Source organism: Pseudomonas quasicaspiana (genome assembly GCF_021147825.1).
Taxonomy (GTDB): domain Bacteria; phylum Pseudomonadota; class Gammaproteobacteria; order Pseudomonadales; family Pseudomonadaceae; genus Aquipseudomonas; species Aquipseudomonas quasicaspiana.
Map to the genome: position 1 here is coordinate 1 of NZ_JAGTPI010000045.1, position 48,306 is coordinate 48,306.

Sequence of the window (48,306 nt, forward strand, 5' to 3'; positions counted from 1 at the left end):
ACGTGGTCATTCATACCTGGCGACCTGCAAGACTCAATTCTCACCCGACCAATACCATAGCGTGTCGCCAAATTTCGAGTCGCTAATACCAGGCATGATTTCGCCTTGCTGAAAGTGACGTCTTGAACTGGCTTGGGCTGGGGTGAACCAGTAGCCTGTTTTGCTGCAGGGTTCGCCAGCGACAATGCGGTTGGCCTGCGATTTAGTTGCACCGCTGTAGTTTCTGGCGTATTCGACCAAGTCTTTTGGGTAGACCATGTGATCTATTTTGCTATCGTCTATGCCGTATAAAAACGCAATTGCGCCGGCCTCTAATGCCCAATAACCAACGTAGTTTCCATCCTCCCCCTGAAGATGGGTATCGTGCCAGGGCGCCTGTTCGAAGGCCTGATACCATTCTTGACAGTAATTCTGTAGTAGACTTGAAGCTTCTTTTCCATTGTCAGCATATATAGCATGAATGAGGGGTGTATACACGTCGTGATACCACTGATCTACATCATTACGATCAGGCAGTACTTTGGCCAGGAGATCCTCATATAGCGTGTCTGTGGCAGCGTAGCCTGCATTGTCGATAAGACGAACAAACCGGTTCAGCAGGTCTGTTCGATGCAGAAGGATGCATAGGCTAATTACCTGTAAGCACTCCTCGTACTCATCAACCCAATCGTCTATAGTAAGTGGAGTAATATTGTCGATATCTACGTATTTAGCCTGCTCTCTCTGTAAAGTTTCATAGCTTTCTATAAGAGTTTCCAAAGACGCTGGAAAGTTGCTTATCTCCTCTCCAGCAGTGTAAAGCATTAATATATTTCTTAAGTAAAGTGATTGAAAGTGCTTGGCTCTCACGGATTTTTCTTGTTCAGGAGAATCGGCTTGAAAGCGTTTGTTCTCCCAAAATACAAATGAATTTTTGTAGCTGCTTAAAAAGTTTTCATATCTTTTCTCAGTAAGGAATTTTTGTCTTCTCATCATTTCTCACGCCTCAACTTTAAGTGAGTCTAAAGTTTCGTATTTTTGCATTAAAGGCCGCTTGCGTTTATTTACAGCCTGTTGACAGCGCTTTCCTCGCAGCGATTCGCGTTGTGTTCGACGTGAGTTGATTCGTCGGATCTTTCAAATCGCGCTCTGGCGTGTTCCCGTCCTGGATTCCAGCCGATGACGGCGTTGAGCGGATAGCGCATTACTGATGGAGCGCTGCGATCTTCTCCGCTTTCATTGTCGATCAAGGCTGTACCACCCGTACGGTCATTCATACCTGGCGACCTGCATGACTCAATTCTCACCCGACCAATACCACAGCGTGTCGCCCCATTTCGAGTCGCTAATACTAGGCATGATTTCGCCTTGCTGAAAGTGACGTCTTGAATTGGCTTGGGCTGGGGTGAACCAGTAGCCTGTTTTGCTGCAGGGTTCGCCAGCGACAATGCGGTTGATCTGCGATTCAGTTGCACCGCTGTAGTTTCTGGCGTATTCGACCAAGTCTTTTGGGTAGACCATGTGGTCTATTTTGCTGTCGTCTATGCCGTATAAAAACGCAATTGCGCCGGCTTCTATTGCCCAATAACCAACGTAGATTCCATCTTCGCCTTGTAGATGAGTATCATGCCAAGGGGCTTGCTTAAATGCGGGATACCATTCTTGACAGTAATTCTGTAGTAGGCTTGAAGCTTCTTTTCCATCGTCAGCATATATAGCATGAATTAGAGGTGTATACACGTCGTGATACCATTCATCAACATCATGCCGGTCAGGTAATACCTTTTTCAATAGATCCTCATAAAGTGTGTCGTCACCCGCATAGCCTGCCTCATCAATTAATTTAACAAAGCGCGGTAGCAGATCAGTACGGTGCAATAATATACACAAGCTAATAACCTGAACAGCTTCTTCGTATTGGTCTGGCCAGTCATCTAATGCCAAAGGTGAGATTTCTGGAGCTCCGTAATATTCAGCCAGAGCTTGTTGGCGAATTTCATATTTTTCAATCAAACCCTCAAGAAGAGGGATAATTGATTCAATCCTTTCGCCAGCAGTGTAAGTTGCTAGTAACTTGTCAAGCGCGAGAGTTTGAAAGTATCTTGCGCGTTGAGATGCTTCCTCTATAACAGAGTCTGACTGGAATTTATTTACTTTAAAGAAATCCACAAGCTCGTCATGTTCTCTAAGAAACTTCTCATAATGGTTTTGGCTAAAAAAATTTTGCCGCACATTCATGGATTTTATACCTCTATTTTTAGGAAAACGCTGAAGAAGACTTCTATATTTGGCAGAATGTCTGATCTCAGCCGCCGAGACGCCTGATGGAGCGGATGACTTTCGCCGACGCCGAGTATGCTGGCAAGCGCAACCCAACTCGAAAGGAGCATTTCCTGATCGAGATGGATCAGGTCGTACCCTGGCAGGGATTGATCAATCAGATCGAGCCTCTTTACCCCAAAGGCGAAGGGGGCCGTCTTGCGTATCCCTTGACGGCGGTGGTCCGCATTCATCTCACGCAAAACTGGTTCGGCGACAGAGATCCGGCGATGGAGAAAGGGTTGCACGAAACAACGAAACTGCGCCAATTCGCGGGACTGAGCCTGGATCGGATTCCCGATGAAACCACCATTCATAACCTCTGGAGCCTGTTGTAAAAATTGAGCACGCGAGAGCTCAGGTTCGAGTGAAGTTTGAACATCCGTTTCGTGTGATCAAGCGCCAGTTTGGGTATATGAAAGTGCGGTTTCGCAGGCTGGCTAAAAACACCGCGCAACAGGCTACTCTATTTGCCCTATCGAACCTCTGGATGATGCGAAAACGGCTGTTGGTTGTGGGAGCGGTGCGCCTGTATGCGGAAAAACACCTTGGAAGGGGGCTATTCGATGGAAAAAATAGATGAGTTAAACGCGAGAAAAGTCTGATCATCTGATCGGGCGGGCGTCTTTTGAACCTCAGGCCGAGAGGTCATCAAAAATCGATGCCTACTTCAGATGTTCCCTAATAATGAAAAAGAGCTTATAAGTATATTTTTGGGAGAAGCTTACGAAGGAGAAGAACATGCCAGAGTCAATGCAGTAGAAAGATTGCCTTTCTACTGCAAAGAAATACAATGGAGCTAATAATAGTTGGCTATGATAACAATATTGCTAACGTATTTGAAAAACTAAGGGCTAATGGATGATAGGAAATTTTGGCTGTGTGTTATTTTTTTCTTTTATATCTGCTGGCGTATATGCGGCAGGGGATTGTGAAAGAGCGATACCTTCCGGTGCCTTGCTTTTTGATGAGACTGACTTGGGTGCCGAGTTTTCTTGCTTATATGAGTCACAAAACAAACGCGATAATGCAGTGTTAGATTTTTATACCAAAGGAAAAACTGACGCTGAACTTGTCTCCCGTAACGACAAGTTAATAAGTCTTGAGGATGCGAGGGGTGGCGTTAATATACCCAGTATTGCGAGGCTGGAAGACAACCAATTTCAAATTCTATGGGATTATCCAAATGGGAGGGACTTGGTTGAGCTGACATTGAAAAGAAAAAAGCTTTACTTTACGTCCGCAAGTAAAGAGATGCGGCTTCAAGTTTCCGCCGGTAACGATGTAGCAAGCTTTTTAGTGTTAGAGAACTCTAAGTTAAAATTGAATCATTTTGACTTCTCAAGATTGAGCAGTGCTGAAATCTTCGACAAAAATACCTTGACTTTTAATGGTGATGATGTTTCGGTAACGATAGGTGCTGAAAAAGTTTTTCTATATTCCGAAGCTACGGAGCTTTCTAGAACAAAAGGTTATCTCGTTAAAGGTGATCTGCTGAGGGTTTCGGATTATAAATCTGGTTTTTTGAGGGTGATTTATAAGCAGAAAGACGGAGCTTATTTGGATAGGTGGATCAGCTTGTCATCTGTGATCTAGCGTTCTGTCCGCGAAATAGCTTTTCTTTATTCTTGGCTATTGGTCATTCCTTCCCGGGATCAGATCAATGATCGTTGGGGGGAGGCAACGTAGAGGCTGGCCAGGGGGCCGACCAGCCCCGGCTGGGGTATGAGAGGGGAGATGATGAACTCGAGTTTTACGACTCGGCTTGATCAGCTTTGGGCGGTGCAGTGACAGGCAGCAAACGGCACAGAGTGTGTAAAAACGCTTCGTCAAAATTGAAGTGCGCGCGTCTACGTTAAATCTGAAATTTATTGGCCCATCAGCAGATGTGGATTTCCCATAGAAGCGCGATTTCTAGTCCGATTTCGAGTACCTGTCGCGCCGAAAAACGTTTTTACACAGCCTCGGCCAGAAGCAGACGCTCGAAGGTGTCGACGAAAATTCGGGTGACTCAGCTTTTGTTGATTGACGCGCGGTCTTAGTAAGGCCGCATGCAAGAAGCCCTGGCGTTCGCCAAGGCTTCTGCGTTTTTCGCGAGTAAGGTCAGGTCACTACCTTGGGGCTGGGATACTAGTCCCGTCCCGCACCTGCATCAGCGCAAATCCCAACAGATTCAAACCTTTCCACAGATTTGGATTGCTCGCATCCGCGTTGTCCTGTGCGAGCCCTATACCCCAGATGTTATCAACCGGGCTGGCTTCGACAATAACGCGCGAACCGGTTTGTAGAAGATATTCGTTTAACTGCGGATTCTGAGAGAACTTGGCCTGGTTCGCTCGAACAACAATGTCGTATCGGTGTTGCAGCCAAACCTTATCATTAAATCCGCGCACGTTGCGGCCAAGTGCTTTGGCGGCATTAGGAGTAGGAGCGTGGAGCACCTGCGCACGATTTTCCTGATCGTCGAACAAGGCCGCTTTCTCGGCCATCATGAAGTGTTCGGCCGTCGGGTAATGTTGCCCCTCGACAATGAACCCGGCCTCGAACCATTGGCTGAAGCACGAAGCCGTGACGACAGTTTTGCTGCGCTGGTGCCCCCAGAAAAACGTAAACCTCAGATGCTCTCCAGAGTTGAAACGGGCGCACAGTCCTTTTAGATGTTCAGAGTCGTTCAAAAATATATCCTCGCTGACTGAAGATCGAAGTTACAGCTAATGTGCTTACCAAAGCAATCACGAAGTTTGGTAGGTCTTCGGCTGAAAAAATCGGTCTCGGGTTTTCGAATGTAGACTAAACAGCGATACGTTAGACCTATTCTGGCCGATTCTTGCCCTCTGTGAGGGGCCGCTTTGAGTCGATTCTGTTGAAAAAGTCGACGTCAGTTTCCATGGACGAAAAGTACACGTCTGAGATCGAAATCTGGAATTGTTGCTGAGGTATTTGGACTTGGGTTTTACGTAGCGGCGCGCAAAAAAGACGTTTCCACCCATCAGTCTTTGGGCGGGTTGAGAAAAACGACTTTTTAACACAATCGGCCGAATGCAGCCCTTATGACAGGCAGCGTTCGCCCAAAAGCGGACAGCCCTACCTGGAGCTATGTGCGGTGGAAAACTTTCTAGTATCGTCGCTGAACAAACTTGATTCTGGCTCTCAGCATATGCTCCCTACCGACATCGAAGAATGGCTCCAATCTAACTCGCACCCTGGCTATAAAGCACACTTGTTAGCAAACCAAGCTAACGTCTCATTTTACGTCACCACGTTGGAAATCGAGGGTACTGAGCTAGCCGATCTTTATCTTCGTCACGGCGCAATGCCTGTGCGGGGGTGGTATGAGTTGAACGAAATAGATCAGGTTGAGCAGGCAACTGCCTACGCGATCAGCGAGCTTGGAGTACCTCTTGAGTATTTGGCTCTAACCGGGATAGAGGGGCAAGGTATCGTGCTCTACAACCGCTTATCGCAAGCAGTGTTCGACGTAGAGTTCGGTCGATTTGACCTCCTTCTAAAAGGCGAATTAGCACCTATCGCAACCACGTTTAGTGGCTTCCTCCGGTGGTGTCGTGAAAGCGATCAGGCCGACTAATGCAACGGCGAGCGGAATTGGTTTTTCGTCTGCTTCTGGCCGATTCTGTTGAAAAAGTAGCTCTCCTGTTTGGCCTGGGGCAAAATCACTCCATCGGCCAGCGGGAGAATTCGCAGCATGATGGGACAATTGTCGAGCGGACAAGAGAGACTGTTTTACTCGTTCAACATTGAAGATCACATCCCAGCCAATCACCTCCTGCCCAGCATTGATCGACGCCTCGATCTCAGTGATCTGCGCCATTATCTCGCCGATTTTTATAGCCCAATCGGGCGCCCATCGATTGATCCCGAACTGATGATTCGCCTGTTGGTGGTGGGCTACTTCTACGGTATTCGCTCCGAACGTCGGTTGTGCGAAGAGGCTCATTTGAAACTGGCGTATCGCTGGTTCTGCCGCTTAAGCCTCGAAGACGAAGTCCCCAATCACTCTACGTTTTCCAAGAATCGGCATGGTCGCTTTCGTGACAGCTCGCTGTTTCGCTGGCAGTTAAACGAGGTGCTGCGTCGCTGCATGGACGCAGGTCTGGTCAAGGGCGAAGGGTTTGCGGTCGACGCCAGCGTCATCAAGGCAGATGCCAGTCGGCAACGTGGCGTACCTGGCGATGATGAAATCAACTGGCGCGATCCGGCGCTGAGTACTCGCGCCGTGCGTGAGTACCTTGAAGCGCTGGATGAAGAAGCGTTACCCTTCTGGGGCATCACGCGATAAGGACTATGCACATGCATGTCGGAATGGCTCATGCGATTGAGGCCGCAGAAAGCGAGTATTTGTGTGCCCGAGTCGAGAGTTTGTCTCGGATAAGTGGAAACCCTTTTGGTGCTCGTGTGTTTTTCAACGAAGCTTTTCCATGCTTTCAGGTGAAGGCATCACCTAGCCCGATGCTCAATCGCATCTACGGCGATAGTACCGACAGACCCAAGTCACTATTGAGCTTGCTCGAGGAATCAGCAGAGTATTCGACGGTAACGCCTCTTATCGGAAAGGCCTCGACTTTGGAACAGTACGCTTTGGTGGGTGAGAAGCGGCTGGAGCGTCTGAGGGGGTGGACGCATCTGCAACTCGCGTGCACCATCGAGAATGTGGTCTTGAATCACCACTCATTCGAAATCGAAGAAGCCACCTCACAAACGCTTCCTGAGTTCGCAGCCGTGCATGCGAGTGGATTTCATACCAAGCCAGAGCATCTTCAGTTGAGCCAGGCTTCGTTCGCAGGACTGATGTCAAATGAACGTCTGAAAATCTACGTCCTTAAAGCTGATGGAAAGGTCGTGGCAGGAGCGTTGATGTACCTGGCCTGCAATGGAGTTGCCTACCTTGGGACGGCTGCAACCCGAAAAAATGCACGAGGCCAGGGCTACCATGGAGCCCTGATATCTCATCGGATAGAGCAAGCAAAAAAACACGGCAGTCTTGTGATCGCCGCAACCGCGCTTCCCAGCTCGCAAAGTCGCCGAAATTTGCAGCGTATAGGGCTAGCGACATCCCACGCTCAAGCGCTATATCGCCTGGTAGATAGACATGGTTGTGTGCCCAGTCACTGTTAGGGATACGGCACAGGGTGGCCTCCGTTACCTTGACTCCCCCCACAAGCTGGACTTTCAACTTAAGGCAACGACTGCTGCCGGGATCATGGGTGACGGTGACCAGATCAAATACGACCTAGAGTCCAAGACCTACAATGACCTTGTTGCTCGGCGTCCTCAGATTCTTCCAATGCACTTAATTCTTGTAGTGCTCGACTCAGCGCCACCGAACTGTATCTTCGTAGATGAGTCCAAATTGTCCGTTGCAGGAAAAGCTTATTGGTATCTACCAGATGAGGGGGTGGCCGAAACGGATAATGCTCATAAAATCCGGATCGTGATCCCAAAAGCCAGTCGTCTTGGGCTCGTCTTCGTCCGCTCAGTTGGGGAATGATGCCTGTGTTAAGCAGTTTATTTATTGGTACGAATCGAAAAGGTATTCGCCGGGCGATCGTTTTGCTCGTGGTACTTTCTGTACTGCTTTTTTCTGTTGTCACTACGATGAAAAATTATCCCGCCAGTTCGACGGTAGTCAGTCCTTCCGGTCGCTATATTTTGGAGAACGTTAGGGTTGGGAGGATCCTCACGCTTGGTGGAATGGCTTACTTGAGAGTGATTGATAGGCAAAACCCACAAGAGGTTTACCGTACACCTCTGTACGAAACTCAATCACTGGATATGAGGGTGACCGAAGATAACGAAACTGTCGGCATTGCCTGGATCTATTTCTATCGAGATAAAAAAACGTTCGACATCGCCATGCCCAAGTGGGAATCGCATTGGCTGAATATGTTTATCAGCAACACCCCTTATGTACACGTTGAAGACTGAGCCTCCGCATGAGCCGTTGCGCCAGCCCAGGCCAACCTGCAGGTGCCATGCAACGGTCAAGTCGGACATCGGGCGAAATCCACAGGACAGTTTTTTCATGAGATCCAATACCAGGCAGGTACTCCGTGTCCTTTAACCACTACTACCAAAGCGAACTCGCCGCACTGCGCCAGCTTTGTCGTCGCTTCGCCGAGCGTAGTCCGGCGTTGGCGCCGTTTCTGGGCCAGGCCGGGCGGGATCCGGATGTGGAGCGGTTGCTCGAGGGCTTCGCGTTCCTGACTGGTCGGCTGCGTCAGAAGCTGGATGACGAGCTGCCGGAACTTGGATGGCATATTGGTTTAGTTTTGAAGGTTTGGTTTAAGGTGGGTGTAATGGTTGGAGAAATCTGGCGAAAGTTGTTGGTGCGGGGAGGGTTAAGTGGTGCGCTGGTCGAGATCAATCTGGCAACGATTGCCAGCTACAAGGACGGCGGCGTCAGTGCCGTGGTCTACGCAGGCACGGATGGCAGCCTGACCGTACAAATGGTCCGTCCGCCAGATAAAGCCAGCAAAGCGAAGAACACTCAGAACCGCGGCGCAGATCCGTTCACCTTCGGCTAGCCAATACGTGGCTGCGTCACGTACATGGGCGGTTGCCACATGCCTCGTCGGTAAAATACTAAGAAGCGTTGCTGCCGTGGAACTGCTCACCAGAGATGCCACGGTAAACCATGGCCTCATCTTGCGGTAGGTGGGGGGGCATGAAGCGGATACGGCGTAAGTGTTACAGAAACTGTGATCGAATAACGTCCGTATCGAACGGTGTTATCCCGTGATCAGGCGCAAATACCGCCTCTGCCTGCAGTGGTGAAGCCACTCGTTCTCCTCGTGCTCGAACATGTAAATCGAAAAGAGTTTCCAAATCCGGCCTTGGTGTATGTATCAACGCTCGCAGCATCAAAGACACCCCACTGAGGTTGTTCTGGACGTTGTTCCACCGCGCAGATGAAGTGAGCCCCAGATCGGCCCAAATCATGCGTCTTTCCTGCAAGTCCATCACGAATGGCAGACAGATAACTGTGTCAGATGCGATATCGATACGGTCGAACACGGATCGCGGTTCGAATACTTCACCCGATGCCAAGTCGGCGCGGGCCATCCAGCCAGCGAAGCACTCTGGAAGATCGCAGTACGGCTGCTCGGTGTATGAGTTGATAGAAGTGACGACATAGCGGATACCTTTCTCGACGAGGACATCAAGATCGAGGTCGATGAACTCCGAAGCCCCTTCGGGCGCGTCGACGATATCGCCACTGTGATAGCCGCCGAAACCCTTCAGGTTGTAGTACGCGACCGTTTGTTTAAATACGAAGTTAGCGTCGAAAAATGCTGCGGACAAGTCGATATCCGTGCGTCCACGGCCATTCTTCCACCACAGGAACAGGCGAATAAAACGGGCGTCAGGCATGGGCAATCGGCTGCCGCGCACCAGCGTACGTAGCGACTTTGATGAGGCACGCTGTGCCAGTGGCACCCTGTATTCGCGTAATGCTGGATCGATGAAACAGCGGCCTAGTGGCGGTAGCGACACAAAACGTTTTACGAGGGCGTCCTCGCAGATTCTGGCTGTACGTGCCAAAACGCCGAGAGCGATAGGTTCGCGTCGATCCTTGATGCCATAGACTTTGGCCAATGCACCTTTCGGCGTGAAGGCCCGAAGTGCCAAGGGGCGAGGTGCGTGTACCTGGGCCAGCAACTGCAGCAGGACCGGCGAGGACACTTGTGCCGCAACTGCCTCGAACGCGTCGAGAACTGACTCAGGTTCCGTCGCGCGCCGCAGGGTCACGTCTAGCCGTCGTGCAAACTCACCAGGACGGCTCTGGAGTAGGGGCATAAGCGTGGTGATGTGACGCTGGGCAAGCAATGTTTCAACACGTGATCCAAATGAGGCTGGCGCTTCTCTGCGGCGCGCTGCCGTGATGGCGGCTAGTGCTCGTGGGTACTTATCGGCGTAGTCGCCCGGGTGCAGTACTTCAGCCAGTCGTTTCCAGCGCTCGGCATGGCGCATCACGTCTTCTACAGCGTTAGGTATGGGGTCGAGCAGGCACAACAGCAGGCGGCGCATCGAGCGCTTCATCGCTTTGAAGCGTGTCGAAGCTGTCGTTAGCGACACGTCTCCTCCATGCAGCGCGACCGCGAGTCGTAGCACGTCAGTCGCCGTTTCGACGTTTCGCTCCAGGAATGAGTTTACCTGTGCATTTTCGCCTACATGAAGGACAAGTGCGCCGCCAACCAGTGCACGCGTCTCCCGGAACGGAACGGCCTCCGGCAGCAGACGAAATACATCGCTTTTGTACGTCCTGATAAACCAGGCGACATCGCCAGCGTCCTCTTCGGAGAGCGAGGTACGCGATGAAACCAGCGGCTTCAATAGCGACTCGAACTCATGGACGCTTCCTTTTTCGATAACGCGGGATATGAAGTTGCCTTCAAGCATCTCAGGTCGGGACTGTTCAGAGGGAGGGAAGCGCCAAAGAGTGAGGTAATGCATGACGGCGTTAAGGTACAACTCAGCCTCTGAGGCCGTCAGGACCTGCTCTGGAAAGTCAGGATAAAAAGGCCGGTGATGTACATGAGCGCCCGTTTTGCGCTGAAGAACTCTGATAATTTCATCCAGCCAGTGCTTGAGTTCTGTCGCTGACAACGTGCTGATTTGATCAATCAGAGACTCTGATAGTACGCATTTCAACGCCGCGACTTCCCGGACAGCCGAAGCGACCTGAGCGCGCGTGGCACCGCCAGCGCCCATCGGGACGTGAACTTTGGTAAGGCGACGCAGGAACAGCTCCTGATTCATACTTGATTTTCTCCCTTGGCCGCCGTCGTGGACGAGTTGCAGCAACGTTCTACAGCTGATGTAAAAACGCCTGCAAGAAGCAGGCGCTGTGTGGAGAGCGAAACCCCTAGGTCATAGGAGGTTAGAAGGAAGGTGTTCCATAGCCACGATGGCACTCTACATAATAAAGCTGTATTTGTCTGTCCGGTCGCTACGTACCTCAACAGCAACAAGCTGCTTCGCCAGAAGAAGGGTTTGAGAAACGACCATACGAGTCGCTGCATGATTGGTCAGGTGTGCCTGCTTATCACGCTAGGTAAACATCCATCGAAGGGCTCTTGGTTTGTCTATACACCGGAATCCGAGTGGCTATCGAAGCGCTCAACGTCAGGCGAGCAGAGTGGTGCATAGGCGCTATGGACGGATCGCTCAGGGAGAACCAGTTTTGCAACAGATGAATGCGCAGCATGCTTTCCGGAGGATAGGGGTTTCTGCCGCCGGCCTAGGGGTAGAACTGCTCGATCAGGCCCAGCAGACCCTTCCAGAGCACGACCTGATCCATCTCGGCGAGGAAGCGTCCGCGGCCTGTCTGCCTGCGTTTACCGGCGTATTTAAATCAGAAAGCTCATCTGGCTCATCGGCGGCTCGGATCAGGTGTTCAAGCGCATCTCAGCACAATTGAAGACTTGCTCGGAGATTCCTTTCGCAGGCTCTATATTGCGATGTTCGTGTAGGTATAATGATGTTCTTTGGCTATTGATCAGGAACGACAATGATTAAGCGACACTCAGGGACTGTAGTCGCGCTGGCGGCACTATGGAGCGCAACCGCGCAGGTATGGGCTAGCGAGCCATCCTCGGTTTACATGCGTTGCACCATGAGTCCGGCCCAGTACGCCAAGGCAATGGCTGCGCCCCCGGGCTCGGCGTTGGCTTACAGCGACTGGCAAAATTGGTTCGACGGGCGAAAGATGTATGGCTCAGGCAAGGTCGATGTCCAGTCGCTCCGTGATTCTGGCGCGCAGAGCTTGGAGGAACTGGTGAAATCTTGGGTTGGCGCAGGTGGGCTTTCTCACTATGACAAGAAGACAGGGCGCTGGCAGTTTGCCCTGCTGCAATTCACCGAGAGCTACGGCGAGATGATCCAACTGCTAGCGCCACTGCGCAGTGTTGCACCTTACTGCGAAGCCGAATCCGACAGTTTCCTGATTATCTATTCGTACGTCTGGGGCAATGGCGACAATGCTTATATAACCTTAAACAACCAGCGCAGCGAGTTTGCAGCCGAGCCAACGTCAGTCCAGCGCGAAGAGTCAGACGCGGCGCTCAAGACTCTTATGGATTCATATGCACACTAAAATATTCTCACGATCTGGTTGTAATAAACGGAAGCTGTTCGTGTTGTCCTTCCGCCGCCGCGCGTGGCAATGATCCGGCTTGTCAGCGCTGAGTTTTAGATTAGTTCTGGAGTTCGCCACAGTTCCAGGGCGGGACTTTCAATGAAGAACAAGGACTATTTATGATCGAACAGGCAAGGGCACTCATCATTTTACCAAAACACCCCCGTATAGTTAGAACCGCGACCAGACTACTGGTAGGCGCGTTAAAGTCGTTATGATGCGCTTCATGAGATCGTTGGGTCATGTTCTTTGGGAAATAGTTAAATACCTGGCTGAAGTTTTAATTAAACTCGTGCTAGGTATCGCCGCAATTTTGACTTTTGTTATGGTTCTTATTTACGCAACGGCTGATTCGAGGAGCTCCGATATGGTGCCTCGACTAAATACGCTGATCGCCACGACCAATGGTTATAAGGTTACTTATTTCCAGGATCAGGGCTGGTGTGAAGCTCTGCTTGCCGAAACGAGAAGCTATGCCAGTTCGCCTGTCTCTACTTGCGGTGATGGCGAAGAAGCCAAACCCTTCGACGAACACGGAAGCGAGGTATTTACCAAGATCAGAGATGCAGCGAAGAAGGCCAGCATAACCCCCATTAGAATCAGTGTCCGGTCCGAGAGAGGCATTGTGTCGTTCGCGAAAGTCGATCTTTCATGCTTCTACTGCAATGCCTCTTACATCTATTCACCGCAGGCTGCATACCAGCCCGATAAGGCGCAAAATGCTAGTGTCACTGGTATGAGTGGGGGTTGGTACTATGTAGATGCAGGTATTTGATCGGTCTGCTCAGCAAAGATGGGGTTTGGCTTTAAAGTCTATTCAATTTTTTAGTCAGGGAATGAGGAGTGAAAAGTATGAAGCTTACAGCTGGAATGAGAAATTTTTTGTTTTGGATTTTTATTCTTCTATTTATTGTCGCCACCGACACATTGATTTATCTTTCTATGTTGCTGGATTTTAATGATGCCCCACAGCTTATATTTGTCTTCAGTTTGTATCTTCTTGCTTACCTTGCAGTCTTGACTCTAATGGTGGCGGCGTGGCAGTCTCTACATAAGCTTCTTGCGGTAAAGCCGTTGCCCGCTCAGAAAATAAAGCTCACTTATGAATTGACGTTTGAAGATCATGAAAGAGTCAAAGCATTTTTGAGTGAAATCAGAAACCGAAAACACGGCAATGTACTGCGCAGCGAATGGCGAGCCCTCAAGAACGAACGCTCGTACCTCACGTAGGACGTCTAAGCATGTGAAAGAGCTTATTTGCAAATATGTTTTTTGGCGGGAGCTTACCGTTAAGGCGAGCATGAGTGTTAACGTAGTTTTGCTTTTTCATCCATTTGAGTTCTTAAAAGCTATAAAGGTAAAAGCTGCTTTTTAAAGCACGCTCGAAATGATGCAAAAAATCGGAGTAATAAATGAACTTCTTTAAAGTTTTCATCTTTACGTGTTCGATTTTCCTTACGTGTCAGGCAGTTTCTTGTGATTTTCCTGAAGGTGAGGCGTATCCATCCATTGTCGTTAGGAACACGGCAATTGTATTCGATCTTTCTCCCATTGAGGATTATCATGGAGATACAAAGGCCGGAAAGCAGATTGGAATCGATATTAACCTTTTCAATTGCAAGAGTAAAAGTCGAAAGCTTATTGGTCAGCTTCCTTTCTTGGCAGACACCGGAAAAGTAAAAGCTGCTTTTTTTGCAGGAATGAAAAAGACTAGCGAAGAACGGTTTTTCATCATTCATAGTGTTGATGTTCGATCAGATACCGGCGAGCGAAATTCTGGGGGGTACTATACAGTTCAGGTTTATAAGTCTGTGGGCGATGAATTTCTCATCGATGAGAAGCTGTCGGGTTATTTTGGCTACGGCACGGATATTTATGATAAAGACTATAAGGGGTTGATTTACACTTTTCCCTATAAGACGGAAAGTTCCATTGTCTCTAAGTTAAATTCTGAGGAATTTATTAGCTGGAGTTCGGGTGCTCCTCAAAACTTAAGGGTAAATAAGAAAACTTACATATATAGTTCTCCGGTTATTGGCGATGTTACCAAGATGTACCTCGTTGCTGGGGACGAAGTGAAACAGGAGGCTGTTGAGGCTGGATGGGTTTCCATGGTTTATACGAGCGGGAAGGGGAAAAAAATAAGCGGGTGGGTGCTGTGCGCAGATACAGATGGATGTTGATTCAGCTTGGCCCGTATGGTCGATGAGCCTCGATTTCTGGTATCCGCTCCACGAACCCCACATTTCAAGCCAATAGCTGACGCTTGGTGCTGTGCTCCCGTTTTTTTCCAGGAGCCAGCACCATGATGCGACCTGACGCCAAAGTCGAAAAGTCTATCTCTACCCTAAGCCCGTGGACTTCAGAAAATCAATCGACGGCTTGTCTTCCTTGATCGCGCTGGAAATAAAAGTGGCAGTTTTCGACCCGGTACTTTTCGTTTTCCTCGACAAGTCCCGGAATCGAGTGAAGATTTTGTATTGGGAGCGCAACTGCTTCTGCGTTTGGCTCAAACGTTTCGAGTCCGAGTGCTTTAAAACTTCGCCGGAGGATGTCGACGACGCCAATGTGCTGACGGTTCAGGAGTTGAATTGGTTGCTGGATGGATTTGACCTGTGGCGCGACCCTCCACACAAGTTTTTGACTCCAGGGTTTCTGGCCTGACGGGTATAATCCATGGCATGTGAGCATTGCCCGACAACCTTCCTGACGATCCCGTTCTGCTCAAACAGATGTTGCTTGAGAGCTACGATGCGCGCTCGCGCGAACAGGAAGTTAAAGAAGCCCACGCCACTCAGATCATTGATCTAAAAGAACAGATCAAGCTGTTGCGTTACTATATATTATATATTTGGGCGTAAATCCTAGCAGACGGTTGAGCCCAACACGCCGCAGCTGGCCTTATTCAACGAACGCGAAAGCGAACCAATGCCCGTCCTCGGCGAGGCCGACTAAGAGGTTATCGCTCCGACTCCACGCCGTGGCAAGCGCAAGCCGCTGTCTGCTGATCTGCCGCGCATAGAAGTTATCCACGAACCGCCCGAGCACCAAATGACCAGTGCCTGCGGTTGCCGCAAACATCTGATCAGCGAAGAAGCCAGCGAGCAGCTGGATGTCGTGCCGATGCAAATCCGGTCATCAAACATATCCGCAAGGTCTACGGTTGCCTAGTCTGTGAAACGGCCTTGCCACCGCTGACAAACCTGCGCAGTTGATCGAAAAGAGCATGGGCAGACCAAGCGTGTTGGCGATGCTTTTAACCACCAAGTACGTCGATGACCTGCCGCTGCATCGTTTCGAAAGTGTGTTGAGCCGACATGGTATCGATATCCTGCGCCAAACCCTTGCGCTAGGTGATTCAGCGCAGCGAGCACTTCCAACCGCTGCTGATTTAATGCGCGACCGGCTGTAGGAAAGTCCGGTGACCCACTGTGATGAAACCCGCGTCCAAGTGTTGAAAGAGCCGGATCGAGACCCGACCAGCCAATCCTGGATGTGGGTACAAGCCAGTGGCCCGCCAGACCGCAAAGTCGACACGACCAGCCGTGCGCAGGAAGTGCCTTTGCGCCTGCTGGTCAGTTATCGCGGCTACGTGATGGCGGGCGATTGCACGGGTTACAACGCATTGGAGTTGCAACCGGGTGTGTAGCGCCTGGCGTGCATGGCTCATTTACGTCGAAAATTCGTGGAAGCGCAGAAAATGCAGCCCAAGGGCAAGACCGGGCGTGCCGATATCGAGCTGACGATGATCAATAAGCTGTACGGTATTGAGCCTGAACTCAAGGACGCAAGCGCTGAGCAGCGTTTTATCGGTCGTCAGGAAAAGAGCCTGCCTGTAATGGCTCAACTGAAAAGCTGGCTGGATAAAACAAAGTCCAAGGTAACTCCACAAAGCGCACTGGGCAAGGCCATTAACTATCTGTCGAATAACTGGAGCCGCTTGGAGCGCTATGTGGAGGCCGATTTTTTACCGTTTGACAACAATGCGGCGGAGCGTGCAATAAACCCGTTTGTGATTGGCCGCAAGGCTTGGCTGTTCATTGATACACCCAAAGGCGCTACCGCCAGCGTTCAGATCTACAGCTTGGTCGAGACCGCTAAGATCAACGGCCTGGAGCCCTATACGTAGCTGCCGCATGCACCCACCGTAGAAGGCTACTAAGCGTTGTTGCCTTGGAACTGCTCACCGGAATGCCAAGGTAAAACCAATGTCTCACTTTGCGGTAGGTGGGGTTGAAGGATCGCATACCTTGTTTGGAGATAAGAAATACCCCATGATTGCTTCAGCCATTTGTATAGAAGTGGATGACGATGGAAACCTCAAAGAAAAGCTTGTTAATGAGATGAGAAGGCGTAAGGAAAATAAGGAACAGCTGGAAATGCGTCCGATTGAGGGGTGGAACAATTTTTTTGTTAATTTCAGTCCTAACGACGGCCGTTGGATGGGCATTTGGGAAGAGCCAATGCCTGAGCCCGTCACTGAGTCGACTTTAAAATGACATATAAAAGTTATTTCAAAGGTGCGATTTTGGTTCCGGCAATATTGTTACCCGGCCTGCTATTGCTTGATGCATTGTACTTTTCCAAGCCAATGGAGGGGGGCGGTGAGCAGTTTTTTCTTCTTTATATCCTTGGCTTCGGGCTTGCTGCCTATACCGGCTTCATGATCTTTGCGTTTCGAGTAATTCCAAAAAAAAGTGAATCTGAGCTTTTACGGCTTGCATTGTGGTCTCCTCTAATTTTTGTTCCTTTTTACGGTTTACCCTGGATTTTATATGGCGTCGTGTGCTTGCTTTATGGCAGATTGGCGGGTTTAGGAATAATGTTCATGTGGCTCGCCTACGTTCCCTATGTTCTGGTGTGCGGTGGACTGATGTCGATAACCAGTATTTTGCTGTTTAAAGCGTTCAGCAAGATTTCTCTTTCATGAGAGCGACGAAGTGGCGGATGCAATCGCGAGTCAGAAGTTTAGGATTGTTGAAGTCAAAACCATTGAATAAGATAATCACGTCATGTTGTGCAATGAGTTAGGGAGAGCACAGCTTCGAGCATCAGGTTTCGACATTGGAATACGGGCTTCATGGAGTGCTTGCAAAGGATTTTGTACACGCCTTCTTTCAACTCCGTAACAAAAGGCAGATTCACACCATTTCTTGCGTCGTCGATATCCAACCCGGTGTTGTTAGCGGAAATTAACATACCGCTAACCGCCCGCTTTGAGTAAATGCTAAACACCGCGTAACTGGTCAAACGGACAGGTATCGTAGTTACAAGCATAGCCCGCGCAAAATACGTATTACCCGAACAAGCGAGCGCCTTCTTGAAGTGTAGACTTACAGTCCGCGAAAGCGCGCAGATGAACACACAACACACAACACATAATGTCTAGAGATTTCGCAACAAATTCATCATGCGCTCCGGCAGTTATAATCAACAGAAATTATAACTTTATTCGCTGTAGGTATCACAGTAAAAAACCGAACCTCCTTGATCTGAAGGGTTGGCAATCAATACAGGAGAAACGCCGGTATTGGTAGCATTTAAATTTTTAAAGCGCGAGCTAAGTACAGCTTTTACAACATCGGGCCTATCCTTAAGATAAATAGCATGCACATTGAACGGGCCGCGATAAGGAATAGCAATCTGAGTCACGACCAGTCCATAAAATGTATCATCCACACAATAAAATGCCGCTTCATTGACACGACAAGGATTAATTTTTCGCTCGACAAAGTACTTGCCGCTAGGCTTTTTTGTCACAGGATCCAGGTAGACGTTTTCTACCTTGCAAACCTGCATGCCTAGAAATTGCTCCTCAAGCGTTATTCTAGCGCAGGAACTTATTACAAAAATTGAAAAGATAATACAAAGCAATTTAAAGGGTTTGGATACGTTTGCACATTTAAAATCACTCATAGCATATCCTCCTTGGAGCGCTAAAAAGGCACTAATAGCATTTAGTGGTATTGGCCGGCTCATCTAATTGCGATGTCAATCGCGTCACGCTGGCAGGAGCGTTTGGATTGCCTTTATCAGATGCCAATTGATAGCAAGCCAGAGCGCGAGGTATATCTTTAGTCCCCATATCACCGCTCTCAAAGGTTGAGCCAAGATAGACGAGTGCGTCTGTGGACCCCATCGAAGCAGCACGTATTAGCCATTTCTCAGCGTCCAGCGGGCGCTGACATGGCCCACTCCCCGCAATGTCATTGCCATAACAATAAAAGGTAGAAAGGCCTGCCGCTCCATCAGCGAGAGTAGTGGCAGCAGCCTTCAAAAGCGCCTCCACTTTCTCCGATGGCAACTGCGGAGCCATTCCGGAGAGGCTCAAACTCGCAGCATTGAGACTAGCCTGTGGGTCACCTGAGGCAGCAGCGCAAAGATAATTTTCGAGCGCTGCATTAAAAAACTCAGCTGTGAGTGGGTACAGTTGAAGACCGCCCAAACCTGAGAACCCATAAGCGCGCTGTAGGCATTGGTTTTCAGCTCTGCTCATACCTGACCTAGCTGAAGTAGACAGCTCTCTTTCGCTGATCGACCAGTCTTCAACGCCGGTGAGTGCCCAGCATGCCTGCCGGGCAAAGTTGTAAATCTTGATGTTGCTGTAACCTGCGCGCTTATCTATCAAATTAACGTGACTATCGTCGACCGACTCGATTAGGAAATCTCCAGAGTCTTCCGCCCTGAACGCAGCCATTAAAGGAAAGCTCAAGTCAGATCCTGCCTGAGCGGTGATGACGGGTTCAAATCTCCCTGAATCAACAGTATGTTTTACCACTAAGATTTTTACCGCCTTCGCAGTAAAGCGTTTTTGTGATTCACCGCTAGCGGAAAATACTGGCAAAAACTGACGGAAGTCTCTGGATGGACAGGCATCTTCTGACTCGGTCTTTGTACTAGGGACACTCGAAATACCCGGTGCGGTGTTATCCAAAAATTTAGCGCGCTCAAGGCTCATTCTGGCAATACAATTATTTACGGTTGTCACATACGCGGAGGTGCCGGGCTCAATTTCAAACGCTTCGAGCGGGCAATTTGAATCACGCGACTTGATCCAGATACGCTGTGTTTCTTTTACCTTCAGTGCATATGCTGCTCCGGCTTCAGGATCAGCTTGGTATTGAACTTCCAGGCGTGCCATTAATTGGTGATAGCTCGTATTTAGCTGTGAATCAGCAGCCTTCTTGGCGATTTCAGAACACCGGTCTACCTGCTGACTTGCGTTAATTTCACTGCACACCTCTTGGGCAGATGCGAACGAAGCCTGCAGAAAGGGTTGACCCATCATTAAGCAAATGATTGTCAATAGGAAATGCTTAGTCATTGTGTCCCCCGAAAGCAATATTATTCGTCGTTCTATCTATAACAGCTTTAGCGTTGAGCCTAGAGCCTTACGAGGCGTCGCCCACCTTCCTGATACCCTATAAACCTAATAAATGGGTAACTGAAACCCGCATTCTTGCCATGCATTCATCTAAAGTTTCACTATACATTCTTTTGACCATTGCGCAATTTTCACGCGCATAGCTGTTTCACAACGCTCAAAAGTCCAAGGCCCCATCGGTAAGTTTAATGTATGCGATCCATAAACCACACCTACACGAAATGTTCGCAAAGCTTCGTGCTCCACCTAACACTTGCGCTGGTCGCGGTGAAGTGTTGCGACGTCAGACGGAACTTTTGTATGCGTGTCTGGCTGGCTGGCTGGGTGGAACTCAGAAAACTGAGTGAAACAGTTCATCTGGATTTCTGAAGGAATGCCACCATCTCATGACCTAGGGGCTCATGAGCGCTTTCTTCATTTGAAGCTGGTCCAGGCGGGCGCTGCTTGTTATCTGACCATGTGCCAAGCGGTGGACAGCGATGCGGGACCTCGCGCTGTTCAGCCTTTTAATAGAAATGAAGTCTTCACGAGCGGAGACATCGTACTTTTTAAGGGGAGCTGGCTTGAACTAAAGGAAAGAGTTCATTTGCGCAAAGTCTGTGTCTGAACCCTCAATGAAACTTGTCGACGCTGCATTGGACAATTCCAAGAGGTCTGGATCTGGCCCAGAAGCGGATTCGGTCGATCCGTAGACACGTTGTGGGCCAAAGTGTCCGCCTGAGCTCAAGGTCTCAGCCCATGCATAATTATCCTGCCATCATATCCACAGCTGATCCACCGACCAGCCCTGGTGGAGAGGACATCGGTTGCAAAGTTTTCGTGCGACCCGATGACAGCACCCTGTCGGGATAGCAGGTTCCACCGGCTTACGAGCCCATCCTCGCCACATGTCAGCAGTACGTGCCGGGCCTCGAATCGAACGCGCCGAACCGGACCGTCGTGGGTGGCAAGGCTCTCCAGGAGCACGGGAATCGGTCCAGTCGCTAACAGGTGCACCGTGCCGTCAAGGTCACCAGCCGCTAAGATGACGCTGCCATCTGCGTCAATGCAGCTTGCTAACGTCCTCAGGGGGCGGCCCAGATCTATCACATGCGCGCAGTCCCGGCACTTGGGCTGCCACAGCCTGACCGTTCCATCCTCCGATGCGGTGGCGAAACCGCCATCGCCCAAAGGCGCAATCGCCCAGATCCAGCAGGCGTGGGCCTGGCGCCTGTCTGCGGCGCCCGTCGCCGGGTTCCAGACTGTCACGCTGCCGTCGGCGGCCCCAGTCACCAGGTGGCCACAGTCGAGCCGTGCACATGACAGAACTGCCGAATCCGATGTGCCAATCACCTTTGACTTCCTTGTCGCCAAGGACCACCGCCTGATCGTGCGGTCCCGAGAGTGCGACACAAGCTCTCCCGGCGCAGATTCCACCAGACCCAGGATGGATTGCGTGTGTCCGTCGAGCTGACCCAAACAATTGCCCTCGCGGTCCCATAGCCGGATGGTTGCATCGCGCCCAGCGCTTGCGAAGCCCGTGTCACCAAGGCTGGCAAGCGCCCAGACGTATCCGCTATGGCCCGGCTGGAAGGGGCCATCGACCTGTGGGGGATGCCGCGGCTCGTACATCAGATCACTGCGCATGACGTACTTTCGGCCAGCGTCCACCAGTGCGCCAGCGTGCCAGAGCGCGTGGTCAAACACGATCAGGCTGCCCTTGCGGGGACGCAGACAAAGCGTGGCATCCCGGTTCGACATGGCTGCAGACCTTCCGTCAAAGAACACCGTCTCTCCGCCGCTGAATGCCTCGTCGTTTAGATAGACCATGAAGGTCAGGCGCGACTGTCTGCTCTGGCTATGGTGCACGCCGTCCTGGTGGGCCCGGAACTGGGTGCCGGGGCAGTAGCGGCAAAAGCGCAGCCGCTCATTGACACCAACCATGCGCCAGCCGTCTTCCTCAATCACCGCGCCGAGCCTCGGTACCCGCGAGGCGCAGTACTTCAGACGTTCGAAAAGCCGCTCGGCCAAGGCTGGATCGTCCGCCACGATCCGGTCATTGTCGCGGTAGGAGGGTGGATAGTCAGGCCCTGCGCTGGCGAACCCGCGCTTCTCCGTGGCTTCCACCAAGGCCTCGCACTCGCTTGCCGAGAGAAATCCGTGGACGAGGACGCACCGTACCCTGTCACCAAGCGGCAGCTCGGTCGTGACCGAGGGAGGAGTGGCTCCGGCCACCAGTGTTTCAGCGAAGGAATTCATCACGGCCTCCAAAAGTTGGCCCAATGACCAATATTGGGAAAGCTAGGGGGCAGCGAAGTCGATGTCAATTCTAAGCTGGTCGTGTGACCAACATTGGGAAGTGACATGGGGCGGCGCTCGAAAACTGATGATAGACGCCGCCAGATCGTGGCGGCACTCCAGGCCGTGATGACAAGGGCTGGCTACGCAGAAGCAACCATTGCTGCCATGCACGGCATGCGGGGCTCCCCGGCCTGGTGCATTACCACTTCAAGGACAGGCGGGAAATATTGGTGGCACTGATCGATTCGCTGGTCAGCTACGCCCATCAGCGGTACGAATCCCGGGCGGCAGAGGCCAAAACAGCCGGGGAAAAGCTTCAGCCTATATATCACAGCCCACTTTGCCTATGGCCCTGACGCGCAGCCTGATGCGGTCGCGGCGTGGATGATGATCCGCGAGTAGTCCGCGCACGACCCTGACGCGCGGAGATCTATCAAGCGGCGGCGCGCTGGCGACGCAATTAAGCTCCTCAAAGGCCTGCTCCCTCAGCGACTCGCTGAACGCGGACGCCGCGCCCATCGGCTCGACTCCTTCGTGGCTGGCATCACATGCTTCATCCAGGGGGCGTTCGCCCTGCCCACCACCGTGCGGCCGCTGCTACCGTCTGCCTTCGCCGCGCCGACACTGATCGCTTGGGTGGAGCGTTACATTGATGCTGAGGAGGAACGATGACGGGCCCTGAAGGGAACCTTCTATTCCCGGACAAGGCACACGGCGAACTCGATGTGTCCGATGGCGTGAGTTTCATTGCCTGGGCTCGCGTCTGGGCGGAGTTTGGTGTCAGATGCGCGTCGCGAGAGACGCACGAAGAATTCCTTCGATGCTACTGCGAGCCGCAACGCACGTATAACAACCGCCAGCATTTGGAGGAGTGCCTCCAAGTGCTTAAATTCGTCAACGCTGCCTGTCAGGCCTCTGCTGAAGTCGAACTCTCTGGTTACATGGCGCGATCCACTAGCCCCCTTCGCTGCGACAATTAACTGCGCAGTGCGCATTGGCTGGACGAAGTGGCACGCGATTGCGGCCTGGGTGATGAAATGCGACGCAGGCTTTACGATTTGGTCATGGCAACGCGACACGACGGCGCTCCAGCTTCGACTGACGCTGCGGTACTGGTGGACGCGGATCTGGCGATAGGCGCTGGAAGCACTGAAGAGTGACGGAGCATTGAAAAAAGAAATTGAGCTTGAAACCAGGTTGCGTGAGCCCCTCAAAATACGGCTTCAGTCTCAAGCACATCATCAATCTGCTTGAACCGCAGAGCAGCTCGCGCCGCCAAGCACCTGTTCAAGAGACCGGCATTCGCAAGCCTCACCAGTTGAAGACTTACATAAACCAAACACCGTTGAAGTGGTTTAAACCAAAGGCGGCAGTCACAAGACACTGAAAGAGTGGAAACCAAGCACTGCGCCGGCGAGATTGAAAGCTGGCTGGTCAAATAACACCCGATAAGAAAAGGTCTCTACCGAGTTCCTGTCGTTTATCCAACTCATCTATTTTTTCCTGCAAACCTCAACGTCGTTTTGCGTTTTCAGATCGGTGTCGATGCCGAGCCGATACCTGCAATAATCAATGATCCAGTTACGCTCCTCCTCCGTGAGTCGTTCGATTTGACGAGTTTCTCCGTCATTGGCGTGGATATTGTAAAACTTTATATGAAACGTCGGATGCTTCTTGATGAAGAGAATGGTTTCGATGTCCCCATCTTCCAGCGCTTCGTAATACCCAGTGTAGAGGAAAGTCACCAGAACCAACACACTCAGGGTTATCAACTTCTTCATTCTTGCGGCACCGGAGTCGGGAGTAGTTGAGTCGTTGTTCTGAGGTTCCTGAGCAGTTCCATGCCTACGTCTCCGGGACATATCTTCCCTTCAGATGCTTGGCCTGGCTAACCCCAATGCCCGCCAAAATGCTTGGTCACAAACACACTCTTCAACGCGTCCATCAGATGCATCATCGCGGTGATCTGGGCAGCGTATCACGTTGGTGGTGCTGTACCCGAGCCTAACGAGCGCCGCACGGCCCTTTGCGAGCTATCGCTGAAGGATACCGGTTACATCTGAGCGGCCAATCGTTGCCGTCTGCTTGATAAAAAATGGCTACATTGCGTCAATTAGCAATTTCCAGACAGTGTTTCGATCTGCATGGCTAACGAGTGATGTAGCAGGACATATCTTGGAGTGACTTGATGAACTGACACTGCACAATAGAGTCCTGACTAACTACGCGTCATCGACCACTGTGAGCTTACCACTCTTCGATTTTAGAGGTCGACAGCAAGCTTCGTGCATGCTATCTGACAAAGCTACGTATCCATGATGTTGCGCACGGAAATAATGTTGCTGCCAAGGCAATGGTCATACGGCGAGAGATATAAAGGCCCGTCGAATCCGAGATCACTGCGCAAACGCGATTCTCCGTGGAGGTATGGGGACTACAGGCTCGACTCAGGAATGAGGACTACCTGTTCACGTCGGTTAAAAATTTCGGAGCACATTTCCACGCGCCAATACTTGACGGCCGCAAAGACTAAGCGCAACACCTAACCATTTCGGTATCCATGGGGGACCATCAGAGATTGAGGGATACGTTTATAGGGGGCAACTTCCTGCATCGTCTTTAGGTACCTCTGCGGCACGTACCAGTGGCTGCGTGATCTTAGTAAAATGAAAGAAGCGAAGGGGACCTCTGCGATGAAGAGCTTCAGTGCGGCGCTAAATCGCATGCCTCTAACGATGAGTAAAAGCATGACTTACGACCAAGGCCGGGAGGTGGCGCGACACGTCGAAATTACTCAAAAAACGGTGTCGTGATTTATTTCTATGACCCGCACAGCCCCTGGCAGCAAGGCAGTAAAATGAATATCAACGGGTTGATTCGTCAGTATTTACCGACGGGGACTAACCTGTCAGTACGCAGCCAGGAAGAGCCTGATGCCATAGCGCTGCAATTGAACATGCGTCCACGCAAGCGCTTGGACTTTAAATGTCCAATTGAAGTCATTAGCGAAGTGATGCAATAGGTCTTTGCGATGCAGACACTGTCTCAGCGTCAAGGCAATGACCTTGTTGCACGTAGCTCCAGCGTCCGCCCAGTGGCAAGCCCTTCCTCGGTGCAGGGATGCGTGTATTTCATTGGCATATCAACTCCTTACATCTGGTATTGCACTTGCTCCTTGATACCGCCTACGCTTCCCTCCGCTTGATGGGAAAATTTTCAAACAGGATTGGAAATATGGACGGTAAACTAACTCTTTCAATGCGTCGCTTCATACCGCTTCAAGCACTCGTCTTGTTGCTGACCACGCCGCTAGCGGCTCATGCCGACGTCACCGAAGAAGAGGCTACGGCGAACTGCCTTAAAATCAGTGAGTACTCCGCCGAAGGTGGAAAATTTTACAAGCTCAAGGAATACGCCAAGGCCCGCGAACAGTACGAGTATCAGGCTGGCTGGTCCGAGAGTTGTCAGCTAGACGACGATAAAGTCGCGATCGCCTACAACAACGTGGCGCTCACTTACATCCACGAAGGCAATTATCTGAAAGCCCGTGCATGGTTGAGCATTCTGCCCAACGATAAAAAATCGATGTTCAACCTTGGCAAAATCAGTGGTGAGATAAAGAACTCGCTGGCCAAGCTATCGGGTAAGCCGGAAGGCCGGTATTGGAGCTATGCCGGGGCGTCGTTATGGAACAGCATGACCATCAAGCCCCAAGGTCAAAAATACAATGTTGATTTTGAGGGTTATTACGCTGGCTTGATGGCGATGTATTACGGCCCGAATCTCGGTGTCTTTTCAGCCGTAGTTGAATTCAATAATGGCAAGGCTCACTACGCAATGAGTGGCGACGATGGCGACTGTGAATACGACTTCGATATTAAAAAGGATGTTCTCGAGGTAAAACGCACAGCGGGTGAGTCGTGTGGATTTGGTCATAATGTCGGGGCTGAAGGGGATTATCAGCGAGTCGAGTTCTGAAGAATCAAGGGAGGGCGTCTCAAGAGTTTTGCTAGGCAGTCATCGCCAAGTGATGCTAGATGTCATGGTTATGCGGCATGATGCCCCAACTTCAATTTAATAATTGTGTTGCACACAGATCCTGCAACCGCCCTCTCTTATAGTCAAAGCCTGAACTCCTTCCATTGATATTAACCCAGTGCGGTATGAGACCCATACAATGCGTCATACAAAAGGTTCGCTGATCGATCGCAGAACAAAAAATATCAGAGCCGTACAGGTCCTTCTGGGCCACACCAAGCTGGAAAGAACCGGTAGGTATCTTGGCATCGAAGTGGACGACGCACTTGAGATGGCCGAGGAAACTGAGATGTGACTAGGCAACGGCTACGGGGCAATTACCCCGCCGCGTTCGGCCATAAGCTGCAATTTATGCTCACGAAATCAATGAGCCCCGATAGTGACCTGCCGTGACGATGCTGAGCGATGAATCAGGGAGCTGAGCTGTCTGGATGAGAATGTTATCGACCTAATCAAGACGGTCAAAGTTCTGGCCGATGTCATCCACAGTCTTCCCTGCGATAGAGGGTAGGGAGGAGAGGAGGGGGCACGACGGTGCTGATGTAAAGCTAGCTAACGGGGAAAATATCCTAATATATCCTGTTGACTATAAATTATAGTTAGTCGGATGTATTAGGTATAAACCGTCTGAGGCAGACCTGTGTAACGTATTTCAAACCGTTCCGCTTGCTCCCTGTGTTCAAGATTTTCCAATAATTATTTGTAATCCTTCCGAGGTGTTTTATACAGCACATGAGAAGGTTCGTTATTGAAAATTTTAATGGTGGCTTGAATCAGTCGTTTCATGACCCTGGCTCGGCCTGTTTCAGAGCCGGCGGGGAGAATTATGAGTGTCTTTTCAACTTCATATTTGAAATTTTTGTGCCGATAACGCTGGCCTGGAAACGCCTCAACTTTTAAAAAATGGTCAACTATAGATACAGTGTGACGCTTGCCATTTCACCTCCTTTCGCAAGTGGAAATCAACAATAAAGGGCGGTCTCAGCATGCTCGAATCTATCGAGCGAATGCGACCTTCCAGTTCTCTGGGATCGCTGTCCCGTTTCTTTGGGCATTTGTTGTCCAAACCCTTCCGACTGTAACTCATACAGTTAACGCCGGGTTGGCCTTGGATTGTCGGCCCACCAAGCAGCGCATCTAGCGGTGCGCGATAGCCTTGAGATGGTTTTGCAAAATCTACATCAGCTCGGAATTTCGGGAGTAGCTGGCGATGATATCCATGGCACGGGGCCGTTGCCAATATTGACTTAAGGGGGGGGAAGAGGAAGAGTCCTGAGCCCGGTCATTATTCGAAAGCATCAAAACCCAAATTCTCACTTCGCGGTGCTGCGCCCCCGTGCGCTCCGAGCGCAGGCTTGTAAGAGCCGCCATCTGTTGCTTGGGAGCTTATTTAATTTCAGTTGAAATGAAAAAAATCTCAATCCTAGTGAAAAGCCATGTTTATTCGATAACAGGCTTTTGTCTGGCCTGAAGCAGCCCCTAAGCCAGCTGCACGTTTAAATCATCAACTTGTCACTTAGAGTCATTGGGCGCATCGTCAAATGGTCGGCCATGAGGTGCGTCATGGTGGACATGGTTTATCCAGGCTTTATGTATTGAGTGCTTCTTGCTGGACCTGGTCAGCACACAAGCCGCTTCCTTCCAGCGACTGCTAGATGCGAGTCAGCAGTTGTGCCAAGTCACGGTAATGCCTGGCCAGATAAAAGTCAGGTCGTCCGACGTAAACCGAGAAGTCGGTGTCTAGTCCATAACCCACTACCTTCGTGCCTGCTGCCAAACCGGCCTGTACGCCGGCATGGCTGTCCTCCACCAATAGGCAGTTCTCAGGCGGTAAATCCAGGAAATCACAACCTGCGAGAATTAGCCCAGGCTCTGGTTTCCAGGATCCAACGTCGTAGGCACTGATGAGACGGCCTTCGAACCAGGGATATAAACCAGCCGCCTTGAGCGTCGTCTCTATTTTAGAGGGGGGGCCATTGGAAGTAACGCAACCAGGAAGTTTCAACGCCTTGACGAAGTCCACAGCGCCCGGCATTGCATTCAGCCCAGCCTGGAACATGTGAAGACTTGCCTCGCGAAACGATTGAACAAATCTGTCTACATTGAGACCGGGCGCTTGCGTTTTGATGTCAGCCATGAACAACTCAAACTGCACGCCTCGATAGCGATCCAGCACTTCGGCCACAGAAAGCTGGATATTGTGCTCTGACAGCATTTGATGCAGCAGCGTCGCTGCGACGCGTTCGCTGTCGACGAGAGTCCCGTCGTTATCAAAAATGATGCCTTTTACGCTCATTGCTGTTCTTCCCTCAAATGCGATTTTTTGACGATAACAGTGCGTCTGGATGCTTTGTGTGATTGCTGCATTGTCGACGAAATCAGATTACCAAAGGGGAGTATTTGTCGGATGCCCACCGTTACGATACCGCTGCGGAGCGCGACTAAAACGTCGGTGTAGAGAATCCTGCGCACCAAGGCATAGCCTCATACCCAGCGATAGTCGTTTCTGGCTGCCGTTCGACAGCAACCGCAAGATGATGACGGACCCACCCTGTGGGACCGAATTTATTCGGGAAGAGGCCAGCACATCCGCCACATTTTTATGGTCAGGAATGCCGCCTTCCCGGATGAAGTGGAGCGCCACCCCGGCCGTCCCACTAGCTGTCTGTTTTGCTGCGCGACAGCGTGGTATCAGGGATACCGGGGGCGGATCCTACAGCAATGCATTCCACTTGAGAGGAATGTGTTCTGTCGATATCAGGCTTTGGCTTGCCGAGACAGTCCAAAAAGCCAGCTGCACGTTTAAATCATCAACTTGTCACTTAGGGTCATTGAGCGCATCGCCAAGCTCGTCTTTACTGTTGCGCAATGAACAGGCCGCGAAGGCCTGAATAATTGACGGCTGCCTCAGGCGGTCGCATTCCGTGACAGTTCGATGGAGTTTCTATGGTCGCCGCTCATTACCCGCACCTGCTGGCCCCGCTGGACCTGGGCTTTACCACGTTGCGCAACCGCACCCTGATGGGCTCGATGCATACCGGGCTGGAAGAAAAGCCAGGCGGTTTTGAGCGCATGGCGGCGTATTTTGCCGAGCGGGCGACGGGAGGTGTCGGGCTGATGGTCACGGGTGGTATTGCGCCCAATGAAGAAGGCGGCGTTTACACCGGCGCGGCCAAGCTGACCACGATTGAAGAGGCAGAGCAGCATCGCGTGGTGACTCAGGCGGTGCATGCTGCGGGTGGCAAGATTTGTCTGCAAATCCTTCATGCCGGACGTTATGCCTACAGCAAGAATCAGGTTGCCCCCAGCGCCATTCAGGCGCCGATCAATCCTTTCAAACCTCGCGAGCTGGACGAAGCGGGGATCGAAAAGCAGATCGTCGATTTCGTCACCTGCTCGACGCTGGCCCAAAGCGCCGGGTATGACGGCGTGGAGGTGATGGGTTCTGAAGGCTACTTCATCAACCAGTTCCTGGCGGCCCACACCAACCATCGAACGGATCGTTGGGGCGGCAGCTACGAAAATCGCATGCGTTTGCCGATGGAGATCGTTCGCCGGGTTCGCGAAGCCGTGGGGGCCGAGTTCATTATTATCTTCCGCCTGTCGATGCTGGATCTCGTGGAAGGCGGCAGCACCTGGGAAGAGATCGTGCAATTGGCTCAAGCCATTGAGCAGGCCGGTGCGACGATTATTAACACCGGTATCGGCTGGCACGAAGCGCGGATTCCGACCATCGCAACCAAAGTGCCGCGCGCTGCGTTCAGCAAAGTCACGGCCAAGTTGCGCGGCTCGGTGGGCATTCCTTTGATCACCACCAACCGCATCAATACGCCGGAAATCGCCGAGCAGATTCTCAGCGAAGGCGATGCCGACATGGTCTCCATGGCGCGGCCTTTTCTGGCGGATCCGGAATTCGTCAACAAGGCAGCGGCGGGGCGCGCCGATGAAATCAACACCTGCATTGGCTGCAATCAAGCCTGTCTGGACCATACTTTTGGCGGCAAGTTGACCAGTTGTCTGGTCAACCCGCGTGCCTGCCATGAGACCGAACTGAATTACATCCCGACCCGCCAGAGCAAGAAAATCGCCGTGATTGGTGCCGGTCCTGCGGGCCTTGCGGCATCCACAGTGGCTGCTGAACGTGGGCATCACGTCACCCTGTTTGATTCAGCCGCTGAAATCGGCGGTCAGTTCAACATCGCCAAGCGTGTACCGGGCAAAGAGGAGTTCTACGAAACCCTGCGTTACTTCGCGCGCAAGTTGCAAACCACGGGCGTAGAAGTGCGGCTCAATACCCGTGTTGCCGTTGAGGATTTGCTGGGCGCCGGTTTTGACGAGGTAATCCTGGCCACCGGTATTGCGCCGCGCACGCCAGCGATTCCGGGTATCGATCATCCGAAGGTGCTGAGCTATCTGGATGTGATCCTGCAACGTAAACCGGTCGGGCAGAGCGTTGCGGTTATCGGCGCAGGCGGTATCGGTTTCGACGTTTCGGAGTTTCTAGTGCATCAGGGCATTTCCACCAGTATGGATCGAACTGCTTTCTGGAAAGAGTGGGGCATCGACACCGCCCTTGAAGCCCGCGGAGGCGTGGCGGGGATCAAGCCGGAGCTGCACACCCCGGCGCGGCAGGTGTTTCTGTTGCAGCGCAAGGCTTCGAAGGTCGGCGACGGTCTTGGCAAGACCACTGGCTGGATTCACCGTACCGGTTTGAAGAACAAACAGGTGCAGATGCTCAACAGCGTCGAATACCTGCGCATCGACGACGCCGGTCTGCACATTCGTATCGGTGAAGGCGAGGAGAAGGTTTTGCCGGTGGACAACATCGTGATCTGCGCCGGACAGGATCCGTTGCGCGAACTGTATGACGGGCTGGTTGAAGCCGGGCAATCCGTGCACCTGATCGGCGGCGCGGATGTCGCGGCCGAGCTGGATGCTAAGCGGGCGATTGATCAGGGTTCGAGGTTGGCGGCGGGGTTGTAGAGTTTTCCTGGGGTTTATGCTTAATCAGTTAAATCGCAGCCAATGCTAAACTCCCGCCCTTCATCCTGCGGTCCCTTCCTTGTGTCCATCGCCCCGATTCACTGGCAACCCAGCGCTCCTCTCCAGCGGCTAAACCTGCCTTGGCTCGCCAGTGCAGGTGTCGAGGTTGCGGTCCTGCGCCTGGATCTTATCGATCCGCTGATCAGTGGCAACAAGTGGTTCAAGCTCGCTCATCACCTTGCGGCAGCCAGCGAGGTGAATGCGAAAGGCGTTATCAGTCTGGGCGGCGCGCATTCCAACCATCTGCATGCGTTGGCAGCAGCGGGCAAGCGGTTTGGCTTTGCCACGGTCGGATTGTTGCGCGGTCACGCCGTTGAGACGCCCACCACGGTCGATCTACAGGCGTTCGGCATGCACCTGCACTGGCTTGGCTATGGCGGTTATCGCGCACGCCATGAGCCGGACTTCTGGCCTTCGTGGCTGACGCAACACCCTGATTTCTACCCGATCCCGGAAGGCGGCGGAGGTTTGCCCGGCGCGCTTGGCTGCGCCGGCTTGCTGGAGATGGCGCACGAACAACTGAGCGAACTGGGCTGGAGTGATTATCACGGCTGGTGGCTGGCTGCAGGAACGGGCACCACGCTAGCTGGACTAGTGTTGGCCGAGGACGGCGCGCATCCGGTGTACGGCGCCATGGCGGTGCCGGATGATCATGGGGTTGAACAGAATGTCGCGGCAATTCTGGCCCATCGCAAAACCGGTAGGAGCGAACTTGTTCGCGAAGCGTCTAGCCTGACACACCGCCTCGCGAACAAGTTCGCTCCTACCGATGACTACATCCTCATCAGCGCCTCCCGTGGCGGCTTCGCCAAAACCGATCCGCACCTGCTGGATTTCATCGTCAGTAGCGAATCCCAAAGCGGCATCCCCCTCGAACCGCTGTACACCGGAAAGGCGCTGTTGGCCCTCCACGATGAGGTGGTCGCCGGGCGTTTCCCGGTCGGCACGCGGCTGATCTTCATCCACACCGGCGGCCTGCAGGGACGACGGGCAATGGGCTTGTAATCGTTGATCCAAAGCCTCTGGCATGAATCATGCGCGATCGAATAGCAATGGGGTCGGTCCTGAATACGCGGATGACACTTTTGGAGTGAGCCGTCGCAGTGACTGTCCCGATAATCGATAGCTTCCTGATGAAATGTCGAGGTCCAGCATGACAAGCGCCGCTACAGAGCAAGTCAGCCCCAAAACGCTGAGAAAAGTGATTGTCGCCGCCGCCATCGGCAACTTCGTCGAATGGTTCGACTTCGCCGTTTATGGCTTTCTCGCCACGGCTATCGCCCAACAGTTCTTCCCCAGTGGCGACGCCAGTGCAGCGCTGCTGAAGACTTTCGCGGTATTCGCGGTGGCCTTCGCTTTTAGGCCTCTGGGCGGAATTTTCTTCGGCATGCTCGGCGACCGGATTGGTCGCAAACGCACGCTGGCAATGACCATTCTGCTGATGGCCGCAGCCACGACCTTGATTGGTCTATTGCCCACCTACGCGGCGATTGGCGTGATGGCGCCGATTCTGCTGACGCTCATTCGTTGCGCGCAGGGCTTTTCAGCGGGCGGTGAATACGCAGGCGCATGCGCTTATCTCATGGAGCATGCGCCCAGCGACAAGCGAGCCTGGTACGGCAGTTTTGTCCCGGTCTCGACCTTTTCTGCATTCGCCGCAGCGGCTGTAGTCGCTTATGCCCTTGAGGCTTCACTGTCACCGGAAGCCATGGGCAGTTGGGGCTGGCGCTTGCCGTTCCTGATTGCTGCGCCGCTGGGTCTGGTCGGTTTGTATCTGCGCTGGAAACTGGATGAAACTCCGGCATTTCAGGCGGTGGCGCAGGAGCATGACGTCGCCCATTCGCCCCTCAAGGAAACCCTGCGTAACCACGGAGCGGCGATTTGCTGCCTGGGTGCATTCGTGTCGCTGACGGCCTTGTCGTTCTATATGTTCACCACCTACTTCGCGACTTACCTGCAAGTAGCGGGTGGTCTGAGTCGTGCGACGGCGTTGCTGGTGTCGTTGATTGCATTGCTCTTTGCCGCAGCGATTTGCCCGTTGGCCGGGTTGTACTCCGACAAGGTCGGGCGCCGCGTGACGGTCATGACCGCGTGCGCGCTGTTGATCGTGGTGGTATTCCCGTCATTCTTGATGGCCAGTTCCGGCTCGTTCGTGGCGTCCATCGTCGGCGTGATGCTGCTGGCGGTCGGCGCGGTACTGTGTGGCGTGGTCACGGCCGCGCTGCTCTCGGAAACCTTTCCGACCCGTACGCGCTACACCGCTTCGGCGATCACTTACAACATGGCTTACACCATCTTCGGCGGCACCGCGCCGTTGATGGCGACCTGGCTGATCACCACTACGGGCAGCAATTTGTCCCCGGCGTTTTACCTGATTGCCGTGGCATTGCTGGCATTGGCGGGTGGCCTGGCGCTGCCGGAGACCTCGCGGATATCGCTGCATGATGTGCCGACGGGGCAGAAGGGCGAGCCGGGTGTGGCAGCGACTCAAGTCTAGATTTGCAATGCAATCCTGTGGGAGCCGGGCTTGCCCGCGATACATGAGACGCGAACAGAAGCCACACCGCGTTATCGTTTATCGTCGGAATGCCGCCCAGACCAAGCCCGGCTCCCACAAAAGCCTGCATATCAGTGACAACCCTCTGTCATCTGCGCAACAAAATGTAGCGGCCATGCCCCAAAAAATGGCACATTGGCGGGCCTTGTGCCGCTGACATATCTTGCAATAACCGGGTCGTGGCACATCCAATAGCTTCGCGGATGAACTCCATGGACGTAAGCAACGCCTCCACCAGCGCAATTCCTGCTGCAACTCCTCCGAACACCAGCACCAGCAGCCCGCTGGTCATGCGCATCATCGGTGCTGTGGCACTGGCGCATCTGGTCAACGACTTGATTCAGGCGGTGCTGCCGTCGATCTACCCGCTGCTCAAGGAAAGCTACGGCCTGACCTTTACGCAGATCGGCCTGATTACCCTGACGTTCCAGATCACTGCCTCGCTGTTGCAACCTTGGGTGGGTTATTACACCGACCGCCATCCCAATCCGCTGGTATTGCCAGTCGGTTCGCTGTGCACCTTGATCGGTATTCTGATGCTGGCCGTGGTGGGCAGTTTTCCAATGATTCTGCTGGCCTCGGCCCTGATCGGTATTGGCTCTTCTACCTTTCACCCGGAAGCTTCACGCATTGCGCGGCTGGCGTCGGGTGGACGGTTTGGACTGGCGCAGTCGACCTTTCAGGTGGGCGGCAACACCGGCTCAGCGTTTGGCCCGTTGCTGGCCGCAGCGATCATCATTCCGTTCGGTCAGGGGTATGTGGCCTGGTTCGGGCTGGTCGCGCTGTTTTCTGTGGGACTGCTATACGGCATCAGCCGCTGGTACCGCGCGCACTTGAATCTGTTCAAGCTCAAGCAAGGTCAGGCCGCGAGTCATGGTCTGTCCAAAGGACGCGTCACTGGCGCGCTGGTCGTCCTGGCGTTTCTGATCTTCTCCAAGTTCTTCTACATGTCGAGCATCACCAGTTACTTCACCTTCTACCTGATCGAGAAGTTCGACCTGTCGGTGGCTAATTCCCAGCTGTATCTGTTCCTTTTCCTTGGAGCGGTGGCTGCGGGCACGTTCTTCGGTGGGCCGATTGGCGACCGGATTGGCCGTAAAGCGGTGATCTGGTTTTCGATTCTCGGTGCTGCGCCGTTTACCCTCGCGCTGCCTTATGCCGATCTGTTCTGGACCAGCGTGCTGAGCGTGATCATCGGTTTCATTCTGGCGTCGGCGTTTTCCGCCATTGTGGTGTATGCCCAAGAGCTGGTGCCGGGTAACGTCGGCATGATCGCCGGGATCTTCTTCGGCCTGATGTTCGGCTTTGGCGGGATTGGTGCGGCCTTGCTGGGTTATCTGGCTGACAGCCACGGCATTCTGTTCGTCTATAACCTGTGTTCCTATCTGCCGCTTCTGGGGATCCTGGCGATTCTGCTGCCGCGCACTAAAAAAGCCGCTTGAGATTCAGGCGGGCGACGCGGGCAACGTGATGGTTTGAGTCATGTTGCTTGTGTCACCCAGCCGTGGCCAGATGTCCGAAACGAGGAAAACCCGTTCGGCTTCCTCCCATTCGCCGCTGCCGTTTTCCACCAGCCTTACCAAAAGTTGCGCCGGAGCCAGCGGGTCCAGTTGAGTCAGCCAGTCCTGCAGTTGTGAATCTTTCCAGGCTTCGGCGTAATGGGCCGGGGCCAGCCAGGCGTGACGAGGCAATAACTGCCAGCGACCTTCCGGCCGTTGCGCGGTAAATGCGTGCCAATCCTTCTGATGCAGCCAACTGCCGCGCAAGTGCTGGTGATGGACGCCTTGCGGAGAGTCTGTCTGGCCGGGCCACGGGTAAAGTAGATAGCCCCCAAGCCACAGTTGCGCGTCAAACGTATCGATGCCCAGCGCTGCGAGCAGTTCGCGGCTTTCCGGGCGGGCGGAAATCGGCAGTTGATGTTGGCTCAGGTGGGCAAGTTTGAGGTCAAGCCGGTCATGGCAACCAGGCCCCAGCCATTGCGCAGGGTCACTGCCGTCACCTTGCTGCGGTCCGAGATAGAGCTTTATCGCCAATTCCACGTGGTGCACGCCTTCGGCATCGCGCAGCAGCATGTCCAGCTCACCCAGGGTTTGGCCGCCCAGGCGAATCGGCAGGTTCGCGGCGATCATCTCGACACCAGGAGCCTGAGCTACTGCAAATTGCCATAAACGCTCGTAATACAGGCCCAGCCGACGGGTTGCGCCCAGTGCCAGCCAGTGGAGCAGGGCGCTGCTGTCCTGGTCCAGCCTGAGTAGAAAGTCTGCCAATAGTTGAGGTGTTTGCACCCAGTCGCTGGCAGTCAAAGGATGACGCTGCGGCCACGGCGTTTCGCTCAGCATCGGCGGCGCCAGAATCACCCAGGCCAGGTCCCGCACTTGCGGCGTGCGTAACTGGCGGGGCAGGTGGGTGAGGCTGTGGAATAGAGTCATGGTCGCAGGATAGCGTTAACTGGCAACCATCGGTCAAAGTAGGAGCTGCCGAAGGCTGCGATCGGCCGGGAACCGGACGTTTAATCAGACCTGTGGAAGGTCATTCCGACCTTTTCGCAGCCTTCGGCAGCTCCTACAGGTTGAACATCCGGGAACGATCAATTGCCGCTACCCCGGCCTTTCGCCCATAATCGCTGTCTTTAAGCCGCATCGAACCCCGCAGGAGCCCCATGGAGCAGTTTCGTAATATCGGCATCATCGGCCGCCTGGGCAGTGTTCAGGTGCTCGATACCGTGCGCCGACTCAAGAGATTCCTGCTGGAAAGGCACCTGCACGTCATTCTGGAAGACACCATTGCCGAAGTATTGCCAGGCCACAACCTGCAAACTTCATCGCGCAAGATGCTCGGCGAAGTCTGCGACCTGGTGATCGTGGTGGGTGGTGACGGCAGCCTGCTGGGCGCGGCTCGTGCGCTGGCCAAGCACAACACGCCGGTGCTGGGCATCAACCGTGGCAGCCTGGGCTTCCTCACCGATATCCGCCCCGACGAACTGGAAATCAAAGTCGCCGAAGTGCTCGACGGCCATTATCTGGTCGAGAACCGCTTCCTGCTACAGGCCGAAGTCCGCCGTCACGGCGAAGCCATCGGTCAGGGCGACGCGCTCAACGATGTGGTGCTGCACCCCGGCAAGTCGACGCGGATGATCGAGTTCGAGATCTACATCGATGGTCAGTTCGTCTGCAGCCAGAAGGCCGACGGCCTGATCGTCGCCACGCCTACCGGTTCGACCGCGTATGCGCTTTCCGCTGGCGGGCCAATCATGCATCCCAAGCTGGATGCGATCGTGATTGTGCCGATGTACCCGCACACCTTGTCCGGACGGCCCATCGTAGTGGATGGGAACAGTGAGCTGAAAATCGTGGTCTCAAAGGACATGACGATTTATCCGCAAGTCTCCTGCGACGGCCAGAACCATTTCACCTGCGCGCCGGGTGACACCGTCACGGTCAGCAAGAAGCCGCAAAAACTGCGCCTGATCCACCCACTTGATCACAATTATTACGAAGTCTGTCGCACCAAGCTGGGCTGGGGTAGCCGGCTTGGTGGTGGAGGCGACTGATGTTCGATCCCGCGCGTAGCTACGATTTGATCGGTGACGTGCATGGCTGTGCCCACACGCTGGAGAAACTGCTCAGCGTGCTGGGTTATCGCTTTCAGGCAGGCGTGTGGCGACATCCTGAGCGCATCGCGTTATTTCTGGGGGACATCATTGATCGCGGCCCGCTGATTCGCGAGTCGCTGCACATCGTGCGCGATATGGTGAAGGCGGGGCACGCGCTGTGCATCATGGGCAACCACGAGTTCAATGCGTTGGGCTGGCATACACCTGCCCCGCCGGAGAGCGGCAAGCAGTTCGTCCGGGAACATTCGCTTCGTCATAGCAAGCTTATGGGCGAGACCTTGGCCCAGTTCGAGCAATATCCGGATGAGTGGAAGGAATTTGTCGACTGGTTCTACGAGCTGCCGCTGTTCATGGATGCCGGACGTTTCCGCGTCGTACATGCCTGTTGGGACGCCAGCCTGATCACACCGTTGATCACGATGCATGGCGGTGGCTGCATCAATCAGGAATTCGTCCAGGCCTCGGCGGTTCAGGGCAGCTTTGCCTGCGCAGTGTTTGACCGTTTGTTGCGCGGCACTGACATGCGCTTGCCCCATGGCATTACGCTGACCGGCGGCGATGGCCTGACCCGTGAGTTTTTCCGCACCAAGTTCTGGGAAGACGACCCGCAAACCTACGGCGACGTGGTGTTTCAGCCGGACGCGCTGCCCGAAGGTGTGGCCAAGACGCCACTCTCTACGACTGAAAAGAACGCCTTGCTGCGCTATGGCGCTGACGAGCCGATGCTGTTCGTCGGGCATTACTGGCGCAGCGGGATTCCCGCCCCGATCCGGCCGAACCTGGCTTGCCTGGATTACAGCGCCGTGCTCTACGGCAAACTGGTCGCCTATCGGCTTGACCAGGAAACCTGCATCGATCCGGACAAGTTTGTCTGGGTTGATGTTGAACGTCCCGAGGCTGTTTGATGAGTCCTGTTGCTGTACTGCGTCTGCCATTGACCACCGACCTGAGTGGTTTTATCAGCCTGTTGAATCGTCTGCGCGTGCCACATCGGGTCAGCGAAGAAGCGGGAGAGCAAGTCCTCTGGGTGCCCGACACGCCGCAACTGGCGGACGATATTCGGGCTTTGTATCAGCAATACCCGGACGGTGATGAGCACTATCAATTGCCGCCGGGTGAGCAGAGCACCCCTGCGCCGCGTCCCGGCTTTGTTCAGCAACTGCGCGACAGTCCGGTCACCACGCTGGTGCTGCTGGCGTGTTTGATAGTCGGTGGCATCACGCTGTTGGGGGAAAACCTCGACGCAGTGCGCTGGCTGACCTTTCTCGATTTCCGCGTACAGGGTGAATACGCGACCTTCCTGCCGCTGGGCGACAGCATTGCAGCTGGCCAGTGGTGGCGGATCGTCACGCCGATGCTGATTCACTTCGGCATCCTTCATCTGGCCATGAACGCTATGTGGTACTGGGAGCTGGGCCGCCGTATCGAGTGGCGCCAGGGCAGTTTGCATCTGCTGGGTCTGACCCTGCTGTTCAGCGCTGTTTCCAACACTGTTCAATACCAGTTCGGCGGCCCCAGCCTGTTTGGCGGGTTGTCCGGCGTGCTTTATGGGCTGTTGGGTCACTGCTGGATCTTTCAATTGCTCGCACCCAACCCCATCTATCGTCTACCGCGCGGTGTGCTGGTGATGATGCTGGTCTGGTTGGTGCTGTGTCTTTCAGGGCTGGTCGGCATGCTGGGCTTTGGCGAAATCGCCAACGGTGCCCATGTCGGCGGGCTGATCATCGGTTGCGTCACGGGTCTGATTGGCGGGTTGATTGCCCGGGTCAGGACCTGATGTTGAATGCTGTTTAATGAAGAGTCAGGAGTGCGCTATGTCCTCTTTTGCCGAAATGATTGAAAACATCACCCCGGATATCTACGAAAGCCTGAAGCTGGCGGTAGAAATCGGGAAGTGGTCCGATGGCCGCAAGCTGACTCAGGAACAGCGCGAGTTGTCCTTGCAGGCGTTGATTGCCTGGGAAGTGCAGAACCTGCCGGAAGACCAGCGCATCGGCTACATGGGCCCGCAGGAATGTGCGTCCAAGTCCACGACTGTGCCGAATATCCTGTTCAAGTCGGATGCCATCCATTGATTGAGATTGGTCGCGGAGCAGTCAACAAAATGTCGGCGCGGCTTAATGCCTCGCAGGTTGAATATGCGTTTCGTCTGGGCGATACCGAGATTCCGGTCAATCCGCTGATTGGCAAAACGGTGCGTCTGGAGTTCCTCGGTGCGATCCATTGCAGCCATTGCGGGCGCAAGACAAAGTCCAGTTATAGCCAGGGTTATTGCTACCCGTGCATGCTCAAGCTGGCGCAGTGCGACATCTGCATCATGAGCCCGGAAAAATGCCACCACGAGCACGGCACCTGTCGCGATCCAGCGTGGGGCGAGCAGTTCTGCATGACCGATCACGTGGTCTATCTGGCCAACTCGTCGGGCGTCAAAGTCGGCATTACCCGTGCCACCCAGTTGCCGACCCGCTGGCTGGATCAGGGGGCCAGTCAGGCCCTGCCTATCATGCGCGTTGCGACCCGCCAGCAGTCCGGTTTTGTCGAGGACTTGCTGCGCAGTCAGGTTGCCGACCGCACCAATTGGCGCGCGCTGCTCAAGGGCGATGCGCAGCCCGTGGATCTGGCCGCGATTCGCCAGCAGTTGTTTGAAAGCTGCGCTGAAGGGCTGGCCGGATTGCAAGAACGATTCGGCTTGCAGGCCATCCAAATGCTGCATGACGTCGAACCGATCGAGATTCGCTACCCCGTCGAGGCGTACCCGACCAAGATCGTCAGCTTCAATCTGGACAAGAACCCGATCGCCGAAGGCACTTTGTTGGGCATCAAGGGCCAGTACCTGATCTTCGATACCGGCGTGATCAATATTCGTAAATACACGGCTTATCAGCTCGCCGTGCATCAGTAAGAGGACTCATCATGCGCACCGAACAACCGCAAATGATCTACCTGAAGGATTATCAGGCTCCCGAGTACCTCATCGACGAAACGCACCTGACGTTCGAGCTGTTCGATGACCATTCGCTGGTTCACGCACAACTGGTCATGCGCCGCAATCCCGAGCGCGGTGCGGGCCTGCCGCCGCTGGTGCTGGACGGTCAGTTGCTGGAACTGCTGTCGGTCAAGCTGGGCGACGTCGAGCTGAGCGCTGCTGATTACCAGTTGACCCCGGACCACCTGACGCTGCACCCCACGGCCGAGTCATTCACGGTCGATACCAGCGTGCGCATCCACCCGGAAACCAACACCGCACTGGAAGGCCTGTACAAATCCAGCGGCATGTTCTGCACCCAGTGCGAGGCCGAAGGCTTCCGCAAGATCACCTATTACCTCGACCGCCCGGACGTGATGAGCAAGTTCACCACGACCCTGAGCGCCGACAAGCACAATTTCCCGGTATTGCTCTCAAACGGCAACCCGATTGCCAGCGGCCCGGAAGATGACGGCCGGCACTGGGCGACCTGGGAAGACCCGTTCATGAAGCCGGCGTATCTGTTTGCGCTGGTGGCCGGTGATCTGTGGTGCGTCGAAGACAAGTTCACCACCGTGAGCGAGCGCGAAGTAACCCTGCGCATTTACGTCGAGCCGGAAAACATCGACAAATGCCAGCACGCCATGACCAGCCTGAAGAAGTCCATGCGCTGGGATGAAGAAGCGTACGGCCGTGAATACGACCTGGACATCTTCATGATTGTCGCCGTGAACGACTTCAACATGGGTGCCATGGAGAACAAGGGCCTCAACATCTTCAACTCCAGCGCCGTGCTGGCCCGCGCCGAAACTGCCACCGATGCCGCGCACCAGCGGGTCGAGGCCATTGTTGCCCACGAATACTTCCACAACTGGTCGGGCAACCGCGTGACCTGTCGTGACTGGTTTCAGCTGTCGTTGAAAGAAGGCTTCACGGTTTACCGTGATTCAGGGTTCTCCGCAGACATGAACTCGGCCACGGTCAAGCGTATTCAGGACGTGGCCTATCTGCGTACCCACCAGTTCGCCGAAGATGCCGGCCCGATGGCTCACGCCGTGCGCCCGGACAGCTTTATCGAGATTTCCAACTTCTACACCCTGACCGTGTACGAGAAAGGCTCGGAAGTCGTGGGCATGCTTCACACCTTGCTCGGTGCACAAGGTTTCCGCAAAGGCAGTGATCTGTACTTCGAGCGCCATGACGGCCAGGCCGTGACCTGCGATGACTTCATCAAGGCCATGGAAGATGCCAATGGCGTCGATCTGACCCAGTTCAAACGTTGGTACAGCCAGGCCGGTACGCCGCGTCTGGCGGTCAGCGAGTCTTATGACAGTGCAGCGAAAACCTACAGTCTGACTTTCCGCCAGAGCTGCCCGACCACACCGGGTCAGCCGGGCGAAAGCAAACAACCTTTCGTGATCCCGGTGGAGCTGGGCTTGCTGGACAAGCAGGGCGGCGAAATCCCGTTGCGTCTGCAAGGCGAAGACGCTGCCGCTGGCAACACGCGAGTGATTTCTGTCACCGAAGCCGAGCAGACCTTCACCTTCGTTGATATTGCTGAACAGCCGCTGCCCTCGTTGCTGCGCGGTTTCTCGGCACCGGTGAAACTCAGCTTCCCGTACAACCGCGACCAACTGATGTTCCTCATGCAGCATGACAGCGACGGCTTCAACCGCTGGGATGCAGGTCAGCAACTGTCGGTACAGGTGCTGCAGGAGTTGATCGGTCAGCATCAGAAAGGCCAGCCGCTGGTTCTTGATCAGCGTTTGATTACCGCATTGGGCAGCGTTCTGGCGGATACCTCGCTGGATCAGGCCATGATTGCCGAAATGCTCTCGTTGCCGGGCGAAGCCTACCTGACCGAAATCAGTGAAGTGGCCGACGTGGATGCTATCCATGCTGCCCGTGAATTTGTGCGCAAGCAGCTTACAGACAGCCTGTTCGACGGTTTGTGGGCGCGCTACACGGCCAACCGCAAGGTGTCGAAAGCCACTGAGTACGTCGCTGAAGCCGAGCATTTCGCCCGTCGCGCACTGCAAAACATCGCCTTGTCGTATCTGATGCTCAGCCAGAAACCGGAAGTGCTGGCTGCAACCATCGAGCAGTTCGACACCAGTGACAACATGACCGAGCGCCTGACAGCCCTTGCCGTGCTGGTCAACTCGCCGTTCACCGCCGAGAAAGACAAGGCGCTGGCAGTGTTTGCCGAGAACTTCAAAGACAACCCGCTGGTCATGGATCAGTGGTTCAGCGTTCAGGCAGGCAGCCCGCTGCCGGGTGGTCTGGAGCGGGTCAAGACGTTAATGCAACACCCTGCATTCAACATCAAAAACCCGAACAAGGTCCGTGCCCTGATCGGTGCGTTTGCTGGCCAGAACCTGATCAACTTCCACGCAGCGGATGGGTCCGGCTACCGTTTCCTGGCAGATCTGGTCATCCAGCTCAACGGCTTCAATCCGCAGATCGCTTCGCGTCAATTGGCGCCCCTGACCCGCTGGCGCAAATACGACAGCAAGCGTCAGGCCCTGATGAAGGACGAACTGGTGCGCATCCGTGATTCGGGTGAGCTGTCCAGCGACGTGTTCGAAGTGGTGAGCAAAAGCCTCGCCGAATAGCGAAGACTGTTGATCCAAGGGCCTCCCGCGCAAGCGGCAGGCCCTTTTTTATGGAGCTAACTCGGTCCCACCGGATCGCGGTGACCTGGGCTGGGTGAAAAACCTGTGGGAGCGAATTCATTCGCGAAGGGGCCGTACATTCACAGCATCTGCGTCGTCAGGAATGCCGCCTTCCCGGATGAATCCGGTCCCACTGGATCAGCGTACGTAGGGTATTTCCAGCGCTCTACGTGGACCTTTCACACACTCAGCCAAGGATTCGGCTGGCAGAGACGTCCTGCAAACTCGCCCATCCTTTCGACCCCGTGTTGCGTTGCCCTTGGGCTGTACGCGCGCGTCATCTCGCAAAGGTAGGGATTATGTTGATAAACGGACGGAAAGCGTTGGTTTTACTGGGGCTGGTTGCAGTAGGGCAAGAGGTATTGGCCGATGCTCAGATCACCAACGAGCAGAAACTGCGTCTTGGCAGCATCGAACTCAATCTGGGAGTCGGATTGCTGAACGGCAAATCTCAGGAGAAGGTCTACGATCTCGGCCAGAAACTCAGTGAGCTGAATTGGGACATCAAGCAGGTCCCCACCTTGCATCTGGGGTTCGCCTACAATCCTCTGAACTGGCTGACCCTCGATGTGCGTGGCTGGACGCGCATGAATGCGGGCAATAGCCATATGACGGATCACGACTGGCGTGATGGCGAGGCGGCAGGCTGGACCCATTTTTCGGATCACCCTGATACCCGGCTCAACAAAGCATGGCAAGCCGAGGTTTCGGCGACAGCCTGGACCCTCAAGCGTGAAGACCTGGCTTTCGGTGTTATGGCGGGCTATCAGCGCAGTCAGTTTGATTGGCAGGCTCGGGGTGGCAGTTACGTCTATTCCAGCGAGGGTAATTTCCGTGATCTAACCGGAGATATTCCTGCTGATGTAAAAGGCATTACTTACCGGCAGACCTATGCCACGCCATTTCTCGGTCTTGTGGGTCTCTACAACCATCAGAACTGGACCCTTGAAGGTCGCTTCAAATACAGCCAGTGGGTCAAGCCCAGGGATTTCGATACCCATCACTTGCGTAATCTGACGTTCGACGGTGACCACGGCAGCCGAGGCCGTATGCAAAGTCTGGCACTGGCGCTGTCGTACAACTTCAATCCGCAGTTCTCGGTGAAGGCGGGCATTGATTATCAGGTCTACAAGGAAGCCCTTGGCAGTGCGTTTATCAAGGACTATACGGAGGGAGAAAGCGGGCGCACCCCGGCGAACTCCAGCTCGCAGGCCAACAGAACAACCGTGTCCAGTCTGGCTGTGGCTTATCAGTTCTGACCTTGGCAGGGCGTAGCGTCGAACCCTGCCTACACTGGCTGAAGCCGGTCCCACGTCATCATTGATTCCTGTGGGAGCCGAGCTTGCTCGCGATAAGAACGCCGCAGATATCAGACCTATCGCGTCCAGCCTTATCGCGAGCAAGCTCCGCTCCCACAGGTCACGCGACTGGTTTTCGGACTGCATCACCCCAACTGATAACCCACCAATCACGCAAGAGGCTTCGACCAAAGATACCCCTATGTCGATTGTCATGAGTTTCCAAAGCTGGATAGGATAGGTCTGCTTCCAGAAGCCCAAGGCTAGAGCGCTTGGTCTCGGCTAACCTAATAAAAATAAAATGGAAAAGGGGACGCTTCATGAGTGAGCCTGTAAATCGGCGCACGCAGTCCGGTGGGCATTCGGCCTTCGGACGGCCACCGGCATTCTGGACGGGCAAACCTAGGGTGAAAGTGTGCTCATTGCTGGCAGCGTTCACCTTGTCGAGTGTTGTCACGTTATCGATGGCGGCCACTGAAAGCGCGCCTGAAAAGGCTGACCCAGCTCAAACCACGCTGTACTCCATCGAATCCGCACGCGCCTGTCGCAGTCTGCTGCTGGACGTCGCTCATGCCGGTGCGCGTCTGGTCGTGGTGGGCGAGCGCGGACATATTCTGTATTCAGACGATCAGGGCAAGACCTGGACCCAGGCCAGGGTGCCGACCCGTCAGCTACTGACTTCGGTGTATTTCGTCGATGACAAACACGGTTGGGCCGTCGGCCACGATGCACAGATTCTTGCCAGCAACGATGGGGGCGCCAATTGGGTCAAGCAATTCGAAGACCTGTCCCGTGAAGCACCGTTGCTGGATGTCTGGTTCAAGGACGCGTCAACCGGTTTTGCAGTAGGCGCCTACGGCATGTTGCTGACTACGCTGGATGGCGGCCAACACTGGGAGGACGTCAGTGACCGCCTCGACAATGAAGACCAGTACCACCTCAATGGCATTACCCATGTTGCCGACAGCGGCTTGTTCGTGGTGGGCGAGGCGGGGGCGATGTTCCGTTCCCGTGACGAAGGTGAATCCTGGGAAAAGCTTGAAGGACCGTACCAGGGATCACTGTTCGGCGCGATGGGGACCGGTCAGCCCGGCACGCTGCTGGTTTACGGGTTGCGCGGCAATCTCTATCGCTCCACCGATTTTGGCGATACCTGGGAGCCCATCGAACTGAAAGCTGCACGCGGGCCACTGGAATTCGGGCTGGCCAACGCCACCTTGCTAAACGACGGTTCGCTGGTGCTGGTGGGGAACGGCGGCAGCGTGATGCGCAGCACCGACAATGGCCTGAGCTTTCAGGTGTTCAACCGTCCCGACCGGATTTCGCTGTCCGGGGTGACGGCCGATGCGCAGGGCAATCTGATTCTGGTTGGACAGGGAGGCGTACGCGTCACCTCGCCGACGGGCGCCGAGTCCAGCCAGCAATAAGAACAATCAGAACAATCAGGGCGGGGAAATTCCGGGATGAGTAATCTGCACGACACTCAGCAGCACAGCGACGATAAGGCAACGTTCCTTGAACGTTTGATCTTCAATAATCGGCCGGCAGTGATTGTCATCTGCCTGCTGGTCAGCATCCTGTTGTTCTGGCAGGCGACTCTGGTTAGGCCATCGACCAGTTTTGAAAAAATGATTCCGCTGGATCACCCCTTCGTCCAGAACATGATGAAGCACCGTAACGATCTGGCCAATCTGGGCAACACCGTGCGGATTTCGGTCGAAGCGCTGGATGGCGACATATTTTCCAGGCAATACATGGAGACCCTGCGGGAAATCAACGACGAGGTGTTCTACATTCCCGGTGTTGACCGTTCAGGCCTGAAATCCCTGTGGAGCCCCAGCGTGCGCTGGACGGAAGTGACGGAGGAGGGCTTTGCCGGTGGTGAGGTCATCCCGCAGAGCTACGACGGTTCCGACGACAGCCTCGATCAGTTGCGTAATAACGTGCTCAAGTCCGGGCAGGTCGGGCGTCTGGTGGCCAACGACTTCAAGTCGAGCATCGTTGATGTGCCGCTGATGGAGTCTTATCCGGACCCTGAGGATCAGGGCAAGCTGCTCAAGCTGGACTACCAGCAGTTTTCCCACCAGCTCGAAGAAAAGATCCGCGACAAATACCAGGCTCAGAACCCCAACATCAAGATTCATATCGTCGGCTTTGCCAAAAAAGTCGGTGACTTGATCGATGGTCTGGTGATGGTCGTGCTGTTTTTTGGTGTCGCGTTTGTCATCACGCTGGTATTGCTGATCTGGTTTACGCGCTGTATTCGCAGCACCGTTGCCGTATTAAGTACGACGCTGATTGCGGTGGTCTGGCAACTGGGTTTGATGCATGTGGTGGGGTTCGGTCTGGACCCGTATTCGATGCTGGTGCCGTTTCTGATCTTCGCCATCGGTATTTCCCACGGGGTGCAGAAAATCAACGGCATTGCGCTGCAATCCAGTGACGCCGAGAATGCCCTGACCGCAGCGCGGCGCACGTTCCGTCAATTGTTCCTGCCGGGCATGATCGCGATTCTGGCGGACGCGGTTGGTTTTATCACGTTGCTGATCATCGACATCGGAGTGATCCGCGAGCTGGCCATCGGCGCATCGATTGGTGTGGCGGTCATCGTGTTCACCAACCTGATTCTGTTGCCGGTCGCCATTTCCTACGCGGGTATCAGTAAGAGGGCAGTGAGCCGCAGCAAGCAAGATGCCGTCTCCGAACATCCGTTCTGGCGTTTGCTGTCAGGCTTTGCCAGCGCCAAAGTCGCTCCGGTGTCCATCGTGCTGGCGCTGCTGGCCTTCGGTGGTGGACTTTGGTACAGCCAGAATCTGAAGATCGGCGACCTCGATCAGGGGGCGCCGGAACTGCGTCCCGACTCGCGCTACAACCAGGACAACAGCTTCATCATCAACCACTACTCCACTAGCTCCGATGTGCTGGTGGTGATGGTCAAGACGCCTCGCGAAGGTTGCTCGGCTTACCCGACCATGTCCGCCATCAACGAACTGACCTGGAAGATGGAGAACACGCCGGGCGTGCAGTCGGCAATATCACTGGTCACAGTCTCCAAACAGGTCATCAAGGGCATGAACGAGGGCAACCTGAAATGGGAAGCCCTGTCGCGCAACAAAGACGTACTCAACAGCTCCATTGCCCGGGCCGATGGCCTGTACAACAACGATTGCTCACTGGCGCCGTTATTGGTTTTTCTTAACGACCACAAGGCCGAAACCCTGGATCGTGCCGTGCATGCTGTGCAGGAATTCGCCGCCGAAAACAATCGTGAAGGCCTGGAATTCCTGCTGGCAGCAGGCAACGCCGGGATCGAAGCAGCCACCAACGAGGTGATCAAGCGCTCCGAGTTGACCATCCTGATTCTGGTCTACATCTGTGTGGCGGCCATGTGCATGATCACCTTCCGCTCGTGGGCGGCGACGCTGTGCATCGTCTTGCCGCTGGTGCTGACCTCGGTGCTGGGTAACGCGCTCATGGCGTTCATGGGCATCGGCGTCAAGGTCGCGACCTTGCCGGTAGTGGCGCTGGGGGTGGGGATCGGTGTCGATTACGGCATCTACATCTATAGCCGTCTGGAAAGCTTCCTGCGGGCAGGCCTGCCGTTGCAGGAAGCGTATTACGAAACCCTGAAGTCCACCGGTAAAGCAGTGCTGTTCACCGGGTTGTGTCTGGCGATTGGCGTGTGCACCTGGATCTTCTCGGCGATCAAGTTCCAGGCCGACATGGGCCTGATGCTGACCTTCATGTTGCTGTGGAACATGTTCGGCGCACTGTGGCTGCTGCCAGCACTGGCGCGGTTCCTGATCAAACCGGAGAAAATGGCCGGCAAGGTGGGGAATTCTTTGTTTTCACATTAGTGGAGTAGGACCTGTGGGAGCCGGGCTTGCCCTAATGCCAGTAAGTTAAGGAATTGACTTGTCCGTCCACCGAGAATAAAAAACGGGCTCCGTCGATCAGAGCCCGCCCCATGCCCCTTCAGAGCACTTTTCAAGAGATCAT

Annotated in this window: 39 protein-coding genes and 8 pseudogenes; 35 read left to right on the forward strand and 12 right to left on the reverse strand. The window is 54.0% G+C overall.

What is annotated here, in order from left to right:
* Positions 1 to 33 precede the first annotated feature (33 nt).
* The 3 genes from KDX30_RS21495 to KDX30_RS21505 all read right to left on the reverse strand — a co-directional run bounded on the left by KDX30_RS21495 (position 34) and on the right by KDX30_RS21505 (position 2,217).
* Entirely contained in the window at positions 34 to 975 is a 942-nt protein-coding gene (locus KDX30_RS21495) for a PoNe immunity protein domain-containing protein (RefSeq protein WP_231677435.1), read from the reverse strand.
* A 68-nt stretch (positions 976 to 1,043) separates the two neighbouring features.
* On the reverse strand, positions 1,044 to 1,256 hold the full coding sequence (locus KDX30_RS21500) for a hypothetical protein (RefSeq protein WP_231677436.1): 213 nt from the start codon (positions 1,254 to 1,256) through the stop codon (positions 1,044 to 1,046).
* A gap of 19 nt (positions 1,257 to 1,275) precedes the next feature.
* Positions 1,276 to 2,217, reverse strand: coding sequence for a PoNe immunity protein domain-containing protein (locus KDX30_RS21505; RefSeq protein WP_231677437.1), 942 nt, complete (start codon positions 2,215 to 2,217; stop codon positions 1,276 to 1,278).
* An 86-nt stretch (positions 2,218 to 2,303) separates the two neighbouring features.
* On the opposite strand from KDX30_RS21505, the pseudogene KDX30_RS21510 reads away from it, so the two are divergent.
* A pseudogene (locus KDX30_RS21510) lies at positions 2,304 to 2,881 on the forward strand (transposase).
* Positions 2,882 to 3,159: 278 nt separating this feature from the next.
* On the forward strand, positions 3,160 to 3,894 hold the full coding sequence (locus tag KDX30_RS21515; RefSeq protein ID WP_231677438.1) for a hypothetical protein: 735 nt from the start codon (positions 3,160 to 3,162) through the stop codon (positions 3,892 to 3,894).
* Positions 3,895 to 4,409: 515 nt separating this feature from the next.
* On the opposite strand, the gene KDX30_RS21525 is transcribed toward KDX30_RS21515, so the two are convergent.
* Positions 4,410 to 4,973, reverse strand: a complete 564-nt coding sequence (locus KDX30_RS21525; protein ID WP_231677439.1) for an NADAR family protein — start codon at positions 4,971 to 4,973, stop codon at positions 4,410 to 4,412.
* Between the two features lie 428 nt (positions 4,974 to 5,401).
* On the opposite strand from KDX30_RS21525, the gene KDX30_RS21530 reads away from it, so the two are divergent.
* The 7 genes and pseudogenes from KDX30_RS21530 to KDX30_RS21555 form a co-directional block, all read left to right on the forward strand.
* Complete coding sequence (locus tag KDX30_RS21530) at positions 5,402 to 5,884, forward strand: hypothetical protein (protein ID WP_231677440.1); 483 nt, start codon at positions 5,402 to 5,404, stop codon at positions 5,882 to 5,884.
* A 117-nt stretch (positions 5,885 to 6,001) separates the two neighbouring features.
* A pseudogene (locus KDX30_RS21535) lies at positions 6,002 to 6,571 on the forward strand (transposase); the annotation flags it as partial.
* A 35-nt stretch (positions 6,572 to 6,606) separates the two neighbouring features.
* Positions 6,607 to 7,431 (forward strand): GNAT family N-acetyltransferase, encoded by an 825-nt coding sequence (locus KDX30_RS21540; RefSeq protein ID WP_231677441.1) that lies wholly within the window; start codon positions 6,607 to 6,609, stop codon positions 7,429 to 7,431.
* A complete protein-coding gene (locus KDX30_RS29875; RefSeq protein WP_406643962.1) occupies positions 7,406 to 7,804 on the forward strand; it encodes a DUF4365 domain-containing protein in 399 nt (132 codons plus the stop codon). Before KDX30_RS21540 ends, KDX30_RS29875 begins: the two co-directional genes overlap by 26 nt.
* Positions 7,805 to 7,809: 5 nt before the next feature.
* The gene (locus tag KDX30_RS21545) at positions 7,810 to 8,241 is read left to right on the forward strand and encodes a hypothetical protein (RefSeq protein ID WP_231677442.1); all 432 of its coding nucleotides are present in this window, start codon (positions 7,810 to 7,812) and stop codon (positions 8,239 to 8,241) included.
* Positions 8,242 to 8,366: 125 nt separating this feature from the next.
* Positions 8,367 to 8,564, forward strand: a pseudogene (locus tag KDX30_RS21550) (type VI secretion system baseplate subunit TssF); the annotation flags it as partial.
* Between the two features lie 87 nt (positions 8,565 to 8,651).
* Positions 8,652 to 8,840 (forward strand): annotated as a pseudogene (locus KDX30_RS21555) (type VI lipase adapter Tla3 domain-containing protein); the annotation flags it as partial.
* Between the two features lie 163 nt (positions 8,841 to 9,003).
* On the opposite strand, the gene KDX30_RS21560 reads toward KDX30_RS21555, so the two are convergent.
* On the reverse strand, positions 9,004 to 11,076 hold the full coding sequence (locus KDX30_RS21560; RefSeq protein ID WP_231677443.1) for a TerD family protein: 2,073 nt from the start codon (positions 11,074 to 11,076) through the stop codon (positions 9,004 to 9,006).
* A gap of 394 nt (positions 11,077 to 11,470) precedes the next feature.
* Positions 11,471 to 11,693 (reverse strand): annotated as a pseudogene (locus KDX30_RS21565) (transposase); the annotation flags it as partial.
* Positions 11,694 to 11,932: 239 nt separating this feature from the next.
* On the opposite strand from KDX30_RS21565, the gene KDX30_RS21570 reads away from it, so the two are divergent.
* The 9 genes and pseudogenes from KDX30_RS21570 to KDX30_RS21605 all read left to right on the forward strand — a co-directional run bounded on the left by KDX30_RS21570 (position 11,933) and on the right by KDX30_RS21605 (position 17,384).
* Positions 11,933 to 12,412 (forward strand): hypothetical protein, encoded by a 480-nt coding sequence (locus tag KDX30_RS21570; RefSeq protein ID WP_231677444.1) that lies wholly within the window; start codon positions 11,933 to 11,935, stop codon positions 12,410 to 12,412.
* 268 nt (positions 12,413 to 12,680) lie between these two features.
* Positions 12,681 to 13,229 (forward strand): hypothetical protein, encoded by a 549-nt coding sequence (locus tag KDX30_RS21575; protein ID WP_231677445.1) that lies wholly within the window; start codon positions 12,681 to 12,683, stop codon positions 13,227 to 13,229.
* A gap of 77 nt (positions 13,230 to 13,306) precedes the next feature.
* On the forward strand, positions 13,307 to 13,684 hold the full coding sequence (locus tag KDX30_RS21580; RefSeq protein WP_231677446.1) for a hypothetical protein: 378 nt from the start codon (positions 13,307 to 13,309) through the stop codon (positions 13,682 to 13,684).
* Positions 13,685 to 13,866: 182 nt separating this feature from the next.
* Positions 13,867 to 14,637, forward strand: coding sequence for a hypothetical protein (locus KDX30_RS21585; RefSeq protein ID WP_231677447.1), 771 nt, complete (start codon positions 13,867 to 13,869; stop codon positions 14,635 to 14,637).
* 172 nt (positions 14,638 to 14,809) lie between these two features.
* Positions 14,810 to 15,118 (forward strand): IS66 family insertion sequence element accessory protein TnpB, encoded by a 309-nt coding sequence (tnpB, locus tag KDX30_RS21590; RefSeq protein ID WP_231677448.1) that lies wholly within the window; start codon positions 14,810 to 14,812, stop codon positions 15,116 to 15,118.
* A gap of 26 nt (positions 15,119 to 15,144) precedes the next feature.
* Positions 15,145 to 15,315: a hypothetical protein gene (locus KDX30_RS29880; RefSeq protein WP_406643963.1), complete on the forward strand. Its 171-nt coding sequence runs from the start codon at positions 15,145 to 15,147 to the stop codon at positions 15,313 to 15,315.
* Between the two features lie 389 nt (positions 15,316 to 15,704).
* Positions 15,705 to 16,583 (forward strand): annotated as a pseudogene (gene tnpC / locus KDX30_RS29885) (IS66 family transposase).
* 79 nt (positions 16,584 to 16,662) lie between these two features.
* Positions 16,663 to 16,953 (forward strand): hypothetical protein, encoded by a 291-nt coding sequence (locus KDX30_RS21600; protein ID WP_231677449.1) that lies wholly within the window; start codon positions 16,663 to 16,665, stop codon positions 16,951 to 16,953.
* Complete coding sequence (locus tag KDX30_RS21605; RefSeq protein WP_231677450.1) at positions 16,950 to 17,384, forward strand: hypothetical protein; 435 nt, start codon at positions 16,950 to 16,952, stop codon at positions 17,382 to 17,384. Before KDX30_RS21600 ends, KDX30_RS21605 begins: the two co-directional genes overlap by 4 nt.
* 518 nt (positions 17,385 to 17,902) lie before the next feature.
* Here KDX30_RS21605 and KDX30_RS21610 read toward each other — a convergent pair.
* The 3 genes from KDX30_RS21610 to KDX30_RS21620 all read right to left on the reverse strand — a co-directional run bounded on the left by KDX30_RS21610 (position 17,903) and on the right by KDX30_RS21620 (position 22,076).
* The gene (locus tag KDX30_RS21610) at positions 17,903 to 18,370 is read right to left on the reverse strand and encodes a hypothetical protein (RefSeq protein WP_231677451.1); all 468 of its coding nucleotides are present in this window, start codon (positions 18,368 to 18,370) and stop codon (positions 17,903 to 17,905) included.
* 31 nt (positions 18,371 to 18,401) lie between these two features.
* Positions 18,402 to 19,778: a lysozyme inhibitor LprI family protein gene (locus KDX30_RS21615; protein WP_231677452.1), complete on the reverse strand. Its 1,377-nt coding sequence runs from the start codon at positions 19,776 to 19,778 to the stop codon at positions 18,402 to 18,404.
* A 783-nt stretch (positions 19,779 to 20,561) separates the two neighbouring features.
* A complete protein-coding gene (locus KDX30_RS21620) occupies positions 20,562 to 22,076 on the reverse strand; it encodes a 2OG-Fe(II) oxygenase (protein WP_231677453.1) in 1,515 nt (504 codons plus the stop codon).
* Between the two features lie 576 nt (positions 22,077 to 22,652).
* On the opposite strand from KDX30_RS21620, the gene KDX30_RS21625 reads away from it, so the two are divergent.
* Positions 22,653 to 22,790 (forward strand): hypothetical protein, encoded by a 138-nt coding sequence (locus KDX30_RS21625; RefSeq protein ID WP_231677454.1) that lies wholly within the window; start codon positions 22,653 to 22,655, stop codon positions 22,788 to 22,790.
* A 468-nt stretch (positions 22,791 to 23,258) separates the two neighbouring features.
* Positions 23,259 to 23,560: pseudogene (locus tag KDX30_RS21630) on the forward strand (histone-like nucleoid-structuring protein, MvaT/MvaU family).
* Between the two features lie 51 nt (positions 23,561 to 23,611).
* Here KDX30_RS21630 and KDX30_RS21635 read toward each other — a convergent pair.
* Positions 23,612 to 23,899, reverse strand: a complete 288-nt coding sequence (locus KDX30_RS21635) for a hypothetical protein (protein ID WP_231677455.1) — start codon at positions 23,897 to 23,899, stop codon at positions 23,612 to 23,614.
* A gap of 745 nt (positions 23,900 to 24,644) precedes the next feature.
* On the opposite strand from KDX30_RS21635, the pseudogene KDX30_RS21640 reads away from it, so the two are divergent.
* Positions 24,645 to 25,137, forward strand: a pseudogene (locus KDX30_RS21640) (IS30 family transposase); the annotation flags it as partial.
* Positions 25,138 to 25,352: 215 nt separating this feature from the next.
* The gene (locus KDX30_RS21645) at positions 25,353 to 26,096 is read left to right on the forward strand and encodes a tetratricopeptide repeat protein (protein ID WP_231677456.1); all 744 of its coding nucleotides are present in this window, start codon (positions 25,353 to 25,355) and stop codon (positions 26,094 to 26,096) included.
* Positions 26,097 to 27,807: 1,711 nt separating this feature from the next.
* Here KDX30_RS21645 and KDX30_RS21655 read toward each other — a convergent pair.
* Positions 27,808 to 28,452, reverse strand: coding sequence for an HAD family hydrolase (locus KDX30_RS21655; protein WP_231677457.1), 645 nt, complete (start codon positions 28,450 to 28,452; stop codon positions 27,808 to 27,810).
* Positions 28,453 to 29,102: 650 nt separating this feature from the next.
* Between KDX30_RS21655 and KDX30_RS21660 the strand changes: the two genes are divergently transcribed.
* The 4 genes from KDX30_RS21660 to KDX30_RS21675 all read left to right on the forward strand — a co-directional run bounded on the left by KDX30_RS21660 (position 29,103) and on the right by KDX30_RS21675 (position 35,198).
* The gene (locus tag KDX30_RS21660; protein WP_231677458.1) at positions 29,103 to 31,139 is read left to right on the forward strand and encodes an NADPH-dependent 2,4-dienoyl-CoA reductase; all 2,037 of its coding nucleotides are present in this window, start codon (positions 29,103 to 29,105) and stop codon (positions 31,137 to 31,139) included.
* A 42-nt stretch (positions 31,140 to 31,181) separates the two neighbouring features.
* Complete coding sequence (locus KDX30_RS21665; protein WP_231677459.1) at positions 31,182 to 32,204, forward strand: 1-aminocyclopropane-1-carboxylate deaminase/D-cysteine desulfhydrase; 1,023 nt, start codon at positions 31,182 to 31,184, stop codon at positions 32,202 to 32,204.
* Between the two features lie 148 nt (positions 32,205 to 32,352).
* On the forward strand, positions 32,353 to 33,696 hold the full coding sequence (locus KDX30_RS21670; RefSeq protein WP_027902003.1) for an MFS transporter: 1,344 nt from the start codon (positions 32,353 to 32,355) through the stop codon (positions 33,694 to 33,696).
* 272 nt (positions 33,697 to 33,968) lie between these two features.
* A complete protein-coding gene (locus KDX30_RS21675) occupies positions 33,969 to 35,198 on the forward strand; it encodes an MFS transporter (protein WP_231677460.1) in 1,230 nt (409 codons plus the stop codon).
* Between the two features lie 3 nt (positions 35,199 to 35,201).
* On the opposite strand, the gene KDX30_RS21680 is transcribed toward KDX30_RS21675, so the two are convergent.
* On the reverse strand, positions 35,202 to 36,185 hold the full coding sequence (locus KDX30_RS21680; RefSeq protein WP_231677461.1) for a DUF1853 family protein: 984 nt from the start codon (positions 36,183 to 36,185) through the stop codon (positions 35,202 to 35,204).
* A gap of 230 nt (positions 36,186 to 36,415) precedes the next feature.
* Here KDX30_RS21680 and KDX30_RS21685 point away from each other — a divergent pair, with 230 nt between their 5' ends.
* The 9 genes from KDX30_RS21685 to KDX30_RS21725 all read left to right on the forward strand — a co-directional run bounded on the left by KDX30_RS21685 (position 36,416) and on the right by KDX30_RS21725 (position 48,164).
* On the forward strand, positions 36,416 to 37,306 hold the full coding sequence (locus tag KDX30_RS21685) for an NAD(+) kinase (RefSeq protein ID WP_027902006.1): 891 nt from the start codon (positions 36,416 to 36,418) through the stop codon (positions 37,304 to 37,306).
* A complete protein-coding gene (locus KDX30_RS21690; protein WP_122703598.1) occupies positions 37,306 to 38,274 on the forward strand; it encodes a metallophosphoesterase in 969 nt (322 codons plus the stop codon). The genes KDX30_RS21685 and KDX30_RS21690 overlap by 1 nt, the downstream gene beginning before the upstream one ends.
* Complete coding sequence (locus tag KDX30_RS21695; RefSeq protein ID WP_231667191.1) at positions 38,274 to 39,146, forward strand: rhomboid family intramembrane serine protease; 873 nt, start codon at positions 38,274 to 38,276, stop codon at positions 39,144 to 39,146. Before KDX30_RS21690 ends, KDX30_RS21695 begins: the two co-directional genes overlap by 1 nt.
* Before the next feature lie 37 nt (positions 39,147 to 39,183).
* Positions 39,184 to 39,444 (forward strand): YeaC family protein, encoded by a 261-nt coding sequence (locus KDX30_RS21700; RefSeq protein WP_027902009.1) that lies wholly within the window; start codon positions 39,184 to 39,186, stop codon positions 39,442 to 39,444.
* A complete protein-coding gene (locus KDX30_RS21705) occupies positions 39,441 to 40,271 on the forward strand; it encodes a DUF2797 domain-containing protein (protein ID WP_027902010.1) in 831 nt (276 codons plus the stop codon). Before KDX30_RS21700 ends, KDX30_RS21705 begins: the two co-directional genes overlap by 4 nt.
* Before the next feature lie 11 nt (positions 40,272 to 40,282).
* Positions 40,283 to 42,949, forward strand: a complete 2,667-nt coding sequence (gene pepN / locus KDX30_RS21710; RefSeq protein WP_231677462.1) for an aminopeptidase N — start codon at positions 40,283 to 40,285, stop codon at positions 42,947 to 42,949.
* A 359-nt stretch (positions 42,950 to 43,308) separates the two neighbouring features.
* Positions 43,309 to 44,268: an omptin family outer membrane protease gene (locus KDX30_RS21715; RefSeq protein WP_231677463.1), complete on the forward strand. Its 960-nt coding sequence runs from the start codon at positions 43,309 to 43,311 to the stop codon at positions 44,266 to 44,268.
* Between the two features lie 359 nt (positions 44,269 to 44,627).
* The gene (locus KDX30_RS21720; RefSeq protein WP_231677464.1) at positions 44,628 to 45,734 is read left to right on the forward strand and encodes a WD40/YVTN/BNR-like repeat-containing protein; all 1,107 of its coding nucleotides are present in this window, start codon (positions 44,628 to 44,630) and stop codon (positions 45,732 to 45,734) included.
* A gap of 45 nt (positions 45,735 to 45,779) precedes the next feature.
* Complete coding sequence (locus KDX30_RS21725) at positions 45,780 to 48,164, forward strand: efflux RND transporter permease subunit (protein WP_406643964.1); 2,385 nt, start codon at positions 45,780 to 45,782, stop codon at positions 48,162 to 48,164.
* Positions 48,165 to 48,306: the final 142 nt, after the last annotated feature.

Coding starts and splice junctions, on each gene's coding strand:
- KDX30_RS21495 (WP_231677435.1), bottom strand. CDS start 975: ATGATGAGAAGACAAAAATTCCTTACTGAGAAAAGATATGAAAACTTT.
- KDX30_RS21500 (WP_231677436.1), bottom strand. CDS start 1,256: ATGAATGACCGTACGGGTGGTACAGCCTTGATCGACAATGAAAGCGGA.
- KDX30_RS21505 (WP_231677437.1), bottom strand. CDS start 2,217: ATGAATGTGCGGCAAAATTTTTTTAGCCAAAACCATTATGAGAAGTTT.
- KDX30_RS21515 (WP_231677438.1), top strand. CDS start 3,160: ATGATAGGAAATTTTGGCTGTGTGTTATTTTTTTCTTTTATATCTGCT.
- KDX30_RS21540 (WP_231677441.1), top strand. CDS start 6,607: ATGCATGTCGGAATGGCTCATGCGATTGAGGCCGCAGAAAGCGAGTAT.
- KDX30_RS29875 (WP_406643962.1), top strand. CDS start 7,406: ATGGTTGTGTGCCCAGTCACTGTTAGGGATACGGCACAGGGTGGCCTC.
- KDX30_RS21560 (WP_231677443.1), bottom strand. CDS start 11,076: ATGAATCAGGAGCTGTTCCTGCGTCGCCTTACCAAAGTTCACGTCCCG.
- KDX30_RS21570 (WP_231677444.1), top strand. CDS start 11,933: ATGAGTCCGGCCCAGTACGCCAAGGCAATGGCTGCGCCCCCGGGCTCG.
- KDX30_RS21575 (WP_231677445.1), top strand. CDS start 12,681: ATGAGATCGTTGGGTCATGTTCTTTGGGAAATAGTTAAATACCTGGCT.
- KDX30_RS21580 (WP_231677446.1), top strand. CDS start 13,307: ATGAAGCTTACAGCTGGAATGAGAAATTTTTTGTTTTGGATTTTTATT.
- KDX30_RS21585 (WP_231677447.1), top strand. CDS start 13,867: ATGAACTTCTTTAAAGTTTTCATCTTTACGTGTTCGATTTTCCTTACG.
- KDX30_RS21600 (WP_231677449.1), top strand. CDS start 16,663: ATGTCTCACTTTGCGGTAGGTGGGGTTGAAGGATCGCATACCTTGTTT.
- KDX30_RS21605 (WP_231677450.1), top strand. CDS start 16,950: ATGACATATAAAAGTTATTTCAAAGGTGCGATTTTGGTTCCGGCAATA.
- KDX30_RS21610 (WP_231677451.1), bottom strand. CDS start 18,370: ATGAGTGATTTTAAATGTGCAAACGTATCCAAACCCTTTAAATTGCTT.
- KDX30_RS21615 (WP_231677452.1), bottom strand. CDS start 19,778: ATGACTAAGCATTTCCTATTGACAATCATTTGCTTAATGATGGGTCAA.
- KDX30_RS21620 (WP_231677453.1), bottom strand. CDS start 22,076: ATGAATTCCTTCGCTGAAACACTGGTGGCCGGAGCCACTCCTCCCTCG.
- KDX30_RS21635 (WP_231677455.1), bottom strand. CDS start 23,899: ATGAAGAAGTTGATAACCCTGAGTGTGTTGGTTCTGGTGACTTTCCTC.
- KDX30_RS21645 (WP_231677456.1), top strand. CDS start 25,353: ATGGACGGTAAACTAACTCTTTCAATGCGTCGCTTCATACCGCTTCAA.
- KDX30_RS21655 (WP_231677457.1), bottom strand. CDS start 28,452: ATGAGCGTAAAAGGCATCATTTTTGATAACGACGGGACTCTCGTCGAC.
- KDX30_RS21660 (WP_231677458.1), top strand. CDS start 29,103: ATGGTCGCCGCTCATTACCCGCACCTGCTGGCCCCGCTGGACCTGGGC.
- KDX30_RS21665 (WP_231677459.1), top strand. CDS start 31,182: ATGCTAAACTCCCGCCCTTCATCCTGCGGTCCCTTCCTTGTGTCCATC.
- KDX30_RS21670 (WP_027902003.1), top strand. CDS start 32,353: ATGACAAGCGCCGCTACAGAGCAAGTCAGCCCCAAAACGCTGAGAAAA.
- KDX30_RS21675 (WP_231677460.1), top strand. CDS start 33,969: ATGGACGTAAGCAACGCCTCCACCAGCGCAATTCCTGCTGCAACTCCT.
- KDX30_RS21680 (WP_231677461.1), bottom strand. CDS start 36,185: ATGACTCTATTCCACAGCCTCACCCACCTGCCCCGCCAGTTACGCACG.
- KDX30_RS21685 (WP_027902006.1), top strand. CDS start 36,416: ATGGAGCAGTTTCGTAATATCGGCATCATCGGCCGCCTGGGCAGTGTT.
- KDX30_RS21690 (WP_122703598.1), top strand. CDS start 37,306: ATGTTCGATCCCGCGCGTAGCTACGATTTGATCGGTGACGTGCATGGC.
- KDX30_RS21695 (WP_231667191.1), top strand. CDS start 38,274: ATGAGTCCTGTTGCTGTACTGCGTCTGCCATTGACCACCGACCTGAGT.
- KDX30_RS21700 (WP_027902009.1), top strand. CDS start 39,184: ATGTCCTCTTTTGCCGAAATGATTGAAAACATCACCCCGGATATCTAC.
- pepN (WP_231677462.1), top strand. CDS start 40,283: ATGCGCACCGAACAACCGCAAATGATCTACCTGAAGGATTATCAGGCT.
- KDX30_RS21715 (WP_231677463.1), top strand. CDS start 43,309: ATGTTGATAAACGGACGGAAAGCGTTGGTTTTACTGGGGCTGGTTGCA.
- KDX30_RS21720 (WP_231677464.1), top strand. CDS start 44,628: ATGAGTGAGCCTGTAAATCGGCGCACGCAGTCCGGTGGGCATTCGGCC.